The following is a 57,671-nucleotide window of genomic DNA, read 5'->3' as shown; positions in this document are numbered from 1 at the left end:
AGGTGTTTCCTTATCCTCCAGTCTGATTCAGCGAGTTGTCAAAGTTTTGAATTTGGAATTGCTGGATGCAAAGCTTGCTGATCTGCTCTCATGGTTCCCCTGATCTGCTTAGTCGTGTGCTCTTAGCGATAGACCTTAATTTCAGCATCCGTAGGCATTCCGGGTTGGGTAAATCCCCTTGAATTGCAACTTTAGATGCCATTGTCATAAGCAAGGCTTCTCTGATAAAAATTAGACTCTTTCATTAAAAAACTATGAGGCTAACGCTGCTTGATCAAGGCAACAATGTCTCTTGCCTCTTGGTGATACAAAACCTCAACATGAGAGCCTCTGGAAAGCTTCGCTTCTTCTTGACCATTGAAGGGACCCAGATGATAAGTTTACTGGGGAATAAGAAGTGTTGATTTCTACCCACCAAGATACTGTTGGTTGATAAGGTGAAAATGAGTTCATTAGAGATACCTGTAGCTTGTTAGACGTGATGCAAAGAGATCGCTTTGGAAAGGCTTCTGTTGTGCAAGGAATGTAAGAAAGACTTTTCCACTTGTCTATCTATTAATTCAAGAACTGGCATTGGTTGCCAGCAACTTCGGCAAAACCAGTAGATTGATGCACCTTGAATGTGTCGCAAGAGTATACTGGAGCAACAAGGACAATTTTTCATAGGCTTCGTTTATCTCGTAGCGTTTTTCAATCTCCAAGCGAACTTCTTGCAAAACCTCATCGACCTGTTCATCAAACACAACACGTCAATGTTTTGCTGAAAACACTAAGTGATATAGCAAAGCTGTTACGTTATGACTGTTGTGGATGTACTCGCTCATCCTTGCATTCCCGCCGCCGCACAGCGGGAGGAAATTGACCCTCAGACATTAAATGACTTTATGCCATTGCTTTAAGCACTTGACGGCAAGATTCAGCACAACGGCGACAGGCTTGCGCACACTTTTTGCAATGCTCGTGATCGTGCTTTTCACACTCAATGGCACAGCGATCACACGCCTCTTCACAAACTTTACACAGTGAAGCTTGTAGGTCAGAATTACGAGCCATAAATCGAGCGCAGATATCACAGGTATCGGCACAATCACGGCACAGCTTAATGCATTGAGCCATCATTTGTACCATGTCACTGTCTAAACAAGCGGTCGCGCAATACTCACACTCACGCAGACAGTCAAGACAGTTTTGAATGCAAGTTTCTATCAAAGACTGATGGGTTTGAGTCATTGTCATGGCTTTAAGCTCCTAAAGAATTAACACAACGAAGATCAACTTGGGATGCTCTCAAACTGGATTAGGGCACCGTAGAGTTCTTCTGTCTCTCAAGCTACGCTCAGACTATGAGGAAGTTATGAGTGATTCGAGCTTTACGTCTTTAGGAATATTTCTCGATATTTTAGGGGACTAACATTTAATTTCATCCTGATTTCATAACTGCCCATTATTGTTCTAGGTAGTGTAATTCCGACCACCTAGCACCAAGACTCGCCTGTGATGAATTTAGAGCTATGAAAATTTTGGTGGTAGAAGATGACAAAGCAAATGCCGACCTGCTGACTTGTATGCTCTCCGTTGAAAATTACACGGTTGAAGTCGCCAACGACGGAGAAGCAGCCTGGGAACTGATTGTCGTTTATGACTATGATTTACTCCTGATCGATATTACACTCCCTCACCTAGACGGAATCAGCCTTTGTCACAGACTTAGAGCGCACGGCTATCAAGTGCCGATCCTCATAGTTACTGGGCGAAGCAGTAGCCACGACCAAGCGATCGGGCTAGATGCAGGTGCCGATGCATATATGGTGAAACCGCTCGATCCTGAGGAATTGCTTGCTCGTATTCGAGCCTTGCTGCGTCGCGGAGAAACGGCTTTTCAATTTGTGCTGGAGTGGGGTAGTTTGTGGCTTGATCCGACAACTCACGAAGTCAATTATGCAGGACAGCCTTTACTCCTGAGTCCCAAGGAATTTTCGATCTTAGAGCTTTTTTTGCGGAATGGTCGTCGAGTCTTTACCTACAGCGTGATTTTGGATCAACTCTGGGCGTATGAGGAGACTCCTAGCGAAGATTCTGTGAGAACTCACATTAAGGGACTACGGCAAAAGTTTAGGAGGGTCGGCGCTCCCACAGATTTAATTGAAACGGTTTATGGATTAGGTTATCGGCTCAAACCCTTACAATCGATTGCTGATCCAACCAGCACAGGACAACTCACGTCTACTAATCGTGCATTGATCGACTTCCCTACAAAACAGAGCGAGCCGGAAGAGTCGCTGTTTGTGGACGAGCGCCCTCTGTTGTTGATCGTTGATTCTGATCGCCAACTGGCAGCACAGTTGATGAATGAAGCCAGGAACTGGGGATTTCGGAGCGCAAGTGCAACAACCCTTACCGAAGCTGAAACGAAAATTGAGCAGGATGCGCCTACCGTGGTGCTACTCGATCCCGATCTGACTCATCCCACAATAGAGAGTTTAAGACTGCTGGCAAAGCTTAGTCATCAAACGCCTGCGGTGCCAGTCCTCGTCTTCACCAATCACGACCAGTTAACAGACCGCATCGAAGTTGCCCAACTTGGTGGACATGGTTTCTTATACAAACCCTTACCCCCGGCTCAAGTGCTGAAAGCGATCGCTCAGGCAGTGCAGCGGGCCGAGGCAGCAAAGCAACGAGTGATGGTTGTTGATGTTAATCCCCAACTTCTCGCGATGCTGAAGGGGTTACTAGAACCCTGGGGATTGGGCGTGACAACGCTGAATGACCCTCAACAATTTTGGAAAACTCTGGAATCTTGTTCACCAGATCTGCTGATTCTAGAGATGAAAATGCCGAGCTTGAGCGGCGTTGAACTTTGCCAGATTGTCCGCAATAACTCACGCTGGAGTCGCTTGCCGATCATTTTTTTGACGGCGCACACCGATGCCGCGATCGTGAATCAAGTGTTTGCACTGGGTGCAGATGACTTTGTGAGCAAGCCGATTGTGGGTCCAGAGTTGGTCAGTCGCATTATCAATCGACTAGATCGGATAAAACTCCTTCAAAATGCGGCTGAGACTGATCATTTGACCAAACTCTCTAATCGCCATAAATCTACCCAAGACTTGAATAAATACCTTCGACTGGCAAAACAACAGGAGCAGTCGCTTTGTTTAGCAACGTTGGATTTAGACAAGCTCAAAGAGATCAACGGTCATCACGGGTACAATACTGGCGACATGGTGATGCGTCAGTGGGGACAGTTGCTTCGGCAAACTTTTCGGCAAAATGCAGTTGTTGCTCGCTGGGAGAGCGATGAATTTGTGATTGCCTTATTTGGCACCACCAAAGCAGAAGGCACTCAAAGGCTGACTCAATTATTAAAAACGCTCCGCCCCAGACAATTTGTTGCCCCCGATCAGACTCAATTTCAGATCACATTTAGCGCTGGAATTGCTCAATATCCAGAGGATGGAACGGATTTGCCTTCTCTCTATCAAGCCGCATCCGAAGCGTTGCATCAGTCTAAAGTTGCTGGCGGTGCCTGCATTTTTTCTACAGGAGACTCTAGAGTTATCCTCAAAATCACGAAGCCTTAGCGCATCATTACAATTCTAAAACTTAAACGTTCTGACCTCCTCATAAGTTCCTCAGATTGTTTTCTTAGAGTCAAAGTGAGTAGGCAAGGACTGTTGCAAACAGATTCGAGCTTAAGCCTTCTGCCACGGGGAAGGTTTTGGGTATCAGAGAATTTTAGTAGCGATCAAGGATTCTAAAAGCAGCGATGGAGAAAAGTCATGTTAGATATCGATGAAATGAGCACAAAAGAGATCCATGATGTCTTGCAAAAAGTAGGACATGGTCATCTTGGCTGTGTCGGCGAAGGGTATCCGTATGTTGTGCCGATGCACTATTACTTCAAAGACTCAATAATATATATTTTTACAACGGTCGGATTGAAAACTCGGTACATGGATGCAAATCCAGCTGTCTGTTTACAAGTTGAAGAAGTCCACGATCTAGAGCATTGGCGCAGCGTGACTGTGACAGGTCGAGCCGAACACATCACAGAGCAGTCAGACATCGAGCAAGCGAGGCAATTTATTCAAAAGCAGAATCCAACGCTTTCGCCTGCCATTAACCGCACCTGGATCGATGCTTGGGGACGTGCAGAAAGAGTCGTAATCTACCGCATTCATCCCAGCGAAATGAGTGGACGGACGACGGATGGGATTAGCAGTCGATGAAAATCGAAAATTTTAGACAAAACTATGTTGGAACGCTGATTTTAATTCTGCGATCGCGTGTTGCATCTTAAGTCTGCACATTAATATCAAAATGCCGGACTTACCAAGATCTTAGTAATAGAAGATTGGTAACTCTCTAGAATTTTGTCTTAGTCTCATCCTCGTATAAATCTGAATACTCAAGATATTGCAGCAAACTAGGAGGATTCATCTGTGAACCACGATCACCATAATCATCAGCAAACCCAACCCAAGCCGGGAATCAGTGGGCACGATGAACACGGAAAACAAGCTAAAAAGAATCCGCCTGACTCTGACCCAAAAGGCAAGCAGGATGGTCGAGGTAAACAGCCCAGTCGTAACGAACATGCGGGTCAGAATGAACACGCGGGACACGATAAACATGCTGGACACAGCCCAGAGATTTTCAAACGACGCTTCTTTATTTGCTTGGTGCTAACGCTGCCCATTCTCTATTTTTCGCCCATCTTTCAGACCTGGTTTAATTATCAAGCCGTTCAGTTTCCAGGTGCACAGTGGGTAATTCCCATTTTCGCAACGATTATTTATTTCTATGGTGGCTGGGTTTTTCTGAAGGGAGCCTACTACGAATTCCGCAGTAAAATTGGCATGATGACTCTGGTTGCTCTAGCCATCACTGTGGCGTTTATCTACAGTGTGGCAGTGACTCTCGGATTGGAAGGAGACTCTTTCTACTGGGAACTGGCAACCCTGGTCGATATCATGTTGCTCGGTCATTGGATGGAAATGGCTTCTGTGCAGGGAGCCAGCAATGCGCTGGGAGAACTTGCCAAGTTAGTGCCTTCTGTCGCTCACAAGCAGGTGAATGGGCGAAGCGAAGATGTTCAAGTAAGTACGTTAGTTGAGGGCGATCTCATTCTGATTCGTCCTGGCGAACAAGTCCCCATCGATGGTGAGATCGTCGAGGGTACTTCCAATGTCAATGAATCTTTTCTAACTGGGGAGTCGCGCCCAGTGGTCAAAAAAGCCCAGGACGAGGCGATCGCTGGAGCAGTCAATGGCGAAGGTGCACTGACAATCAAGGTGACTCGTACCGGAGATAACACCACCTTGAGCCAAATTATGCGGATGGTCGAGGAAGCGCAGACCTCTAAAAGTAAATTTCAATCACTCGCCGATCAACTTGCATATTGGCTCACGTTCATCGCGATCGGGATTGCTACGCTAACGTTTGTCGTTTGGCTATCGGTCAAACCCGATGATCTAACCTTTGCAGTGAGTCGTGCGGTGACTGTATTGGTGATTGCTTGTCCTCACGCGTTAGGATTGGCAGTCCCGTTAGTGCTGGTCAATGCTACGGCAATGTCTGCTAAAAACGGGATTCTGGTGCGAAACCGAGAAGCGTTTGAACGAGCCAAAAGCATCAAAACAATCGCCTTCGATAAGACGGGAACATTGACGACAGGACACTTTGGCGTGCAACGAATTTATACGAATAGTATCGATGAGTTAAAAGCTTTGGGCATTGCTGCTTCCCTCGAATCTTTATCAGAACACCCGCTTGGACAATCGATCGTGGAAGAAGCCGACCATCGAAAACTCCAGCTTTCAAAAGCCAGTGACTTCAAGGCAGTTCCCGGTCAGGGCGTTGAAGGCGTAGTAGACAGTCAACATTATCGGGTCGGCAGACCAGAATGGGTGAAGGAATTGAAATTGCAGTTTCCGCCAGCGTTGGAAAAGGGACTACAAGAACGTGAATCTCGTGGTGAAAGTGCGATCGTCCTGATGGACGACAAGCAAGTTCTTGCCCTCTTTGGTTTGGCAGACCAAGTGCGACCATCGGCACGAGAAGCGGTTGTGAAATTACAGAAAATGGACGTGCAGGTGGTCATGATTACAGGCGATGCCGAAGCGGTTGCCAAGGCGGTTGCGGGGGATTTGCAGATCGATCGCTATTATGCTCGTGTGCTTCCTAAAGACAAAGCGGCGCTGATTCATAAGCTCAAAGCTGAGAAGCCCACCGCCTTTGTAGGCGATGGCATCAATGATGCACCGGCTTTAACCGAGTCAGATTTAGGACTTGCGATCGGCGCTGGAACCAACGTGGCGATTGAGTCTGCCGATTTAATCTTAGTGAAAAGCGATCCGCTGGATGCCACCTACGCCCTTAAACTTGCGAAAGCAACCTACACCAAAATGGCTCAGAACTTGTTTTGGGCAACGGGATACAACGTCATTGCCATTCCCTTAGCGGCAGGAGTTGGCTATTCATTCGGCGTTCTATTAACACCTGCAATAGGCGCAATTTTAATGAGCGTTTCGACGGTCGTTGTTTCACTGAATGCCATGTTGTTACGTCGCATTCGCTTGAGTGATTAAACTCAACGCATTTAAAAGCAATACAACTGGCAAGTCCACACCCAACAGCTCCTGCTGCTTACGAAGATTTACAGCTTTTGAAACTACATTGATTCTGATAGCGTTGACGCGCATCGACGTTGACGACCGTCGGAGTGACACTAATCATTCCCTGGACACCCTTGCTCAGATTTCAACCGTTACCGTTGAGTTTTGTGTTGTCTGTAAGGTAGATCGTTGCAATTTACATAATGACAACAAAAATCTTCTATCAACGCTAAAGTTTTGACTTCACATAAGTAAATTAAAATGCATCATCCAGAAAGCGAAAGTCAAGCTAGTGAAGATCAAGCCAGTGAAGACATTTCAGCAAATCCTCGCGGCTTTTACAAGGTGATTAAAAATGCGATTGGAATGGTCGTCATGTTTGGCGCTTGCCTACTGGTTTGTCATGTGTTCGGATGGATGCCGTCCTGATCCTTGATGCAACCCTCACAACTTTCTCAGAATTTCTTTCTAGAGTTTAAATGGTAGCGATCGTAGCAGGATAACGATGGAGGAGTAAATGCTTGTGTCTAGGACAAGCATCCAAATTCTAGTGAGTTGAAAATGCGCTAGTTCATTCGCAGGATTGGGCGCTTCATCCACAAGCAGGGTTACTCCAAAAGCGGAGATGGAAATAACCCGTGTTGTCCATAGTCTAACTCTTGCTTTTGTCTTGTATAGGAATCTCCAGCCATGACTCAATCACCTCCTAAACCTCAAGAACAGACAGTCCCATCTCCTGAAGAACAGTCTCCCTTACAACCGCCTGTATCTGAACCGCCTGCATCTGAACCGCCCGAATCTAAAGCGCCTTCTAAACGTCGCAAGACTTATCTGTTGATTGGAGTGGGAGTCGTGATCGCCACAGCCGGACTTTTAGCTTGGTACTTTCTCTCTCGTCCTAAAACAAACGATTTACAAATTAGTGGACGCATTGAAGGATATGAAACCGATATCGGTGCGAAAGTACCGGGTCGGATTGCGGCGATCTCCGTGCGAGAAGGAGATGCAGTCAAAGCAGGTCAGTTAATTGTGCGTCTCAATGATGAAGAAATTCAGGCTCAACAGCGTGGGCTACAGGCGCGTTTGACTGCGGTTCAACAACAAGAGCGTCAGGCTCGCTTACAAATTCAGGTCGTTGACACTCAGATTCAGGAAGCTCAACTAACCCTAGAACAATCGCAAGACGATCGACAGGGGCGTACCTTCCAGGCACAATCTACTGTGGCAGTCGCAGAAGCTCAACTCAAACAAGCTCAAGCTCAGTTAAAGTTAGCGTGGGTTGATCGCGATCGCTTTGCTCAGTTAAACAAGGCTGGAGCTATACCCAGACAACGGTTTGACCAAGCACAAACCGCTTACGAGACGGCTCAATCTGTGGTAGAAGCGAATCAGAAGCAAGTTGATGCTGCTCGTGGCGGGCTTGCTTTAGCGAAGACTTCCAGCTTTAACCCAAGGATTCGCAATGCTCAACTTGCAGGGTTGCTACAACAAAGACAACAGGCAACTGCTCAACTTCAAGGAGCACAGGCAGAGGTCAAAAATGCTCAGGCAGCCATTCAGCAAATTCAGGCGCAAATTGTTTATTTGAATGTCGTTAGCCCAATCGATGGCGTAGTGACGGCGCGAAGTGTGGAACCGGGTGCTGTTGTGGTCAGTGGGAAAACCCTGCTCTCGATCGTCAATCTCAACACGGTTTATTTGCGGGGTTATGTTCCAGAAGGCAGCATTGGCAAGGTTCGAGTTGGTCAAGCTGCTAAGGTTTTTCTCGATTCTAATCCTGGTGAACCTCTAACGGCGATCGTTTCTGCGATCGATCCCCAAGCTTCTTTTACACCTGAAAATATTTACTTTAAAGACGATCGAGTCAAGCAAGTGTTTGGCATCAAGCTCAAGATTGATAACCCGGCTGGGTTTGTCAAACCAGGAATGCCTGCGGATGCAACTCTTCTCATAGAGCAACCCGCAGGGCAACAGCCATGAAACGAATTCTGGTGCAGTGTGCCAAAGAACTGGCGCAGTTTCGTCGCGATCGCTTCACGGTAGCGCTGGCGTTTCTACTGCCACTGATTTCACTGTTAATTTTGAGTTTTGCGGTTCGGCTAGAGGCGAAAAATATCCCGCTCGTCGTCCAAGATCTAAACAATACTCCCCTCAGCCGCAGCTATATTGAGCGCTTGTTCGCCACCAATCAATTTCAAGCAACGCCTTGGCCCGGTGGCGATCCAGTTATTCATGCCCTAGATCATGGGTTTGCCAAAGCGGTCGTGATTATTCCACCCAACTTCAGCAGTAAGATCAAATCAGGACAGGGCAGCGATGTGCAAGTCTTGGTGGACGGCACAGATACTAATAACGCTAGAGTCATCCAAAACAGCATTCATGTCACTACCACTGCTTTCTTAGCGGTGGCTGGCTTAGAGCCTGTACGCAATCCACTTGCGCCTCATTTGCGAATCTGGTTCAATCCAGGACGCAAAGAATCGCTCTATATTGTACCCGGCGTATTTGGCTTTCTCCTCTGGGTGTTTCCCTCATTGTTAGCGGCAATGGCGATGGTGCGCGAAAAAGAGAAAGGAAATATTATCCAGGTCTATTCCACAAGTATGACGGCTGCCGAGCTAATTTTGGGCAAAGGATTGGCGTATCTCATTGTGTCTTTGGGTGAAGCTCTTCTCCTCATTGTTGTTGGTGCTTTCATTTTCAAACTTAGCTTTGCGGGCGACCCGATTCCCTTGCTAGTTGGCACACCACTATATTTAGCAGCCAGTGTAATGTTTGGTCTGGCGATCGGCGCAAGAGCAAAAGATCTGATTTCTACTGTTCAAGCCGTCTCCTTAACAGGCTTCATGACCGCGCTGTTATTGTCTGGCTTTATTTACCCAATTAGCAATATTCCGTTTCCCTTAAACCATTTAGCTGACATTGTTCCAGCGCGGTATTTCATCCAAATTAGCCGCGATGCGTTTGTGCGTGGAACAGGCTGGCGCGGTATTTGGTTTTCGATGCTGATGATCGCTTTCTTGGGGCTGATTCTCTTTGTCGTTGCCCGTTTGGGCTTACGCAAAATGCAGCTACCTGACTAAGCAAAAGTTACTACGGGTTAAAGCTGGAATGAAATAGGACTTAACGAAAGAGGTACAGGGTATGAAAACAATTTTTCTAGACACCGCCGTGTTACTTTTACTCTTGGTCGGGGTTGGTCTCTGGTGGCGAGGGGCTGTACGTGTTCGCTTTTTACCCTGTCCTGTCTGGTTAGCCTGGTTGCTAGAAAATCCCTATATGAATGCGGTTGCCAGTAGTTCAACAATTTTAGATCGGCTCAATCTGGCTCCTGGAATGCAGATATTGGATGTAGGATGTGGCTCAGGGCGACTGACTATTCCTGCAGCTGAAAGAGTAACGCCAAACGGCGCAGTAGTAGCTCTAGACGGTCAACCAGCAATGCTGGAAGAGGTTAAAAAGCGAGTTGCTGCAAAGCACTTAACGAATGTGCAGATATTACTCAGCAGAATAGACCAGGATGAATTAGAGAAAAATGTGTTTGACCGCGCTTTACTTGTAACGGTCTTGGGTGAAATTTCAGATCGCGAGGCGGCACTGCATCAAATATTTGCTGCGCTAAAACCGGGTGGGTTACTTTCCGTCACCGAAGTGATTCCCGATCCCCACTATCAACCCTACAGCGTCGTTCGCCGTTTGACTGAGGCTGCCGGATTTCAATTTGATAGTCAATACGGAAGTTGGTTTGCTTTCACTCTTAATTTTAAGAAGACAGATGAACCCCAGGATAAAACTTTGCAACAACCTGTATAGAGTTTTTTTGCCTTCCTTGGTTTTTCTCAAATGCTTATTAAATTGCTCCATCGCATCTTTCCGAGGTCATTCTTAGCACTCATTGTTAAGGAAATTCACCAGATTATCGGCAACAAAGAAATCATCATCTTGTTGACGATCGCCCCAATCATCCAAATTTTGCTCTATGGGTTTACTCTTAACCCCGATATCACCAAAATTAATTTAGGAGTTGTAGACTACGCCAATGTCAACGAAAGCCGAGAACTGATTGCTGGACTCACTGAGAACAAAGTGTTTGTGGTGAAACAGTATCAGCCAAGCCAAGCCAAACTCGGTGAGCAAGTGCGGGAGGGCAACATCACCGTTGGCTTAGTCATTCCTCCTACCTTTAAGCGACAGTTGGATCAGAGTAAACCCGCAGATCTCCAGATTCTTGTCGATGGGGTTGATGCAAATACAGCAGGCATTGCCAGTGGCTATCTGCTGCGTATGCTTCAGCAACAAGGTCGTCAATTGGTGTCTAATCTTGCTCCACCTTTAATTCGCCCCGCCCATACATTTTTGTATAACCCCGGCTTAATCAGTGGTTGGTTTTTTGTACCGGGAGTAATTGGGATTACCCTCACGCTCGTTAGTTCTCTTGTTTCTGCGCTCACAGTCATCCGTGAGAAAGATGTAGGAACTTTGGAGCAGTTGTTGATGACACCTGCCGCCATTTGGGAAATTCTGTTAGCAAAAATTGTGCCGTTGTTTGTATTGCTAATGGGAACATTTTTGCTCGCTTTGGGGGTTGCACGGCTCGTATTCGGGGTGCCATTGCGAGGCAATTTATTCTTGCTTTTATTGCTGTCGGGTCTGTATTTATTCGTTGGCATTGGTATTGGAATCTTGTTGGCAACTGTTTCTAAAAATCAGCAACAAGTTGTTTTGACTGCATTTTTTGTCAATATTCCATTGATTCAACTTTCAGGAGCGATCGCGCCAATCGACAGTATGCCCGCCTTCTTTCGCTACCTGTCTATTCTCAATCCTTTGCGGCATTACATCCGAATTTTGCGCGGCATTTTGCTAAAGGGAATCGGCATCGATATGCTTTACCCAAACGTTTTAGCGTTATTAATTTTTGCTGCTTTTTTCTTAACTATTAGTATTCGCCAATTTCGCAAACAACTAACCTAGAAAATATCGCAAAATCAATTGTGAATCACAAAACATATTCTGACATCAATTCCACCCTTGCACCCTCAACGCAGGTAAAACCCCAGCCAGCCCTTCCCATCATTCAGGTACAAGGATTGCATAAGCGGTATGGTCAAATTTTGGCTGTGCAGGGAATCGATCTGGAGGTTTATCCAGGTGAGGTCTTTGGGCTAATTGGTCCCGATGGAGCGGGCAAAACCACGACTTTTCAAATTTTGGCAGGCGTGATGAAAACAACATTGGGAAACATTCGCGTCCTTGATCGCCGTCCCCGCGATGCTCGAATGGCAATCGGTTATCTGACACAGCAGTTCTCCCTCTACCTCGACCTTAGCATTGATGAAAATCTGCGCTATGTTGCGGGATTGCGACAGGTGCCCGAACCATTATTTATCCAGCGACGGATCGAGTATTTGCAATTGATGAATTTGGAGAAGTTTAGTAGCCGTTTAGCAGGGCAGCTTTCTGGAGGGATGAAGCAGAAGTTGGCACTGTGTTGTGCCTTAATTTCTCAACCCCAAGTATTGTTACTAGATGAACCAACCACAGGAGTCGATCCGGTTTCCCGACGGGAGTTTTGGGATGTCCTGGCGACACTTTCGAGAGCAGGTATGACGATCGTAGTTGCGACTCCCTACCTGGATGAAGCCGAACGCTGCCATCGGATTGCGTTAATGTATGCAGGGCAAATCCAGCAGACTGGAACCCTCGCTCAATTACGTGCGACTCTGGGCTTGCAGCGATTGGAGGTGCGTAATAATAATCTGGAACAGACGGAACGGGCATTATTAGAGGCAATCGCTACAGGCACAACTGGAATTCGGGATGTCCAAACTTTTGGCGATCGCCTCGATGTTTTGGTTCAAGATGCTCAAACTGATGAAGTGCAAATTCAGAAAATACTCAATCAGCAGCAGCTAAACGCCACGATTCAATCAGCAGAACCCACCTTGGAAAATGTCTTCGTTACCCGTCTGCGGCAACAGGGGGCCGATCCGCCATTTATTCCTTTTCCACGAGTGCGTCAGAAAACCGATGCCTCTCCAGACTTGAATTCGGTGGCAATCTCGGCTCGAAATCTCGGAAAAGTATTTGGCAGCTTTCAATCTGTCAAAGACGTGAACCTAGAAATCCATTACGGCGAAATCTACGGGCTATTGGGCGCAAACGGAGCCGGAAAGACCACCACAATTAAAATGCTTTGCGGTTTGTTGCCGCCTAGTTCAGGTAAGATTCTATTGGCAGGGCACACTGATAATTTGCGCGACGCCGCCGTGCGAAAGCGAATTGGCTACATGAGCCAGAAGTTTACGCTCTACGATGACCTCAGCGTGATTCAAAACCTAGCATTTTACTGCGGCGTATACGGCATACCCCAATCTATCCGTCGCCGCAAAATTGACTGGGTGCTAGAGATTTGCGGACTTACAGGTCAAGAAACCATGATTACTGGTCAGTTACCCGGCGGCTGGAAGCAACGAGTCGCTTTTGGTGCATCCGTCATGCATGAGCCAGATATTTTGTTTTTGGATGAGCCGACTTCTGGTGTCGATCCGCTTGCCCGCCGTCAGTTTTGGCGGCTGATTGAAGACTTTGCCCGTCAGGGAACAGCAGTGCTAGTAACAACGCACTATCTGGAAGAGGCAGAACACTGTCACCGCATGGGCTTCATGGTAGCAGGCGAAATGGTTGCCCAAGGTTCGCCCAGTCAGATCAAAGCTGAGCAACCCGGTCAATTAGTTGAAGTGGTAGTTGACAAGGCACAACTGGCTTATGACCTGCTGAAACAACAATTTGAACCTTGGCAGATTTCGCTGTTTGGCGATCGCCTGCATCTGGTTCTCAATAATCCAGAGCAGGAATTAACTCAGGTGCGATCACTGCTTCAGATATCTGATTTAAAACTTCGCTCGTTCGCAACCTTCCTTTCTCCTTAGAAGATGCCTTCATTAACATTGTGCAACGCGCAAGCACAAAGTCACTAAAATAACTGATTCACTCATCAGGAAAATCGATCATGATTGATACAGCATTTTCTGAATCTAACCCTCATAACTTTCTCAGAATTTAGTTTTAAAGTTCAAATGCTAGCAACCTGATCAAGGAAGCAATTCGCGTAACGGCAGGCTTATGCTAACGCGCTCGCGTTGGTGTAATGTTCGCGGAGTAAGAGTTGATATCGAAGAAAATCGTCCAAATTCTGGCGGCACCAGAAACAAGCTTGTTTCTCTTTGCCTTTTTGCTCAATTTTGTTTACGGAGTTTGGCAGGCTCACTATTACGAGTTCTACGGAAGTCCCTCTTTAGCTGACAAAATCAAAGACTTGACTCACTGCTCCTTCGGCGATGGGGTCATCATTCTATATGACTCTTCAACCGTGACTCAGTTAGACATTAAGACGACTCAAGAACGAACAGGCTAGTCTTCTGAAGAACAGTTTACCTTTACAACTACCTGAATCTAAACCGCCCTCTGCTGCCCCCTCTCATTCCCAACCTCAATGAACATTCCAACCCGTTCTCATGATTTGATTTACACAGACTGGACGCTAATCGAACCGCACTTTGATCCAGCGCAGTTACGTGCTAGAGAAACCGTCTTTAATGATCGGCAACGGTTATTTAGGCACGCGGGGCAGCTTTGAGGAGGGCTACCCACAGGCGTTACCAGCCACCTTAGTGCATTGGGTGTATGACGATGTGCCTGGAGTCTATACCGAGCTAGCCAATTGTCCTGACTGGTTGTCCTTGGTAATCATCGTCAACGGAGAGCGGTTTCGGCTCAATCGCGGCGAAATTATTCACTACGAACGGCAGCTTGACTTGCGGCACGGCATTCTCAGCCGCTCGGTGCGCTGGTGTAGTCCCGCTGGTAAAACTGTGGATTTACGGTTTGAGCGCTTTGCCAGCTTGGCGGATCACCAGGTGTTGGGATTGAGCTGCCAAATCACACCGATCGACTTTAACGGCACGATCGAGATTCAGTCCAACCTCAATGGTTATCCCGACAATCAGGGCTTTAACCACTGGGAGCAACTCGATCGAGGCAAGATGGAGCAGGGCGTTTGGCTACAGTTGTGCACACGCAGTTCCCGCATCGAACTTGGTATGGCGGCTAAAATGACTGCGATTGGCACCAATACTTCCTTGCAGATGACGGATGCTCTTGACTACCCCACCTTGACGATCACCTTTAATGCGACAGCGGGGCAAACCGTAGGTGTAGAAAAGGTTGTGACGTTGTTCACATCCCAGGATGCGGAATTACTAGGGCAGGCAGCTCAAGCTAAGTTGGTAGCACTGCCTTCCTACACAGTGCTGCGCGGCGAGCAACAGCAGGCGTGGAAGGAAGTTTGGCAGCAAAGCGATATCGAGATTGAGGGAGACAGCCACGCGCAGTTGGCAGTACGCTACAACTTGTTCCAACTCTTCATTGGTGCCTGTTCACACATCATGGGTGACTGCTCAGGCAACAGTCGGGTCAGCGTTCCTGCCAAAACATTGTCAGGCTTAGGCTACCGGGGTCACGTCTTTTGGGACACGGAAATTTTTATCCTGCCCTTTTTCACCTTGACGCAACCCGCGATCGCCCGCAGTTTGTTGACCTACCGCTATCACACTTTAGATGGAGCGCGGCGCAAAGCCGCGCATAGTGGGTATAAAGGGGCAATGTTTGCCTGGGAAAGCGCTGCCACTGGTGATGAGATGACACCCCGCTGGTCGATTCTGAGCGATCCTTATGCGGAAGCGGTGCGAATCTGGTGCCGCGATCGTGAAATTCACATTAGTGCCGACATTGCCTATGCCGTCTGGCAATATTGGCAGGCAACAGGTGACGACCGCTGGCTGCGAGACTATGGAGCCGAAATTATCCTGGATACTGCCCGTTTCTGGATGAGTCGGGTGGAGTGGAATGCAAAGCAAGAACGGTATGAACTGCGCGGGATAATCGGAGCCGATGAATACCACGAGCAAGTGAATAACAATGCGTTCACCAATCGGATGGTACAGTGGCATCTTGAAAAGGCGGTTGCCGTCTATGAATGGTTGCAGCAAACCTTTCCTGATAGTGGGGCTGCACTATCACAAGGGCTGCAACTCACCCCAGAGCAACTGCTGCGCTGGCAAACCGTCATCGCGCAGATGTACATCCCTGCCAATGCCGAAATTGGTCTGATTGAGCAGTTCGAGGGCTTTTTCCAGCTCAAGGATATCAACTTAAGCGACTACGAACCCCGTCAGCGATCGATGCAAGCGGTGCTAGGCATGGACGAAACGAACCAGCGGCAGGTACTCAAGCAGCCCGACGTGCTGATGCTCCTCTACTTGATGCGAGACACGCAAGCATTTTCGGATGAAGTACTGCAAAAGAACTGGGACTACTATGCACCCCGTACCGACATCACCTACGGCTCCTCCCTTGGTCCTGCCATTCACGCAATTCTCGCAGCCAACCTGAATCAAACAGCAGATGCCTATAAATATTTTATGCAGGCAGCTCTGGTCGATCTCGAAGATACTCGCGGTAACACAACAGATGGCATTCATGCGGCTTCAGCAGGCGGTGTCTGGCAAGCAGTGGTGTTCGGCTTTGGCGGTATTCAACTGAGGGAAAGCGGTCCCGTCGCAACTCCCCATCTGCCTCCCACTTGGACTCGTCTCAAATTTAAACTAAACTGGCGCGGCATCTGGCACAGATTTGATCTATCGCCCTCCGATGCTGACGCGCCTGACTCTCAAGCACCTGACATCCAGGGCTTCATCTTCGATCTTGATGGGGTTCTAACGAACACTGCCGAATGGCACTACCAGGCTTGGCAGCGACTGGCTGACGAAGAGGGATTACCCTTTGATCGTCAGCAAACGAAGCGTTGCGGGGCGTGTCTCGACGAGAATCTCTGCTGCACATCGTGGGCGATCAGCAGTACTCAGAAGCAGCACTCCAAGCGTTGATGGATCGCAAAAACCGCTACTATGTGGCATTGATTCAAACCATCACGTCCAGAGATGTGTTGCCAGGAGCCGTTGAGCTACTGGACGAAATCAGGCGAGTGGGCATGAAAATCGCGATTGGCTCTGCCAGCAAGAATGCACAAACCGTGATCGAGAAGTTGGGGATTGGCGATCGCATTGATGTGGTCACCGATGGCGATAGTGTCGAAAAACCCAAGCCAGCCCCTGACCTCTTTCTGTACGCCGCGACTCGCTTAGGACTTGACCCTGCCCAGTGTGTTGTGGTTGAAGATGCCCACGCTGGCATTGAGGCTGCGATCGCCGCAGGCATGTGGACTATTGGACTGGGACCTGTGGATCGCGTTGGATCTGCCAATATTGTTCTACCCAATCTGATCGGCGTTCAGTTGAGCGATCTACAAGCCAAACTAAGTGTGACGCTTAGAAAATAAGTAGCTCCAACAAAGTTGGAAGATAAGTCAGGCAGCAAAATTAACCGTAGGATGCAGGTCGTATACTTCTTTCAGTTTCAAGATTAATGGTGAAGACCTTGCTTCAGGTGTGGCAACGACCAACGGACAAAAATTATCTTCCATTACCGAAGCAGTCGCACTGATTGAGATCACGATAGGGAATGATGGCAGAAAGGAGATAAGAGATAGGCGTAACTTGTAACCTTTCTTCAACGTGAATTATGGATTCAGCAAGCATCTCATATTTCATCCTGATTTCATAACTGTGTGTAAGCCTGATGGAAGATGCTCACTGCACAAGCGGCTTCCAGTTCCGGAAGGTGTTTTTAGTCTAGTTAATCAATTTAGTTGACTCTCCATCTGACTAGAGCATTCAAAATAGCAATATCTCCTTTTTATCCTTTACTATTCGATTCGCACCAACGCTATGCCATTAAATTTCTTCACAAAAACAGGCTTCCTTGCTCTAACGTTAGGGGCGATCGCCACCAGTAGCGTCTTAAACGCTTGCTCTACTTCCGCTCAAAACAAAGTTCAAGTCCCTAGTCCCGCTGCTACTGATGCTGGAGCGATGCAGGGCATGGATCACAGCAAGATGGGCGGCATGAATCACGGCATGGATCTTGGTCCCGCTAACGCCGAGTTTGACCTGCGCTTTATCGATGGCATGACTCCCCACCATCAAGGAGCCGTCGTGATGGCAAAGGAAGCGCAGCAGAAATCCAAGCGTCCTGAAATTCAAAAGCTAGCGGCTGACATTATCAAAGCTCAGGACAAAGAAATTGCTCAACTCAAGCAGTGGCGGACTGCCTGGTATCCCAAAGCTCCCAGTACGCCTATGGCGTGGCACAAAGAGATGAATCATTCGATGGCGATGTCCGAAGAACAAATCAAGGCAATGCGCATGGATATGGATTTAGGTCCAGCCGATGCTGATTTTGACAAGCGCTTCATTGATGCCATGATTCCGCACCATGAAGGGGCTGTCGTGATGGCAAATGACGCATGGCAAAAATCAAAGCGTCCCGAAATTCAAAAGCTAGCTCAGGACATTATTGGGTCGCAGAAAGATGAGATCGAGCAGATGAAGCAGTGGAGGCAAGCCTGGTATAAGCAGTAAATTGAACACAAATTTCATCTTGATTTCATAACTGTTTGAGACACTAGTGTTTGGGATTGTAGTTAGCAACTCATAATTCCAAACATTACGCTGACGAATCGTTGGAAGGAAGAGATTGATCTGAATACATATACTCCCAGAAAAGTCGCCAGATTAAACGTGATGCATGAGCGATTTCAGAATCTCAGAATCACCGTGATCGCTTCTTAGTGTTAGTCAAAGTCATCGTCTGAGCAATAACATACAAGCTTATGAAATTGAGAGTAATTCAACCTACAGCCCTTAAGCAGGCTGCTAGAGATTCTTTAAGCCTTTCGGAACAGGGTAAGCTTTGGCTCCAACCCGGTCAGATTTTAAGCATTTATAACTGGAAACCGCTTGATAGAAACTACTTAAAAATCGTTCTTGATCTATCGACTGAAAAGCTTACTCAGGCGACATGGTTTGCTTATATTCCTCATGTGCAATTGCTAAGTGATCACGGTGAAGCAAAAGCAATTCCGCAAAGTCTACCTTTAGAAGCGCAACTATTAGACGTACCACACAACAACCAAGTTGATGATGTGCTTGCTCCCACGGGGGCTTGTCACATCACCAGTTTTGCCATAGTGATGGCTTACTTTCGAGTCAAACGAACACGAAACAATATCTGGTTGATGGAAGATGAAGTCTATCGACATCTAAGAATGAATAGATTAAATCATTGGAACCCAGAGGATCTTGTCAAAATGGCAAGTCACTATGGGCTTAAGGATAAGTTTACAATGCGAGGTCGTTTGTCAGATATTCGTCAAGCGACCGCAGAGGGCAATCCATGCATTGTTTATGGTCATTTCAACCATCCTCGTAGCACGATAGTCATTAGGGGCTATGACCAAAATGGTTTCTTCGTAAATGACCCCTATGGCAAATGGACACCATCCGGTTACCGTAGTGATCTGTCTGGACAGAACCTTTACTACTCAAATGCGTTTATTCAAAGCAGATGTTCTCCACAGGAAGAAGATCACATCTGGGTTCATTTTATCTCAAAACAAGAATATTCCTTAGTTGATCAACCATTGGCTTGAAACCTTTCTTCGTCATAATCATCATCCTGTTGTTAAGGAACTTCATAAATGCCTCGTTATCACTCAACTATCTACTCCACTGCGGCAGGTCGTCGTGTTTCTAGTACTCTCTTAATGGCTTTGCTGCTAACGACACCGCTAAAGGGACTTGCTCACGCTGGGCATGGTGATGAGTTTCAGGGAGGAGGTCAAGCTACTCAGTCTGCTGGGGCAATCCAGCTTGATGCAGAGACGGCAAAGCGTATGGGATTGAAGGTTGAGCCTGTGTCTCGTCAACGATTAGCCTTCGGTATTAGAACAACGGGTCAAATTGAAACGCTACCCAATCAGCAAGTAGAAGTGACAACCCCCGTTGGTGGCACAGTCATTCGGTTGTTAGTGAAGCCTGGAGACTCCGTTCAAGCGGGACAACCCGTGGCAATGATGACCAGTCCAGAATTGGCTGAACTCCAGACAACCGCGTTAGACCGGAGAGCAGAAGCGGTTGGCAGTGTTCAACAAGGGCAAGCCGATTTGCGATTGGCACAGCAAAACCTGACGCAACAAAAGCGGATTGTTGCCACTGACATTCAGCAAGCTCGGACCGAATTAAACTTTTCCCAGGAGCGATATGACAAGGACAAAGTGTTGCTGGAACGGGGAGCCATCCCGCGACGGCAATTTTTAGAATCTGAAAGCAAATTAGCCGAAGCAAGGGCGGCTCTTGCCAAAGCCGAAAGCGGCTTGCCTGTTTCGGAAGCGCAGGCGCAACTACAGCGTGCTCAATCGGCATTAGAAGTGGCGCGATCTCGCGTTGGGCTGAGTGGTCAAGCTTATGAAACCCGTTTGCGACAACTCGGAGCTAACCCAAATGAGGACGGTACCATAACAATTACTGCTCCCATTTCTGGTGTTGTAGCAGACCGGGAAGCGACGAAAGGCGAGTCGGGGCAGGACGCAGGCAAGCAAATTATGACCATTGTCAACGGCAGCAGCGTTCAGGCTTCCGGCAACATCTTTGAGAAAAATCTGGAACGCATTGCGGTAGGACAAAGCGTCCGGGTGAGAGCCAATGGAATGCCCGATCGCACCTTCAATGGACGAATTAATGTCGTTGGTACGGTTGTGAACGGGGAAACCCGTGTCGTTCCTGTAAAAGCGGAACTAGACAATTCGGGCGGACTTTTAAAGCCTGGGATGTTTGTGGAGTTAGAAGTGCTAACTGATCGCGCACCCGCAGCCGTACCAGCCATTCCTAAGTCTGCACTGGTGACAACCAACGACAAAAAGCAGGTTGTCTTTGTGCAAAATGGCAATGCATTTCAACCCACTGAGGTCACACTGGGTCGAGAATCCGGCAACTTTGTGGAAATTAAAACTGGTCTATTCGATGGCGATATGATTGTGACCCAACGCGCTAACCAGTTGTATGCTCAATCACTACGGGGTGACAGCAAGCCAGCCGATGGTCATGAAGAAAAAACGGCAGAATCTGCACCCGCTTCTAACCCACAGCCTGCAATTCCCTGGTGGGCAATAATCCCTGCGGGGGGAGCGATCGCGGCAGGAACCTTCGCGGCAGGAATGCTCTGGGCAAATCGTCGCAACCGCACGGCGTTTGTTCCAGTACCTAATGGTCACGCCCACCGTGAATCCTTTGATAACTTGAGCTTGACTAACGCTGATGCTCACACCTCGATAACACCGACCTCTTTAGAGTCAGCGTCTGATCGTCATCCTCATCAACCGCGCTAGGTAAATCATCATGCTGAGTTCTATTATTCAATGGGCGATCGCCCGTCGCTGGCTGGTGATTTTGGGTGCAATGATCCTGACCATCTGGATTTTTCGCACTATCATCCAAATGCCGCTAGATGTGTTTCCCACCTTTGCACCACCACAGGTTGAAATTCAAACGGAAGCACCGGGACTCGCGCCAGAAGAAGTAGAGTCACTGGTGACACTGCCGATCGAGAGTGCAATCAATGGCACACCGGGGGTCAGTGCAGTGCGGTCTTCCAGTGCAGCCAGTATTTCAGTGGTGCGCGTTGTGTTCAACTGGGGCACCGATATTTATCAAGCAAGGCAGCTTGTGACAGAGCGGTTGCAGTCGGCTCAAAGTAAACTGCCAGCAGGCGTTGAAACCCCCCAAGTTGCGCCCATTAGTTCGCCCATTGGCACGATCGTCACCTACGCTTTCACTTCTAAAACCACTGACTTGATGGATGTGCGGCGGATTGTCGATTGGCAAGTCACGAATCGTTTGCTGGCAGTGCCGGGAGTCACGCAGGTCATCGTGTTTGGTGGGGATGTGCGGCAATATCAAGTGCTGGTGGCACCTGAGAAGTTGCAGGCATTCAATGTGTCGCTGCAACAAGTGTCAGAAGCTGTGGCAGCGGCAAACGTAAATGCACCGGGAGGGTATTTAATTACGCCCGATCGCGAAAAGCTGATCCGAGGCATCGGGCGGATTGAAGACATCGAAGCCTTGAAGCAATCGGTGATTGTTGCCCGGAATGGCACCCCTGTCAGAATTACAGATGTGGCCGATGTCAAAATTGGGGCGGCAGTGAAACGGGGGGATGCCAGCGTCAACGCTCAAAAAGCGGTTGTGGCAGTCGTCAACAAACAACCCCAAGCCGATACGCCCACCGTCACTCGCGCCGTAGAAGCCGCGATGACCGAAGTGAGAGCAGGGTTGCCAGAAGGCATCCAGGTCGTGACGACGTTTCGCCAAGAAACCTACATTGATGCGTCAATCGAGAATGTGCGGGAAGCCTTAATCGAAGGCAGTATCATCGTTGCCTTGATCCTGATTCCGTTTTTGATGAATTGGCGCAACTTAGCAGTCTGTTTAGCGGCTTTGCCTCTGTCCTTATTGATCGGGGTACTGGCGCTCAACTGGATGGGACAAGGGTTGAACACGATGACTCTAGGAGGCTTGGCAGTCGCGATCGGCTCTGCGGTGGATGACGCGATCGTTGATGCCGAGAACGTGTATCGGTGTCTGCGGGAAAACAAGTATTCGCCGAACCCTAAACCTGTCCTAGACGTAGTGTTTGAGGGCTGTCAGGAAGTGCGCGATTCTGTGTTTGGAGCGACCATCATTACAGTCGTCGTCTTTGCGCCCATCTTTGCGCTGACGGGTGTCGAAGGCAGCATTTTCATTCCAATGGGGTTGGGCTACTTGGCGGCAGTATTGGCTTCTAGCGTTGTTGCACTGACGGTCACGCCTGCCTTGTGCGCGATTTTGCTGCCCTACGGTCGTCTGCCTGAACGAGAACCCTGGGTTGCTCGATTCTTCAAAGGAATTTATTTACCGCTGCTGAACTTTTCAATGCGGCGATCGACCGTTATTTTTGGCATCGCAGCAGCAAGTTTGGTAGCGGCGATGATTGTGGTGCCCTCGTTCGGACGCATTTTTCTCCCAGAGTTTCAGGAACAATCGCTGGTCAATACGCTGCTGCTCTATCCCGGCTCATCGTTGGAGGCGACCAATAGTGCCGCATCGGTACTGGAACATAAACTGAAAGACAATCCCAGCTTTGAAAGTATTCAGGTGCGATCAGGGCGGGCGGCGGGAGATGCCGATGCCGCAGGCGTGAACCTGGCTCACCTGGATGTGGAGTTGAGCGAGACAGGTATGAAAGACCGCAAAGCCAGCGTGGAATTGTTGCGGCAAGAATTTGCTAAAGTGCCGGGAGCAGCGCCGAATGTGGGCGGCTTTATCTCTCACCGGATGGATGAAGTGCTGTCGGGAGTTAGAAGCGCGATCGCCGTCAAAATCTTTGGTCCTGAACTGGAGCAACTCCGCACCTTGGGACAGCAGGTGAATGATGCCATGCAATCGGTTGAGGGCATTGTCGATCTTCAGCTTGAGCCACAAATTCCAGTGGAGCAGATTCAAATCCAGTTCGATCGCGTTGCGGCTGCCCGGTATGGGTTAACGGTCGGGCAACTCTCAGAAACGATTGAGACGGCGCTGAATGGGCGAGTGGTTTCGCAAGTGCTAGAGCAACAGCAAACTTTTGATCTAATCGTGTGGCTTCAGCCAGAAGCCCGCCAAAGTCTAGATACGATCGACAACCTATTAGTTGATACGCCCAGTGGCAATAAAATTCCGCTGGCACAAGTTGCAAAAGTGCAGGATGGCACGGGACCGAACACGATCAACCGTGAAAATGTTTCTCGCTTAATTACCGTGGCTGCCAATGCCCAAGGGCGAGATTTACGCTCGGTTGTGAATGACATTCAAGCCAATGTGAAACAACAGGTCCAGATTCCCGCTGGTTACTACATCCAATACGCGGGGCAGTTTGAAGCCGAAGAACGCGCCAGCCAGAATATTCTGATTTTTAGCGCGATCGCCTTTGTCGTCATCACGATCATTATGTATCTCTCGGTCAAGTCGATCTCGTCCACCATCATGATTATGATTAACCTGCCGTTGGCGTTGGTGGGCGGTGTGATTGCGGTGGCGTTGACGGGAGGAATTCTCTCAATCGCCTCGCTAGTGGGTTTTGTCACCCTATTTGGAGTTGCCACCCGAAATGGGTTGCTGCTGGTAGACAACTACAACACCAAGTTTGCCGCCGGAATGCCATTAAAGGATCTGCTGATTCAAGGATCGATGGAACGGCTCAACGCGATTCTGATGACGGCGTTCACCTCTGCATTAGGACTAGCACCCCTGGTGATCGCAGGCGGACCGGGAAAAGAGTTGCTGCAACCGTTATCAATCGTTGTGCTCGGTGGACTGTTTACCTCTACAGCCCTAACGCTGCTGATCTTACCTGCGCTTTATGCCAGATTCGGCAAGTACCTGTTTCCGAAGCGATCAGTTGTTGAAAATGGCAAAGTCTCTCAACCCGAAAGGGAGCGAATTCACGGAAACGTTTAACAGTTTTTGTTCACTAACTAAGGAGAAAAATCATGCAATTTCTTAAAGCCAGTTCAGTTCTTTTCAGCCTAGTAGGAACCACACTATTTATCACCCATGCCGGAAGCGGTGGAGCAAATAGCTCGATAAACAGCGTTAATGCTCAATCACCGCTGCAACGTGCGGATGAAACAGCGATCGCATCTAAGCTCAAAGGAGACGGTCGCAGTGGGAAGGGCGGTCAAGTCGTCGAATCTGGACCCTATCACCTGGAAATGGTGGCTGAGAAAGAAGCAAATGCCACTCACATTGACTTCTACCTGCAAAATGGCAGCAATCATCAAGCGATTTCCAACGCTAAAGTAACAGGTCAAGTGCAAATGCCAAATGGAACTCAAAAAGCCCTCAATTTTAAATACGATGCGTCTGGCAAGCACTACACTGCCATTCTTCCTGGTAAAGCTAGTGGAGCTTACAAAGTGACTGTCTTGTCAGACATCAAGGGCAAGAAAGTGAATGGGCGCTTCAGTTTTAGTCGATAACTCTCTAGCTAAGCGATCGCTCACTGTGCATCTCCACCTTGATATCAACTTCTGTTTTGACTCAATTAACGTACAGTAAATTTCATGAAATTCAACAAATCCAACGTAATCTTTTTGGCAAGCATCGGGCTTCTGTTCTTGGGCGCTTGCAGCAGCGGCAATCAAGCAACCAACTCCACCAGTAGCCCTGCTTCTGCACCTACTGAAACCCAGCCCTCAGCAACGACTTCTCCAGCTACAAGCGGAGACAAAATGGCATCTGAAAAGGCTGACTCTCATGGAGGACAGGGTGGACAAGTGGTTGAATCAGGACCCTATCATCTGGAACTTGTGACCGGAAAAGAATCAACTGGAACTCACATTGATTTCTCCCTACAAAAAGGCGACAACCATGAACCGATTCCCAATGCGAAGGTAACGACTCAAGTTCAGTTACCCGATGGCAGCCAGAAGATCCTGGACATGAAGTACAGCGCAGACGATAAGCATTACACTGCAATTCTGCCTAGTACAACCGCAGGAGAATACAAGCTTGCTGTCTTATCCGACATCAATGGTGAAAAAGTGAATGGACGCTTTAGCTTTTCACGTTAGTATTCTTGAATTCAATTTCATCTCAATTTCATCTCTATATTCTAATCTGAATGTAAGGCTGTCAGATGCATTACTGATAGCCTGTTAAATCACCCTATTTGAGGTCAACATGAACAAATTGAATGGAGTTAGACTTTTTACGACTGGCGCGATCGCCTTTTTATCCATTTCAGTAATGGCAATCAGCAATGCCAGCGCTCAAGAGAATCAGAAACCCACTCCTCAAACTGAACAAATGAGTGGCTGTAGTTGTTGCAAGAAAATGATGGAGAAAAAGAATGATGGCATGAACAAAATGCCTGGGATGAATCACTCAACCTCAACCCCAGCAAGTAAGTAGTCACAGCCAGTTCTTTACAGCTAACTACTTAAGAATTTCAGAGGTGTTACCTGAGTGTGGTAACACCTCTGGATCTGATTATAGTTAAATTTATTTTTCAAGTATTTCTCAAGTGTGTTGTTTCTAGTAAGTCTCATTTTTTAACGACCAAATTCGAGTTATTGATACAATTTCATTCTAGTTTCATTTTACTAACCTAATCTGGAGATAGAGCCATCCAATGAATGATGCTATGGCTCAACTTCCACGGCAACACCTTAATAGGAAAAGGATGTTTAACCGATGAAACCAAAAATGAAACTGAGCGAAAAGATAATGTTTGCAGCATTTTTTGGGCTGGTTGCAGTCGGTGTAATTTTTGCTCAATCTGTAAGAATGTCTAAAACTGTTGAATCGGGTCAGCACAGAGTCATTCTACGACCGTAATGGGCGATTCTAGGGGAGAACCAACCTTCCATCCATCAAACATCTACAACCCATAGTGAAGGCGATCGCCCGATAACCGCACAAGGCGGTAGCGCATCAGTAGAGTGGGATATTGCTATTGCACAATGTGATTGTGCAATAGCAATACTAATGTTGTTACAAACCTTATTAAATAATTTCGTCAGATTTCATCTCTGCGATCTAGCCTGAGATTAGAGCTTTCAGGTGGATGATCTACTGCATCAGTAAATTCAAGTGGACTCCTTGCAGGACGATCGCGTGAAAGAACCCTCCAAGGTTTTATACACACGATCGTTTCTTATTGCTCAACTCTCGTTCACATTTCCCGGAGACAACTGACATGGAACGCCACAACCATTCAACTCTTGGTAAGCACGAGCAGCATAACCAATAGGAGCATCCCCCTCCGCAAGCGGAAGAGGATGTCGGGCATCTTGAGGCTTGCTTCAGCACGAGACGAACATGCAGGGCATTGTTGATGAGTCTCTCGACAGTGATTGTCTCTATCAACGCTGTAACCCTGCGCCGGGTAAAGCTGGTTTAACTTTTAGATCAGTTTCCGTATTTACAGAGATAAACCGCCTCTAGATATTCAAAGCTATCCTCGCTAGCGCTAGCAGGCAGTAGGCAGTAGCCCGGAACATGCTGAGTTTTTTGCTGTTTGGTAGCTGGTTGATCTAGCGATCGCGTCGTAGGAGAAGCGTTTTGAGCCTGTGGTGTGGCATTGTCTACAGAACCAGGCTGAGTCGGAGTGGTAGACGGTTGAGTAGAGGATGGGCGCGAAGCTTGAGGATGAACTCTCGCTATAAATGACTCATTGGCAGATTGAGCAAATGCCTGTGGTGCAGAGATTCCAGCAGCTAGCACCAAAGAAAATGCTGTTGTAGAAAGTAGATGTTTCATCAGAATTACCTCTCTTAAAGAATCGAAACTGATTTAATAAATCAGTTGTCTATCACTACTATTTCAAACTGAAATGAAATCAAGATGAAAAATGGTTATAAGTTACAAAAATAAGTTTTTGAGTTTAATAAGCATTCAATAAAATTGCTGATTAACTCTGTAATAAAACTTGTTATCCATTATTGAATCAACGAGCTTGTGAGCGGTGTAGGTTGAAAGTTCGCTTTTTTATCTGTGCTAAATTCTGAAATTTCATTCTGGTTTCATATTTCTGGATTAAGTTGAAGATCTGCCTCAATTATTTCGATGCATAGTCCTAAAGATTCTTATGACACTATGAAAGTTTCACGTCGGCGATTTATTGTTCTAGGCGGTCTAGGATTGACAGGACTGTCATTGGCAGCCGCACCCAAACTCATCCAATGGGCGCAGGTACGTACCGACCAACCCTTCCCTCAGCCATCAGAGTTAAAAAGTGAAGGCAAGCAGGCAGGACTGGTAGAGTTTTCTTTGAGGGCAAGCAGCAGCCGAATCAAGCTTTTGGGTCAAGATAGTTTGGAAGCGGAACTGATGACTTACAACGGTAGTTTTCCCGGTCCGACGATGCGCGTGAAGGAGGGCGATCGCGTCCGCATTCAGTTCCGCAATGACCTGAAGGAGCCTACAAATCTGCATTTCCACGGGTTACATATTCCCTCAACAGGGCAGGGAGATAATGTTTTCCGTACCGTTAAGCCAGGAGAAACAGCACTGTACGAATTTGAGATACCAATCGGATCTGCCGGAACCTATTGGTATCACCCGCACTATCACGGCAATGCCAATACACAGTTATTTGCTGGATTGTCGGGGGCGATCGTTGTAGATGGTTCACTGAATGCAATCCCCGAATTGCAGAACGTTCCCGATCATTTGATTATCCTTAAAGATTTGGAATTGGATGCTCAAGGCACTATTCCACCGTTGAGCCAAACGGACTGGATGAATGGGCGCGAGGGTAGTCGGGTAATGGTAAATGGCACAGTCAACCCCACTTTATCCACTGCTGGTGGACTGGTGCGCCTGCGCTTACTGAACCAATCCGTTGCACGTTACTACAATCTCAAGCTGGCAGGTCATCCGATGACGGTAATTGCTACCGATGGCGGCTTTGTCGGTACTCCCTATCCGGTCGAATCCTTGCTGATGGCTCCCGGTGAGCGCTTCGAGGTGCTGGTCAATGGGCAGCAGCCAGGGGATATTGTGCTAATCAACCAGTCCTACGACCGGGGCATGATGAGTATGGGCATGACGGGTGATATGGATAATGGCAGCATGAGCGGAATGCAGGGGATGAACCACGGCAGTACCCAACGGACGGACGAAGGGGCGCTGATGACGCTGCGATTGACTGGCTCAAATTCACTGGCGAATATGCCCCGTAACATTAACTCGATTAAAGCTTTGAGTCTAAAAGATGCGGTGCAGACCCGCACTCTCAACTTTACTGAACAGATGGGAAAGATGTCTTCTGGCATGGAAAACGAGTCCTCTGAGATGGCAGGGATGATGTCCTTCTCGTTTAACGGGCAAAAGTTCGATCGCGATCGCGTCGATATGCGCGCCAAACTCGGCACTGTGGAACTGTGGGAACTGGTCAACAACACCGACATGGATCATCCCTTTCATCTTCACGTCAATGCCTTTCAGGTTTACGCCCGCAATGGCAAGCCAGAACCTCAACCCGTCTGGAAGGATGTGGTGAATGTCCGCTCTCAAGAAACGGTGCAAATCCTGGTGCCATTTGCCGACTTTACAGGCAAAACCATGTTCCACTGCCATTTACTGGAACATGAAGAACTCGGCATGATGGGCGTGGTTGAAATGGTTGCTTAGACCTAGCCCTACCTTGATGCCTTATTTATGCACTCCTATCTTCTTCAAGGTGACACCCATGTCCCTATTCTTTTTGATTGGGATATTCAAAGCATAGTAGGTGCAGTTCGTTTACTTACGGATGCGTTGAATGAGAATTATTACTTGTTGATAGCTGCTGCGATCGCCTCCACTGGCAAACAGTTGTGCCGCTCTTTCCAAGCTAGACAAGGCTCCTTGGGTGTTTCCAGTTTGTAAGAGCGCTTGTCCCCGATTGAAATAAGCGTAGGCATAATCAGGCTTGAGTTGAATGGCTTGATTCAGGTCTACCACCGCCATCTGAAGATTTCCTAGTTTGGCATACACAACCCCGCGAGTGTTGTAAGCCTCCGGATGACGAGGCTTGAGTTGAATTGCCTGATTCAGGTCTACAAGTGCATCTTGCAGATTTCCAAGTTTAGAGTAAGCTTCTCCACGATTATAAATCGCGACTGCATTCTTGGGTTCGAGACGAATGACCTGATCAAAATCGGCGATCGCTGCTGCAAAATCCTTCAACTCACGCTGTGCCAGCCCGCGATTGCTATAAGCAGCAACAGAGTTAGGATTGGATTGGAGGGCACGCGTATAAGCGGCGATCGCATCTTGATACTCACCTTGCTGAGCTTTCGCTAATCCCTGGCTCAAGTAATCCATTTCCCGCATCTGAATCGCCGAAGCCGATGAAGACTGAAGTGAAACAATGGGAACGATTCCACTCAACAAGCTGGTGAATCCCGCGATTGTAAGTGCTTGAATAAAGCGCATACCTTTGAACATCCTTTCAAATCAGGTCAAGCGAACTAGCCCTGCAAAGCCAACAATACGCTCTCCACATCTCCTAATAGGCAGCATCTCACGTCAGGATGAAATCAAGATGAAATTAGAAACCAGGCTCAATTTCATCCTGATTTCATTTCATTGGTTTAATCTAAGGCGTAGCTTGCAGAATGCGTGTGTCTTCAAACGGTCAGAAGACATTCATCAGGCTGGAAGCTTGCAATCCGGTGTGAGGAGAATATGTCGAACTTTCGTTGTTATGCAGTAGTGCTAAGTGTGGGCGTGTCAATCAGCCTGAGTTACGGGGAACTTGCAACCGCTCAAAAAGCACCCAATTCATCCTCGGTTCAACTCACTCCTGCATCCCCTCAGACTCCTGCAACGCTGACTCCTGACTCTAATCTGCTTCAACTCCCAACTCAGCCCGCTGAGGTACAACTTCAACCAACCCAGCCGATTACACTGCAACAGGCGATCGCCCTAGCAGAGCGAAACAATCGTGAACTTCAGATTGCAGAGCTAACGCTAAAGCGGAGCCAATCAGCATTACGACAAGCCAGAGCTGCACTATATCCAACGCTTAGTGGCGAAACTGAGTTGGCATATGAACGCAATGCGAAAGATCGGCTGAACGACTTAAAGTACGAGAATAGAGATGCTCAATCGACCGGGGCTTTAAGCGGAACCGTCGAACTTAGCTATGACCTAGTTACCTCTGGTAGACGACCAGCTCAAATTCGGGCGGCAGAAGAACAAGTTCGCTTTAATCAATTGGAAGTAGACCGAGTGCGATCGCAGACTCGCCTGGAGGTTTCCAATATCTACTATGACTTGCAGCAAGCGGATGAACAAGTCCGGATCGCCCAGGCAGGCGTTAAAAACGTACAGCGAATCTTGAGCGATGCCCAAGCATTAGAAGAGGGCGGAGTAGGAACAAGATTTGACATTATTAGAACCCGCGTACAGCTTGGCAATGCCGAGCAAGAGTTGATTGATGCTCAGGTACAGCAGGAGATTGCCCGACGACAATTAGTGCAATTGCTGAGTTTATCTGAAGTAGCGGATGTCAGTGCCGCAGATCCGGTGGCAGTGGCGGGAGACTGGAAACTCTCTTTAGAAGACAGCATTCTTTTGGCATACAAGAATCGGGCAGAACTTCCGCAGCAGTTAGCTCAACGAGAAATTGCCCAACAGCAAAGAAGAGCCGCGATCGCCGGAGTGTTGCCGCAGATCAGTCTGTTTGCCAACTACCAGGTTGTGAATGAGTTTAATGAGCAATTCGGAACGTTGGGCGGCTATGCCACTGGTGCCAGACTGCGCTGGAACTTTTTTGACGGGGGTGCAGCATTTGCAGCGGCGGATCAGGAAACGCAAAACCGAGCGATCGCTGAAACCCGCTTTGCCCAAAGCCGCAATCAAATTCGCCTGCAAGTTGAACAGGCATATAAAAATCTTAAGGCAAACTCCCGCAGCATACAAACAGCAACCGCTGCCTTAAAGGAAGCCCGTGAAGCACTGGACATCGCCCAGTTCCGCTTTCAGTCGGGAGTCGGCACTCAACTAGATGTGATCACCGCGCAAACTGACCTGATACGCGCTGAATCCAATCGGCTGCGGGCGGTTCTCAATTACAATCGCGCCCTAGCAGCCTTGCAACGAGCCACAAGCAATCTGTAGGATAAAGCCCATTTCTGCCTACCAAAGGACAGTAGTTTCATCCTAACCACTGCTAAAGCATTCAAGGATTGTTAAGAAATCTCTTATAAGCGGTGCATTTCATTCTGATTTCATAACTGTGTGAAACGATCGTTTTATGCAGAGTAAAAGCTTTGCTATTTTCACAATTCTTTTACGTTTTTAGTCTATCTAAACAGCAAGGCTAAATTATGTTTTTTGATTAGGCAAAGTTATATCAAAATAACATTTGTCCAAAGTCTTTTTGGGATTTTAACAACAATCTGCTCTGTTGCAAAAATATTGCTTATTGAATATAAATGCCAAATCTTATTTATAGAAAATAGTGCCTATTCTATCGCTAAATTTCATCTTGATTTCATAACAATCTGCCAATCTATTAGATAGAAGTTTACTTCAGTGCAAATTTTAAGGAGAGTTTCGAGATGAAAACGTTAAAGTATGCCGTCTTGTTTGCTGTAATGGCAACTTCAATTTCTACAATGTCCGCAAATGCAACGCCTTCCAACGATATGCTCACCAATTCGGGTGCATCTCCATCATTTCAGATCACTCAAAGCCCGCAGGAAAACCGGGAAACCTCTGCATCAAAGATCAAAGTTGATGACACGCAAGCTAAAACGAGATCTTGCCCACCTAATCTAGGACCCGCAACCACAGGAGGGGCAACTCGGCAACAACTGGAAGCCCAAATAAAATGCAATTCGAGTAGCAAATCATCTACCAGATAGACGTTGGCTTCTGAGTTTCTTTAAGTAGGGATCTCCCTTTCTTAGTTCTCTACTGAGCCATTCACCTGATTTTGCACCAAAATTCTACGATCCTTCACGAGACACGAGTCATGAAAAAGCTAATGTATGCGATCGCTCTCGGCTTGGCATTTATATCGGTTACTTCTGCCAGCCAAGCGATCGCCAGTTCCTCTACTAAACTGCTGACGGCTGAAAGTTCTACTGGCATCTGGCAAATCAGTCAGGCTTCCCAGTCTGTACAGCGAGCCAACGAGCCAGTTGTTCCATCTGCAACTCAAGCAGCTACCCCAGTTTCAACCGCAGCAAAAACAAAGTGCAAAGGAGATGCAGCCCGCGCCACACCGCCTAAACCTAATTACCCCACCTACATTCAGAATGTCGTTTGGCGTAATGTGCGAGCAATGTGCCTAGAAGAAATTGCTCACCAAAACAGCACTCAGCCTACTAACCAGCACTAGATTCCCTGCATCAATGCATTACTCTGACTAAAGAGGAACCGCAATCACGAGCCGCTCATTAATTTGGACGGCTCACTGTGTCATTTCATCCTAATTTCATCATCGGCTGTCAATCTAGAGAATAGGTGATATGCCCCTGGATGTTGCCCGAATTCAAACTTTAAAGTAGCCGCTATGCGAGTGTTGTTAGTTGAAGATGAACCAGATTTAGGCGCAGCAATTCAGCGGGTGCTGCATCGGGAAAAGCATGTTGTGGACTGGGTTCAGGACGGCACTGAAGCCTGGGAATACCTGAATAGCCAGTGGGTTCACTATACACTCGCAATCCTTGACTGGATGGTGCCCGGATTAACGGGAGTGGAACTCTGTAAGCGACTGCGGGAACAAAACAATCCCCTACCGGTGCTGATGTTAACTGCCAGAGACAGCATGGAAGACAAAGTGATTGGCTTAGATGCGGGCGCTGATGACTACCTAGTCAAGCCCTTTGGTATGGCAGAACTTTTGGCACGGATGCGGTCACTCCAGCGGCGATCGCCTCAGTTCCAATCTGCCCAACTCCAAGTTGACAATCTCATTTTGGATTATGGTAATTGCACGGTCTACATCCAAAATTCACAAGGTAGTAAACACCCAATCGCGCTGACGACAAAAGAGTTTCAGACGCTAGAGCACTTTATGAAACATCCCAGTCAGATTGTGACCAGTCAACAACTAATCAATCAACTTTGGGAAGTGGGGACAGAACCGACTAGCAATGTTGTGGCAGCACAAATTCGATTATTGCGTCGTAAACTGGCAGAGACAGGTTATGACAGCCTGATTGAAACTGTTCACGGGATGGGCTACCGTTTCAACCTACCACATGCATCAGAATAAGCTATTCAACCGAACTCGCGGACGGCTGGCAGGCTGGTACGCTGGGGTGATGGGCGTGATTTTGAGCCTGTCTGGACTCGCAACCGTTCAAACGTTGTCCTATGCCCACTGGCACGCCGTTGAACAGGAACTTGAATCTATCTCTGGTACGCTCCATGACAATCTGGAGTCCAAGCTGAAGCGCCCCGGCTATGTCGAGTCGAGTGTCGAACAAGCATTGCCAGGGCTATGTGTGGTAGATAAAAGTTGCTTCAACCAAGCCGAACTTTCGGGGCGGCATATCTTGGGCATTGTCCAGCAAGGAAATTATTACCTACGCTTCTTTGATCCATCCGGTCACAAAATCGCCTTACTGGGGATGCAACCAGAGGGGCTTCCAACTGCCCTAGATGATGCTGGCTGGCAGACGTTGAAGGACAATAGAGGAGACCGCTACCGCCAATTTTCGCTGCTGCTGAAGACCGCTGATGGTAATCCCTGGGGTTATATGCAAGTGGGGCGATCGCTTAAGGAATATGACGACCATTTATTCTCACTAAAGTTGCTCCTGGTGATTGGGCTACCCGTGGCAATGCTGTTGGTGGGGGCTGCCAGTTGGTGGTTAGCAGGGTTAGCCATACAGCCCATTTACCAGTCCTACAATCAAATGCAGCAGTTCACTGCCGATGCCGCCCACGAGTTGCGGACACCCGTCGCCACCATTCAGGCAACGATTGAATCAATCGAGGGTGCCTCTGAGCAGGAAACTCAAGAAGCTCTAGCAGTCGTGCAGCGACAAAACCAACGACTCGCCCATTTGGTGCAGGATCTCTTGCTGCTGTCTCGTATGGATCGTAAAGCTTTAGCAGAAAAGCATCACCCCTGTTGCTTAAATGATTTACTTAGTGATTTAGTTGAGAGCTTATCAATTCTGGAGATCGCTGCTCCCCTCAAGCTTGCGACCCACTTCAAGGTTCAGGAACCGCTGGTTGTTATAGGGGATGAAAACCAACTCTGCCGTTTGTTTTCCAACTTGATCACCAATGCACTGCACTATACCCCTGCTGGCGGTCAGGTGGACGTGATCCTGGAGCGAGATGATCACTCCGCCTTGGTGCATGTGCAGGACACGGGCATTGGCATTGCACCCGCAGAGCAGTCCCGAATTTTTGATCGATTCTACCGAGTCAATAGCGATCGCTCCCGACACACGGGTGGAGCCGGATTGGGGTTGGCAATTGCCAAGGCGATCGTCGAAACGCATAAAGGTAGCCTTGACGTTCAAAGTGAGTTGGGAAAGGGTAGCACGTTTATCATTCGCCTACCCTTGAAATCAAATGCCAATTCTTGAAAGTCAAACCCTCTGATTGTCAATGTTGTAAGTCAATTGGAGGCTTTGCTTTTGTAGACCTTCAGGTATACCTTGACTATTCCCAATATGCAGCAAATCCACAGTTAAAGGAGACGCGATCGCATAACGACAGCCGAATGACTTCATTACGCGATCGCTCCTCAGCAAACACTTGAGCTTCCCTATGCAGCAGATCACCCACGGAATCAACTCAATTTCCAGCATAAATCACAGAAATGAAATCAGGATGAAATTCTGGGCGACCCTTTCAAAGGGAGACTTTATAAGCATAAAAGGCTTCTGCATGGTTTAGTCTTTCACCATGCAGAAGCCTTTTATGCGATACCGGAACTCAAGTTGCAGCGAGGTCTGTGTTCATAGTCAATACTAAGCAGGGTCTGCTACTGCAAAAACAATCTCTAAATGTGAGATGAGCGCTGAGGGTACACTCACTCTTCACTATGCCAATCTCAAATCATTTGGGCAATCTACATTAAAAGTATCTTACTTAGCTGAAGCGACTTTCTCCTTAAATACCTTGCCTGCCGAAAAGGCAGGAACCATTGTAGCCGGAATTTGAATCAGTTTTCCTATACTTGGATTGAGCCCCTCTCGTGCCTGACGTTGGCGTGATTCAAAAGTGCCGAAACCAACCAACGTTACTTTATTGCCAGAAGATACTGCCTCCACAACAGTATCGACCAGGGCATTGAGAACAGAATCTGCGTCCTTCTTTGAGACAGATGCTTTGGATGCGATCGCATCCACTAATTCACTTTTATTCATAGGTGCATCCTTCAACAGGTCGTTGGGTTTGGGTCACTATAGTTCAGAAAGAAGTTGCTGCATTGACGATGGCTTGAGAAGCTGCACTTCTCAATTCACGTAGCTATTGGCTAAATCGCTTCCTTTAGCCTTACTGCTCGCGCTTCTCCTAAAGAGGTAGAAAATTCGTGGCGTTGCCCACAATGTCGGCAGGTTTCTGCATGGTTAAGATTTCTATCGCGCAGAATTTCTGTATGATATAGGTATAAACCATGCAGAATTTCTCATGCCTAGTGCCTTCCTTGAATCTGAGCGAGAACGCTTGCTCACTTTGATCCACCAGATCCGCACCTCTGGTGAGGTTGCCCCTGCTTACTGCTGGCTAACAGAAACCAGTTCAACCAAAGGAGCTAAGACATATACCTATGCCGTGTTGGTCACCCAAAAGCCCGATCGCAAGCCAAAGAGTCAATCGCTTGGCAGACCTAGCAGTCAGAAGCATCGACACTGGAAAGACGCAATTGCTCGTAGGGAAGCGATCGCTGAACTTGAGCAGCAATTATCAATGCTTCAAGCATTGATGGAACGGCAGATAAAAAACAGTAGTCTTTTCAACCACTAGTTGCTAATACAGATAGGATGGCAGATTGATCCTGGGGCTGAATGTTACGTTTTCCTGTTTCAACCATTTTGACCCAACTTAAACTGCGCCCAATTTGGTCAGCCAAGTATGCCTGACTCCATCCCTTTGTTATCCGCAACTGCTTCAGTTGTTCTCCTGATTGAATTTCTTTGGGTAGTTTCGGGGGTGTTATTGCCATACCACCCTGAGATGTTTTAGCAGTGCTTATAGTAGGCAGCCTTGTTTCTGTTCGACGCCGAGCTTCTTCAAGAGCATCCAATCTATCTGAAATTGCTTTGGGGGGTTGCACATACAAACGACCATTGAGAAATAGTGCAAAGCTACCCCTTTCTCTGCGTGTACGGTCCGTCAAACGAGTTCCGGTTGGAGCTAAGGCATCTTTTGCCCAAAACTCAAGTGCAGTATCAGGATCGTCCGGAATTTCATTAAACAAACTTGATTTTCCTGTGTCCACCCAATAAGACATGGGATAAGTTTGGGTGTCAGGAGTAATTGACCAGCCTTTCTCAATCAGAGCCTTGAGGGTTTTTATCCAGGAGTCAACCAATTTGGCACGAGGTTTTGATTTAGCGATCGCATCTTGTAAAGACTTTTCCCCAAAGGCAATTTTCAATAACAACTCAACCGTGAGGGGACTACTGCGATTAATCTTAGTTTTAAACAGCAACCAGGTCATTAATCGGGCTGCACCCTCGTAATGATGGTAGGTTGCCATAATATCGAGGATTAGTTCTTTGGAGAGCACACAATACTCGTAATACCCCTTCTTCTGCCGTCGATTTTCTTCATTTAGGAAGTATTTAGCCCACATCCCACAACGAATATTGAGCGTGAAACCGATTAACTCTCCTTGTTCATTCGTCAAGTTATTCTGAAAATGTAGAATAGGTTCTGCAATTTCCCATAAAAAAGTGCGGCTAACATTAATTGTTGGAATGCGTCCAAGTTCGGGGTAAGAAACGTAAACTAACAAATGACAAGGCTGTTTAGCTAGCTTCAGCATCAAATCTAGCTTCTGCTGTTTAGTCAACTTCTTGTTCTTGTGTAGTCCTAGATATTGCTCAAGCTGAGTATCATTGATCGTAAAAACTTCTTCCCACGGACGATCTAATTGAGTTGCGTGGGCAGCATAAATGAGATGCAGGCAGGCAGCACGGAGATCAAATTGCTCAATTAAAGCGATCGCTAGATCACGTTCCAGCACTGATGGGTCGCTGGAAAATAAGTCATCTGTCAGCCAAAACGAAATAAAGCCTTTGCCTTTTGCAACAGGGGATTTGTAATAAGCTTCGCCATCATCAGCGGTCATCCAGGGCAAATCATTTCCCTGAGTTAGAATGTTTGCCCCTTCCCAAATTACTCGACTTGAAGCAGCGTATTCCGCTTGTGTTGCAAACAAACTGGGACTCGACACAGGACGTTGTTCCAAAGAGTTATTCCCTAACTGTTCTGTTCTTACCTTACGAGAACGAACGCCTTTCTGGGAGTCGATTTCCTTATCATCAACTATTTCAACATTAACGGTGACGCTGGGAGAATTTGTAGACATATGCGAAGGCTAGTGCAGCAGGCTTGCAGTTGTTGACTGCGAAGATGCGGAGATCTTACCCTGGATAAATTATTTTGGCTTTATTTCTAAATCTAGTTATGATGACCAACTTAATTCAGATCAGGAGATGATCCCTTTGAAATAAAGGCTTCAGCAAGTTTACACCTTTTGGTCACAATCCCCACCTCTAGGGTTTGTAGTCACATTCTTAGCCTATTTTCTCTCTCTGTCCTGGGTTATTGGTCACATCATAGTCACATCTCCCCCCTTTAGAGGTAGTGGTCACAGTACAGTTGCAGTTTCTCTGTCCTGGGTTATTGGTCACATCATAGTCACATCTCCCCCCTTTAGAGGTAGTGGTCACAAAGCCGTTTATTGGCTTGTAGACAAGGCTTTGATATGTCTATGCTCATTCAAGATGGCGGTCATGTTTCCCCCCTCATGGGAAGAAGTCTCCCCTCACAAGGAACAAAGGTTCTACTCAATTGGTACAAAAGTCACTTTTTGATTGCTGAGATCCCTACAACGTATAGCTTTCAGAACTTGCTGTTTTTCTGATCAATTTGATCAGTTTGATCCTAGATAGTCACAAGTGTCCTTTGGATCAATTGATACGCTCTGATTGCAAACTATATTTGTATTGATCTTGAAATCCTCTTCTCTGGCCGCTTCTCCTCAAGCAGGTTTTCAGCACCTCCTTAACTCAGACCACTTTCTCGCTCTCTTTCCACATCGATTTGACTACATCTGGGCAGAATACTCGAATCCTGGTGAGAAGGTGGAGTGGAGAACGGAGAGTCGCCATCCTTTGAGTGATCGCTTGATTCAACAAAGCTCATACCTTTACGGCGTTCGGTTTGGGGCAGAGACAAACTACTGTCTTCTCGACATCGATATTGGTAGTCTGTATCACCCAAAGCAAGATCCTTTTGCAATCTCGCGCATTGTTGCATCATTGGAACCGCTGGGTTTAGTAAGTTATGTAGCTTGTATTTCCAGCTATAGCAATGGACTTCATTTGTATTTCCCTTTTCAGCAGGCTCAAAACTCCTGGAAGTTAGCGATCGCGGTTTCTACATTGCTCGAAAATGCTGGCTTCAAGCTCAAACCAGGTCAGCTTGAAGTTTTTCCAGATCCAAAGCCTTACAGCGTCAACGGTAAACCCAGTCTCTTCAATGCCCATCGTCTTCCCTTACAAATTGGCTCCTATTTGGTCGATAAAGAGTTTCAACCAATTTGGAGTATTGAGCAAAGTTTTGTGCAGCAATGGCGGCTTGCTCAAAGACGCAATGATATAGAAGCTTCAGATATTCGTCGAATCTGGAAACAGGCAAAACGTCATCGTTATGCTGTTTCAACTAAGTCGGAAAAGTTTATTAACGACCTCAATGCTGAAATTGAATTCGGATGGACTGGCTATGGACAAACGAATTACCTATTAGGTCGCATTACGATGCGGGAGTATATCTTTCATCATGTCTTAGCAGGTGGTAAACCCCTAGAAGGAGATACACTTGTCAATGTAATTGTGGATGTAGCTCAATCCCTCCCCGGTTACTTTGAATACTGTCGTCATCGCCATGAAATTGAACACCGAGCGCAAGAGTGGGCACACTGTATTGAAAATAGTCGTTACTTTCACTATGGAGATGCCGCTGGTAAGTTCAGCGCTAAATCAGACGATACTAAGCTGAGTAGCCCAGATCTAGATACAGCGATCGCTAAGGCTCCAACCTGGAATCAGCAGCAATCAGAATCAGCCAGAGATCGAATTAGACGAGCGATCGCCGAGTTGTTAGACCAAGACGCATTACCTGCCAATGCCACTTCCCGATTTCATGCGTTGGTGAGTTATGGCATTGGCGGTGGGACTTTATACAATCATCGCGATTTGTGGCATCCTAATCACCTGGTTATTTCTCCTGAACCTGTGGAAAACCCCCCGTACCCCCCAACTTCAAATACGAACAGAGCAGGGGATTGCTTTGAGGAAGCATCCCCTGCTCATAGTTCTGCAAGCTTATTCCCTAGTGCAGGCAGTAATCATCTTGATGACAAGGGTTTCAGCGATCTGCCACTTCAAGATAATGAATCAGGTCGTAATTCTTCCCTTGCTCAATCTCCCTCCAATGAAGCTTCAGCTTCATCTCAGGATATTAGCTATGTTCAACAAGTGCTATTTGAGATCAAAGCCGCTCAGGAGGCTCGTCAAGCCGCCGTTCAGATGGCTTATGAACAGCAACAGCAAATTAAGCGACAGGCTTCTGAATCGAGGCACGTTGCCCGAATGCAGCAATTTCTGGATTCGGGTGATCCAATTTTGATGGCAGAAGCGATCGCTTGGGCACAGGTCAATCCTGGTGTGTTGGATACGAGCCGTACCGTGCGATCGTCTCCCTCTGGAGATTCGATGTTTCCAAGCATTCACTCCACTACCACAATGAGTCTAAGTGACTCAAGTGAACGACCTGAAAGCTTTCCGCCTTACCAGATTCAAACCACTGGCTCACCCACTGATAGAGATGTGGTTGCGCCTCCTGGTTCAGGAGTTGGCTTGCTGCTGGCTAAAACGGGTGAGTCAACGTAATCACCACCCTTCCCATAACCCTGTAAGGCTGTGTTGAATTCTTCCTCCATCGGGGGTTCCTGGAAACTCCAGTCATCTTTGGATGCTGGATCACCCGTGCTGTCTTTCAACTCAAAACCAGCGGGTGATCCAGCCAATGTTTCTTTTGTATTTGTGGAAGAAGATAGTTGAACTTGTTGGCGTTTCGCCTGCCGTCGCTGAAGCACTGCCCACACGCGGCTCCAATGATCCTGGTGAAGTTGGTAGACTCTCAATTTTTCACCTTCATGTCCTTCAACAGAACGAGACCAGCAAGCCTGCTCAACCTTCACGCCTAATTGAGCCAGAAGTTGGTGAACGACTTGAGTGTCGCTCATCTTGTCAGAAATCGTCAGGTGCAGAGCGACTTTGATCTGTTCAGCTAATGCCCTAGCTTTTGCCGCATAAGGTTCTAGATCATAGTGAGTCCATGTCCACCCAGCCCGTAGCTTTGCCAGCAACTCATCCAGATCGATCTCAGATCGGATGGCACGTCGCAACTCCGCGTTGGAAATATCCCAGGGACAGTAGCTCTGGTTCCAGGTTGCCTGTTTCTCAAGGGAACGGGCAACCCGATCAATGGCAAGTTCTGGAAACAATTGGGCTTCCAGGCTAAGTAATTCTGCTCTGCGTCTACCCTCGTTGTCCCAAAGCACATCCTCAACGGTAATCAAATCCAGTGCGTAAAACTCTTTGAAGTAATATCTGGAGATTGCCAGTGACTCCTCTGGGCTGAGTCCTTCTTGCTGCTCCAAGGCTGCCACCTCTACATAGGTGATACCAAATTAAATCAAGGTAGCTACAGATCAGATAAACTAAGGGGTGTAGAGATGAGGTCTAATGATGGCTGGAGTCAGCGCGATTGCAATCAAAGAAAGCCTTGAGGAGTTAGGCAAACGGTTACGAGAAGTTGAACAACCGATCCACAAAGAACGGTTGCAAGTGTTGTACTGGCTCAAACAAGCACAAGCACCGAGTATCAGCCAGATAGCGATTGCGATTGGCAGACATCGGGGCACCGTACAAAAGTGGTTAGCGGTGTACCGAGCGCAAGGACTCGAAGCCTTGCTAGTCGTTAAACCCATTCCCGGAGGAGGCAACCGAGTGATTCCGATGTGGGCAGAAGTGGCATTAGCCAAACGATTGCAAGAACCGAGCAATGGGTTTGACAGTTATGGGGCAGTGCAGCAATGGCTGTTGGAGAGTTTAGGGGTAGAAGCCGAGTATCATGCGGTCTACCAGATGACGCGCTACCGCCTCAAAGCGAAACTTAAGGTCGCCCGTCCTCAACACATTAAGCAGAACCGAGAGCAGCGAGAAGCTTTTAAGCAAACCTCAAGGGCGACCTCGATTTGTTGAGCCAGTACTATCGGCAAGTGCGCCAAGATGAGCGACCGATTCGCTACTTTGCCCAAGATGAGAGCCGCTTTGGACTGCATACCCTCATCGGACGATTGATTACAGCGTTTGGGGTGAAACCGATTGGGGCATGGCAGTCGATATTCAAAGCATTCTGGCTGTATGGCGCGGTGGAACCTGCCACTGGAGCATCCTTTTTCTTGCAGTTCTCTCATGTTGATACCGACTGCTACCAATGGTTCTTGGATGAGTTCTCCAAAGCTTATCCTGACAGCCTCAACCTGCTGCAAGTGGATAACGGACGCTTTCACAAAGGCAAAGACCTGATTGTGCCAGAGAACATTATCTTGGTGTTTCAACCGCCCTACTGTCCTGAGCTAAATCCAATAGAGCGCTTGTGGGAACATCTCAAGGCAGATCTCAAGTGGGCTTCGTTCAAAACGCTGGAGCAACTGCAAACAAAGGTTGATCACCTCTTGTCTCAGCTAACCCCTCAAGTGGTTGCTTCTCTCACAGGTTATCCCTTTATCCTAGATGCACTATCTGTCATTAGCACCATTTAAATTGGTATGAGATCCTCGATCGCAACCAATGCTTCAGCATCGATTTCCCGAATTTCCTGTTTTGCATTTGCCAGCAAGAGTTTTACGGCGGGAGCAGAGGCTCGATCCTCAACACTGACCTGATTTCCCTCAAACTGAAGTCGAACCAGCAATGCATTTCGGAGATGGTACATAGCAAAGTTTTGGTCGGCTGAAATTCGACAGTAGAGGTTTAGATGGGGGTCGTTCTGCCAATCGTATGGCGTTAAATCTCCTGCTAAATCTTCCCGCAGACCAGAGCGAATCAGCCGAACCGTCGCCGTTGTTTTCTGCTGTAAATGGCTTTTGATTTCTGGCTGTCTGGTGGATCGACTCACCTTCGAGAAGTTTGTTCCTTTCTGAGCGCACCAAACTACTCGCTCCACGGGTTCTCGGACTCTTCCCAAGGCTTGAGTCATGTCCGCATCGGTGCTTGAGACTCCGGTAAAGATGCCGTATACGGCTGCAATCGCGTCCTTCGCTTCAATACTCACTCCGGTTGCGACCGATGGAGAGCAAAGGATGACATCGTACTCATGGCGCTCTAAAACGGTATCTGGTGTTTGAATGAACTCCCGTTCGCACTCTCCCCCACTGGTTTCTGAATTGACTAACAATACCCGCTTTTCGGGGTGATGTTGATTGAGCAGTCGAGCGATCGCCTTACTGGTTCCCTTACTATCCGTCGCAACAAACACTACCTTTCCGGGAGCAAGAGCTTTCACGGCAGCCATGATTTCACCCACGATCGTCGTGCGGTCCGAAGCCTGGAGAAAACGCACGGGATAACCTTCGGCTTGATAGGCATTCTGAAGCAAGAAAACGGAATCATCATTGCCCCGTAAGGACTTGAGATAACTCAGAGTGGCGTTATCCAGGTCCGCATCTGCGACAATGACTCGACGAGCGGCTTGAACTAATTCCCGAAATCGTGCCAATAGTGCTGGGCGTTTGCCATCTCTGGCACAAGTGCTAGATGTCAGCAGATGCCGGAGAACTTGAACCACTTCGTCCAGAATTAAATCACACCCAGCAAACTTGTTGGGATCGATTGACAGCAGTGAATCCACACATAATCCAATCCGAAGCGTATAGCCCGCTCCAGTAATGAATGCTCCATTGACCTTATCCAAATCCCCTTTGTAGTCTAGCTCTAAACGAGAACAGAGGTTTCGCATCAGGGCGATTCGATGCCCACCCGCTAGAACTTTCTCGCCTGCCTCTACTAATGAGTGGATGTATTTGGTTTTGCCAGTTCCTTTTGGACTGCTGATCGCGATGATGCCACATTCGGGAAGATTATTGAGCTGTAGAGTTGATAGGTCTGCCGTAGTGAGCCGAATCGAAGCTGGATAAGTCAGTCGGCGCTCTAATCGTTGCCAAATTTGCCAATGTTCCAGTGCGATCGCTTCTGAGTAGGCAGCATTCCACTCTGCGACTCCACAATTGGCAATCAAATCGTCCACGCCCTTCCCTTGCTGGTGATCCCATGAGGCGACTTTAACCAGACAGCCTGATTGCAGCAATAATCCACCGAATCGGTAAAGGGCTACGGCGACTCGGCGTTTAGCGGAGTCCTTTGAATCCTGGTCAAATGCAAAAATGAATTGTCTTCCGGGTGTAGCAAAACTGGCAACATCTGGAACTAATACCCTTGTGTCTCCTGGTTGTCTGGAATACCCTCCATTCACTCCATACAGCGCCAAAGGCACATATCCTGCACTCAACAGAGACAACCCCTTCTTGCCGCCTTCAGTTGGCACCATTGGAATTTCTGGATGGGCTTCAACCCAATCCCAGAATGAACCTTCCAGAGGAACTTGAATGCCATAGCGCTGGCTAATTCGTTGGCGGATTTCAGCTGGAACAGCAGGCCTGTAAACTCTTGAGCCATTGCCAACTGGTGTTTCGTATTTGCGGGGTTTCTGCTTTTTAGAGTCAATTACTGGCTGACTCAGTTTTGCCTGCCAGCAGGAGCTATCCTCGTTGAGCAGCAAGACGGCATTCATTGTCTCTCGTGCTCGATGACCAAAGCGTGTGATGTGCCAATTTAGAGCTTCATGGATTGGGAAGCAAGGTTCTCCTCCAGGCAGTATTTCGGTGTCGCTAACAATCTGGGTTGCAACTTGATAGAGCGTAGGATGGATTGTGCTACCTGCGATAAACTCCCATTCTATTTTGCGAGCGAAATCAGCTTGTGGGAATGCGGATAGTAAAGGGGCAAGAGCCATCATGCTGCACCTCCCCACAGGTCAAGCTGAGTTCGTCTCGCCTCAGCGACTTGATTGACTGGTTGCGTGGATTCTGGTGTTGAAGAAGTTTGAGTCTTTGCCTGTCCTTTTGAATGGGGTGGCTTGGTTGAAGTTGAGTTTGGTGAGTTTGAAGTGGAAGATTTCTCTTCTGGCAAAACGGATGTTTGTTTCTGTTTGCATATCTCGGCTGGTTGCTTTTGGATCTGATCGGTCACGCTAAACGCTGTAGAAATCCATCCATGTTTTGGACATTTGGAGGTTGTGAGTCCTGGAATTTCCACAGGTAATTGGCAGATCTTGCAATAGCCATACGGATGTCGAGATTCTTCCTGAGAACCTTTGATCATATCTGACATTGATGTCTCTCCTATTGAGTGAGACAGCAGTAAACACCTGTCTCAATGCGAAGAGAGCAGAATCAAGTCATGCCAAATCAAAGAGCAAAAAAGTTGCCATCTCAGACAAGTTGCTCCTAGAATATGGGCATGGCAATTTGGATGACCTAATTAGTGCCCTCGGAAAGCAATCAGATTAGAGTCTCCAATCCTGCTCGATTTTTGAATCACTCAACTGTTCTTTAACCCCCGCTGATTCTTAGTTGGGGTTATTCAGTTTTAGGGTTGGTCACATGAAGATTACCTCCTGTCTTGAAACGACAGATCTCCTGCTTAAGGAGGATTGCAAGTGAGAGTATGCTGGTCTAAAACGGCAAGTTTTAGCATCTCTAATCCTCACCGAGTAATCCTCACCGAGTAAGGTTGTCTCACTTTTATATACTTTTAACACTTTTGCGCTTTTTATGATGGGAAAGTATTGCTTTTGTCTTTTTCTGTCATTCCCGCGATCCAATGCTGAGATGTCGCTTGACTTGAGGGGTTAGAATTGGAGGAAATATAGTAGTGAAAAGAATTTATATCCTGTGAACAAAGAGGATGCCATTCGGTTGGTCGATCAACTCCTATCCCAGTCGGGCAGGAGTCTGAGCGATGTTGAGAAGGCGATTCTGGCTGGGGCGTGGGATGGAGAGAAGTACGAACAGATTGTCAAACAGACCCCCTATAGCCTCGCGCATATTCGACAAGTCGGGAAAAAGTTATGGGATGTGTTGTCCGAGACGATGGGACAATCGGTTACAAAATGGAATTTCCATCATGTTTTGGAAAAGAAATTGTCCCCGGTTCCTGTTTTCGGGGACTGCGTACCCAACGTTCCTAGATTTTATGGTCGGGGCAAGGAATTAGCCGATCTCGAAGCGGCAGTCGATCGCAACCAGTGCGTCGTGCTGGTGGGTCCTCCAGGAATTGGAAAGACGGCTTTGACGGCAAAGCTGCTCAACTCCCTGTCTGCCCATGAATGGAACTGTGTAATCTGGAAGTCTGCTTACCCTGTTCCTCCGCTTGATTCACTATTAGAAGAACTTCTGGGCTTTCTGAGTGAGTCAGCAAACCCGGATCAAGATAGCGGGAAGTCAGAAAGCAAAGAATCGAGGAGCAGTGAGCCAACGACCAACGTAGTCTCTAAAAATTCAATCACTCGGCTGATCGATCGCTTGCAAGCTCGCCGTTGTCTGGTCATCCTGGATTCTTCCGAGTCGATGCGGGGGCATCAGGAATACCAACCCTTCTTGAGACAGGTGGTTGGAGCATCCCACCGCAGTTGCTTCTTATTGACCTCAGAGGAACCGTTTGAGTCCTTGGAGCGTTGGCGATTGGGCGGACTGGCAGCTCAAACGTTGATCCTCAAGGATCTAGATCATGAATCTGCCAAACGTATTCTGCGAGACAAAGGCTTGACCGATGAGCAGAGCTGGCAGCAACTAATTGAAAAATATGGCGGCAATCCGCTGATCCTGGAGCTTGTGGCGAATGGGGTTAAAGATCTGTTTGGTGGGCATGTAAAAGAGGTGCTAGCCTACGTCACTACCTTCTATACCGATTTGATTGAGGAATTACTGAATCGACAGTTTAATAAATTCCAGGATCTAGAAAAGCAAGTGATGGCGTGTTTAGCGCAAGCCAAAAAGCCGCTCACCTTTGCAGAACTCCTGAAAGATCTGACTAAGGAGGGAATATCATCCTCGGATTTAGTGCAAACGTTGGACTACCTGGACAAACGATCGCTCATTCAAATCGTTAGAAGTGACGACCAGCTCACGGTGTACCAACTGAATTCGATCGTCAGGAAGCATACGCTGAATCGATTGGAGTCTGAGGCTGCAAATTTACCCCCCGTGGTTTGACTGTGAATAGCGGCTGGTGCATCAATCCTGACTGTGCTCATCCAAACGAACCCGGAGCGGCTGACGGTTGCCAGTGGTGCGGCACGGCTCTCCTATTGGCGGGTCGTTATCGAGCCATTCATCCCCTACAAAACGAACGCCATCCCTTAGCTTCAACGGCGCTGTTTGAGGCGATCGATCAATCGGCGGGGAACCAACCCAAAGTATTAAAAGTGTTGTGTGAACCCTCACGGGCAAAAATTGCTCGGTTGGAGCAGGAATACAATGTCTTAACACTGCTGGATGCCCCTGGCAAGATTCCCAGCGCAGACCTGGATGGTTTCTTCTCAGTGCCAACGCCTTCGCTTCCTGTCCATTGCCTGGTGATGCAAAAGATTGCCGGACAACCTCTCAATCAATGGCTAGAAGCAGGCAATCGGCTGTCCCAAGAGAACGCCCTGATCTGGCTGCGTCAACTTATTGAAATCATCGCCATTGTTCACGATCGCTTTTATTTCCATCGTGATATTAAACCAGATAACCTGATCCTCCAACCGAATGGGCAACTTGCTCTGGTTGATTTCGGAGCCTGTCGTCGGATTTCAGAAACCTATCTGGTTAAATTACGTATGGGAGAGACTCCCCACTACGTTAGCCCCAATAGTTCCTATAGCATTACCGCTGTCGGCTCTGCCGGGTACAGTCCCCCTGAACAACTGCACGGACGAGGCGTTCCCCAGTCTGATTTCTTTGCGATCGCCCGCACCCTGGTTCATTTGCTAACCGGAAGACATCCCGCCCAATTACCGCTGGACGACTCTGGATACCTCTTGTGGAGAAACTACGCACCCCAGATTACCAAACCATTTGCCGATTTTCTGGACGAGCTGCAATCCCCTTCCTGGAGGAAACGCCCCTCGGACACAGAAATAATTTTGCAACGGCTGAATCGTCTGCCTCAGCGCATCCGACGTTATCAGCGACTGAGGTCTACCCAATTTAGGGTGAGTGCGGTGGTTACTGGAATTCTGACGGCGGCTTCATTCGTTTGGGGCGTGAACAGTTGGGTAGCCTACCAACAATTGTCCCAGGCACTGCAACTGGCTGAACGCGGAGCGCAAAACCAGCTTGGGGGGAAGCTAGAGTTAGCCCGCCAGCACTATCAACGGGCCTTGGGACTTGATCCCAACCTGGCAGAGGTGCATCAGAACCTGGCACTCCTCTGCCAGGGTGAGGGGAATTTACCCTGCGCGATCGATCATTACCAACAGGCATTGAGACTTACACCCGACAATTGGCAAGTTCACTACAATCTAGGGAATTTATACGATGAGCAGGGTGACTACAGCAATGCGGAACGGCATTACACGCTAACGATGCAGGCACAAAACCGTCTTGGGGTAGATGCTGCCAATAACTTGTCTCGGATAAACAATATTAGGGGTGATCATCGTGAAGCAGCGCTGCTTGCCGCTCAAGCGCTCAAGCAGACTAATGATTCAGTTTCGCAAGCGGCGTTGTTGAAAAACTTGGGTTGGGCTACCTTAAAGCAATCTGATTATGGAGATGCTTTGAGATACCTGCAACGAGCGAAAAAACTAGATCCGCAACGGGCAGATATCTACTGTCTTCTAGCTCAAGCGCAAGAATCTCAAGGGTTTGAGGGTGAAGCAAAGCAAAGTTGGAAAAATTGCCTCCGCTATGACTCAACGGCTGGATTGCCAGAAGTGAAAGCGTGGCGCGAACGAATTCTCAATCGTGTTTTGTGAGACCAAAAAGCCTGATCAGGCGTGTGCTGTTCAAGATTTGTTCGGTTATGAGATTAAAAAGGACTACTTTATTCATTGCAATCCCCCTCTTTTTTGCAAGCATTTTAGGCGATGGGTTGCTGTCAGCCTCTAAAGCAACTTCTCCTTTCTGTCCTGCGGTTGGTCAAGTCCTATCAAAGGGTGATTCTAAATTGCCTGTGGGACGCTTGATTTGTATGGGAGAAAAAGTTCAGCTAGCCCAATTGCCTTCCGTTAGGGTTCTTTGTTTTGTGAGTGGACGAGTCAAGCAATTTGCGACCGGGCAGGTTGTTAGTCAGACTGAAGGCTGTAATGCTCCTCCCCGGCAGACACAGCCACTACGCCGCTGCGGAGCGCAAGAGATCTACCTTTGTGTTCGACCCAAAGGACCCGATGACCAAACGTTGGCTCTGCGACTCACCTATCCCTATGAGCGAGGGGTTTCCACCAGGACTCCCGCTTTAAGGTGGCACCCAGAGCCTCAAGCTCACCATTACATGGTTCAGGTTGAAGGGAAAGGGGTCAACTGGCAACAGAAAGTCACCTCTCCTTCGCTGACCTATCCCAAAAACCGTCCGCCGCTCCAGCAGGGGCAAGCTTACAAAATTACGATCGCTGCCTACAGTCAACAAAATACTCTACTTGGCGTAAAACAAAGTGTATTAAATGTGCTGTCTTAATCTACCGTTCAAATCATGAATGACAGGGTTGAGCAGGTCAGAGGGCTAAATCTGGGTGAGGATGAGACGACTGTGCTAGACCTGACCAGTATCTATTTGGCTCATGGGTTGTTACACGATGCCAATGTGGCGCTTCAAGCTCGCGCTGGTGCGGGTAGTCGCACTCCTCTTTTCTACCGAGTTTTAGCAGATTGTTATTTGACTATGGGTCGGTCAGACCTTACCAAGCCTCAGTATGAGAAGGATGAGAAGGCGATCGCGCTAGCAAAGGTGGTGTCGGATCAAGACGTGTTGGTGAGTGCTCAAGCTGGGTTAAAGCAATTGAGCAATTAATCTTTGTAGTCTCTTCAGTGCCGGAAGTCAACTGCTAGGCTGCTTCAGCTTGATGGTCATTTCGATATTGTCGGAGTAAATAAACCTGTTCCCGCTGAACACCCACCTGGCAGTCCTCAAAACTGCTGGCATCAGGGTCAAGCAGAAACGTAATCGCTAGCTCCACCACAAACTCTGGTGGAAACTCATACTCAATCGCGTACTGCTCAATTCCCTGCTGGATTGAGTGCGGCAAACGAGCGAGAATGTTTTGATTTGGAGACATATCGACCGGGTCTTTATCGTCTAGACCCACGCTAATCGATGCCGACTCCAAGAAATAGCGGATGGCTAACTTTACCACGGACTCTGGTGCGAGATTCATCTCAACTCCATAGACTTGAAGTGCCGACTGGATGCGCTCCGGTAGGTAGCCCAGAAGCGTGACCTGGTTGATTGAGTCAGTAGTCTGCATTTAATCAGTCCTCCAGTTTTAGAGATCGCTATAGGGCGGCTGAATTTGCCCAATCATAATTTGCTCTAACTAAAATTAAAGCCAGCTTCCGACTAAGATGAAGGGTGCCCAGTAGTAAGGATGGCGCGTATCTTCTCCTTTTAGAAGCATCAACTGGGCTGTTCTAAGAGCCTCTGCCTTGGGCTGCCCATCTGCCAGGTTTTTATAGAATTGGGACATGAACACAGCGGTTGATGAAGCGTCAACACGCCATAGAGAAGCCACTGTGCTCCGTGCTCCTGCCTGTGTCGCAAGTCCTGCAATTCCGAGAGCAGATTTTCGATCGCCCTTTGCGGTTTCACAAGCGCTCAATACGAGCAATTCAATGGAGGCATCCTGTTCCGTGCGCCGCTTGACCAATTGATAAATTTGTTGAACGTCAATCACTTTGTCCCAGGCGAGCAAAAAGGTATCTTCGCGTGAGGAACTGAATTGCCCGTGGGTGGTCAAATGCACTACAGGAAAATTATTCTTTGCCAACTCAGCCTGAAAATTGGCGGCAGTGAAGTCTGCATTCAGCAGAATGGTTGAATGGGTTGCTTTTTTCAGGTCTTGAATCTCTTGCTCAACCTCTGGAAGCGGCTTGAAATCTTTAGGCACTTGCGGAAGTGCAAAACTTGGAGCCTCTTCGCTCAAGCCAGCAATCAAAGTGTTGGGTGATCCGAGCGGCAGCGATCGCGGTTGCCGAAGTTGCCCTCCTAATGTTGTGGCAATACTATAGTTTTGAACCAAATAATTCTGCCCATCATGAAGCAGAGCCATTGGAATGGTTTGAAGTAGCGAGTCGGTCGCAAAAACCAATGTCCCTTCTGATGGCAAATAGCCTTGCTGCTGGGCTGGTTCAATTAGCTGCTGGTAAAGGGCTTGAGCAAAGGGGAGAAATATTGGTTCCTCTACTGCCACCAATTCATCACTCTGCAAATTGGTGATTAAATTCGTTGCATTATTCTCTACTTCGGCTGCATTTGCTGAGTAATAATGAAGCGAGTTATCTTGCGCTTGAACAATCACTCCAATCCGATCGCCTAGATTCAGGATATGAAAAACAGTCGTATTTTTGGGCAGGCTAATTTGATTGAGTCCTACCAGATCCAAGTCGCCACAGCGAAGGAAATTTTCTAATTCCACCTGCTGTAATCGCTGCGTGACCAAAACTGCCCGCTTCAGATCGGGTTCCTGGGGTGGCGTTAGCAGCAAGCGGAGGTATTCCCGATAAACAGGCTCAACTTGCTCACGGAACGAAAGTTGGACTTCAGGGTTAACCGCAAGGATATTTCCTCTCACCTGGTCAAGCGCGGCGATCGCGGTTTCATACGCTTGTTCCGCTCGTTTGAAGTCTCCCCGGCGACTATGGATTCGTCCGATCGCTCGCTGCCATTGGTAAACGGCATCCCCGGCGTGAATGGATTGTGCTAGCGTTGCTGCCTGTTGAAAGGTGCTTAACGCCGTTTCTGGTTGCCCACGATCTAGCAACAGTTTGGCTGTCTCGCCCTGAGCATAGGACAGCGATCGTGGATTCTGAAGCCCCTGAGCAAGGTCTAGCGCTGCCCTGGCGTATTTCATCGCACGCTCATATTGGGTTAACAGTCTTAAGCTTTCTGCAATCTTAATTTGAGCGTAAATGGACTGCTCCGGTGGAATTTCAGAAAAAGATGCTGATTCCAGTTGTGCGAGGCTTCGGTCAAGCTCTGCCTGCACGGTTTGCTTGAGTGGTACTTGAAGATTACGCTTCTCAAGCCATTGCTTTGAAAGCACCAGTATTCCCAGCCGATTGATTTGAGCAAACAATTGAGAACGGCTATCTCCGCCAACCACCGAGACTTCACGGTACAAATCTAATGCTTTTTGTACTCGTTGCTGCAATTGAGATTGAAGTGTCAGCCGTAATTCAGGATTATCTGTGCGATCGTAGCGATCGCGATCCTCTAAATAAAGCGATCGCTCAACATTTGCAAGACTGAGTAGAAGTTGCGGAACCGAAACCGAGTCAAATCGTTTCCCTTTATCTAAAGTTTGAGAAAGCACAACGTGTGCCTCTTTCAAGTGTCCAATAACCCGAAGCACATCCCCTAAGCTGTTGAGTCCTGCTACGGTCGCAGGCGTTAATGGAATCGCTGCAATACTATCAGTTAGGTGTTTGAGGTCTTGTGGCTCTGATCCATTACTTTGGCATAAGTTATTTTCCAGAGTAAGTGTCTGGGTAAGAGTCATACAAGCTTGCGGATACAGACCTAGAGCTTGCATTGCAAGGCTCTGATTGACTTTGCTCCCGGTAACACCTTCTGACTTCCCCAACTTGCGATAACCAGCCTCAGCGTTTTTCCAATTCTGGAGTGCTTCTTTAGGATTCCCCTTGTATAGCTGTTCAAAGCCTTGTTTGTTCAACATTGAGGGATCGGGTTCTGCTGCGATAAATGGAATCCACCAGGCAGTTAGGAGGCTAAAACAAAATCCTAGAAGACCGACCAGGATAAATCTAAAAACTGACTTCATTGCACGGGTGACTCTTTGATATTAGATAAAGACATTCCTACACAGCTTTTAATTGGCATTGGTCATAGTTCACATCTTCCCTTTGACAGAGGACGAGACAACAATGCCCTCCAATCCTGGCGATCGCCAGGATTGGAGGGTTAGAAGGAGTCTGCAAGTCGCTTTGTTGAAAGCGTGAACGCTCGGACTCAAGCAGGAACTACGCAAACTCCACTACCTTCTGGTTAAAGTTGAGTCGGTTCTCGCCCGTGGGGAAGCCTGCCTTGCCGTCACCATCCACGTCCACATTACTGTGAAGGTTGGCGTACAGGTTCCCTGCCAGTAATGCAGCCTGTTCATCCGGCTTCAACTCGAAATTGGCTGAGATGTTACCGGATTTACCATCAGCATTTACAGTGTTCTCCAAGAATCGAACCACTGTAGCATCGGCAAAATTACCGCGATCGTCTCCAGAAGGACTGAAGTGAAGATGAGTCCCGCTCAGTTTATTACCTTCCTTATCCTCCGGTACAGCTAGGAAGCCATCAACCAAGGCTTTGGGATCAGAGCCGTTGAGGATTTCAGCTTTGGGATCGATTTCCTTTTCTCCCTGGCTAAATAAAGGTGCTCCATCAAAGTCTTTGAATGAGCCTTCCACTTTGAAATTACCCTTGTCATCTAAGCTGAGGTTTGCCTCAGATGATCCTTTACTATCATTCGGAAAAGGAAATTCCTCTACCCCAGACTTCGCCTCAGCCTGGTTGAAGCTGAAACTGTCTGTGCCGGGGAAGATGAAGTCGTCGCCAGCATCGCCAACTAATTTGTCAGCCCCTTTTGTCCCATTGTGCTGCTTGAAGTCCTCAGACATTTTGGGAATGGGGCTTTCAGCCGGACCCGCGTGGTTGTGGTCAGCACTACCACCCAAATCCGCTTGATTGTTCAACGATGCTTCAAACTCAGACGTTTGAATCGATGACCCTTTCGAGGCAAGTGTCGCAGAGTCGGCTTGCTTTGAGGCATCCGCCCCGATGTCACCTCCTGCCTGTTTGGTTAGGTCATTGTGCTCCTCATTAGATCCATAAATACCAGCCATAACAAAATCCTCCTGCATTTACTTAAAATTCAATCGAGTTGGCACGATGAGTCGTGCATTTATGCCGCTGTTGCAGCTTGACCTGTTGCACCAGCCGCTAGACTGTCAAGGTCTTGAGAACTGACCTGGACAAAGTTCTGATCAGAAATGTCGCCTGCGTTCGTGAACGTCAGTGAAGCGAGAATGTGTTCTGAAGTTTTGTCAACGACAACGGTGTTGTTCTGGCTATCTAAGGGCTGATCAAGCCCTCCAGTCTGAGGGTTAGTGCCCCGTCCAAATAGAATGCTGTCCAGGGTCAAGCTGTCGGTTAGTCCAAGCTGGTCGTTCGCTGGATCAAAGTCGAATACCCGATTGGTCGCCTCTTGTCCTAGTGTGATCAGGTCTTTGCCTGTCCCAGTTGTCACCGTGTTGAAGCTGCCCTCCGTATCCCCTCTGATGATGTCAGAGCCACTAGCTCCAATGACGGTGTTACTGCCACCGCCACCATCGAGGAAATCTCCGTTAGCACCTAACCGCGCTGCCAAATTCTCCTCATTCCTAACTTGGGTGGGATCAAGAGACTTTGTATCTGCCAATGCGTCAGGCGAAACGTGCAGCCCGTCTTCTGCTGACTTGCTACCGGATGAACTGCTGCCAGATTGAGATTTCGCACTCTTGTCTAAGTCGGCAACCTTTTCACCGGATTCAGATCCTTTATTCTTGTTGTCGTTGGGATTTTCACCGTCCTTATTTTTTGCCTCATTCAGCAAAGCGCCAGCTTGACTTTTCGCCTTATCAAATGCATCAAATGCAGTGTCTTTGAATTCTCCCAAAGTGTCACCAACTTTACCCTTCAGATCCTTCGCTTTGCCCTTAGCATCGCCAAACGCATCAGCCGCCTGATCTAAGGCTGCATTAAAGTCGGACTCTTGCACTGATGACCCTATTGACTTGTTCGCAGAAGCGTCACCCGCATTAGGATCTGGGTTGATGATATTGCCGTGAGATTGGTTGTGGTCCTCTAGTTTGAGATGATTATTTGCAGATTCCATAGGTATCCTCTTCACATCTGTGATTGCTGAAAAGATTGGCAAGTTGCCCACGGGAAGCCTTGTGATCGTGATTTGAGGTTTAGTAATTCGTCTTTCTGCTCTCCGACTCACCGCTGACCTACCCGATCAACGGCTCTAGAAGCCAATTGCTGGACAAAGAAAAACTAGATTGAGTGCCTTCAAGTCTATTCAGCGAGAATTCCCCAGTTCCTACAGCCATTGTCTGAATGATCGTTGACTGCAAGCTGACTGCTACCCAATTTGTGCCGCGACTCAAAACTTACACAGCCCCCGCACCGCTCTGAAATTCTGTCTCTCAAGGATAGGAAGTTCAGAGTGGATGCTTTACATCTATTGAACGCATCCCCTATTCATATTAACTCTGTTCAAAGGTAGAGATAATACTTCTTCTACAAAAGAAAACTATAAGTATTTAAAGTTATGTTCAATGGTGGTTTTCGCCCCCGAACTATTTGTTGGGAAATCTAAGATGAGCAAGTATTATCGCCGGACTTGCCTAAATCTATGTCTTTGGAGAGTGTTTCGAGGTGCCTAACATTTAATACAAAAATGTAAAGCGGCTTAAATTTTTGTTCGATTTTGAGTCTAATAAATTTTTGGGTTAGGGGAAAATGTCTCAGGGGCTTCTACTTTTAGATGGAGGTGGTTTCGTTGACCTACTTCTGGTCGTTTATCGGATTAGCCAGGAGCAGAGTCAACGGTTTGATGGACTTGCCAATCAACTCGCCTGCATTCGCCATGATCATCCGGATCGGATTGATTGCTGGCAAGCCTGGTGGGACGAACTCATATTACGGGTTCATTCTCAACCGGGTTGGTATGCAGCGGTTGCATTGCCAGGACACGAGTACAACTGTTTTTGGGGTCCTTATGCTGATCCTCAAACGGCGGTACAAGTTGCCCAAAAACATACAGGTGCTTGTCTATCTGTCAATACTGTAGAAGTCCCTTCTGTTCGATTTCCAAATAATTTGCCCTGGGTTGCTCAAGTCGGTTGAACATTTTCCCACCTCTGTTTTGGGGTGATTGAGTTGGTTTCATGATTGGGCAACTATTGACTGGACGGTATTTAATCCTACAATCGCTAGGTAAAGGTGGCTTTAGTGAGATCTTCCTGGCACGAGATAAGTATCTCCCACATCATCCACTGTGTGTTGTTAAATGTCTCAAGGCACTTCCCTTTGAAGTGGCTCGACGGATGTTTGACACTGAGGCTCAAGCGTTGCAAGAACTTGGGCGACAATGTGAGCAGATTCCGCTGCTTCTGGCGCAGTTTGAAGTAGGCGATCGCGCTTACCTGGTGCAGGAGTATGTTGAAGGGGAAAACCTGGAACCCTGGCTCGATCAGGGGCAGCGTTTTTCTCAGAAAGATGCTGTTTGTTTGCTGCTGGACGTTCTACCCATCCTGGAGTTCATCCATTCTCAAGATCTAATTCATAGCAGGGCTAGTTCATCAGTGGTAGAAAAATGATAATGGGTGATGCTCTTTCACCCCTAGCTAGCCATGAGCCTGATTGATGCTCTCAAACAAGTACGAGACTATCGAACCCAACCCCAGTATCCATTGTGGGTGATTTTGTTGCTGGTACTGATGGCAACGATGAGCGGGTGTGTGGGGTATCGAGCGATCGCGTGCTTTGTGGAGCGCCATCAAACCCAATTGTTAGGGGTACTCGAAGTGCCCTATGAGCGGTTACCCTGCTACTCGACGATTCGCCGCGCTTTGGTGCGAGTGGACTTTGAGGCGTTAACCGAGGTTTTCAATCAATGGGCACAGGAAACGGTTGAGCTGGAAGAGCAAGCCGCTTGTGCCGTTGACGGCAAGAGCATCCGAGTCAGTCTGAGAGATTACGACCAGGCGTATCAAGATTTTGTCAGTGTGGTGTCGGTGGTCAGCACTCGACTGGGACTGGTCGTTGGGGTGCAATCCATGCACAACAAAACGAGTAGTGAAATTGTAACGGTACAAACCTTGTTGGAGCACCTTCAGTTGCAAGGGGTGTGTTTTAGTTTTGATGCCCTGCACGCCAAAAAAAAAACAGTTCAGCAAATTATAGCCAGTCAGAACCACTACTTAATTGCCATCAAAGGGAATCAACCCAAATTATTAGCCCAAATCCAGCAGCAGTTTGAACACTCGTCTCCCCTCAGTTGTCACGTGGACTCAGAGCGGACGCGCAATCGCTCAACCCAACGCCGTGTGTGTGTATTGGAGCCAAGTGCCACCATTGACCCAAGTTGGGTCGCTCTTAAACGAGTGATTCGGGTCGAACGCACCGGACTAAGAGCAGGCATACCCGTTTCACAGACGGTGTTTTATATCAGTTCGCTGGCAACCGATGCCGCCGAGTTTGCCCGTCGTATCCGGCAGCATTGGCACATTGAGAATCGCCTCCACTGGTGTAAAGATGTGGTCTTTCAAGAAGATACGACTCCACTGTGTGAGGGTCACGCTTTGATTAATATGGCAATTGTGCGAACCTTTGCCCTTAATCTCTTCCGGCAGCATGGGTTTGACTCTTTGACTCAGGCGATTCGACAGGTTGCTCATGATATCCCTCGCCTATTTTCCTTCTGCCAATGAATCAGCCCTGCTAATTCATAGGGACATCAAGCCCAGTAACTTAATTCGGCGTACAGACGGCAGGATTGTCTTGATCGACTTTGGTGCTGCCAAATGGCTGAATAATGATTCTGCGGTGATTGAGGAAAAGCAGTCGCCCTCTGACCCAACGACTGAAGCAATTGTGACGATCGGTACTCCTGGATACATGCCGGAGGAGCAACAACAGGGACAAGCTGACTTCAGCAGCGATCTCTATTCCTTGGGTGTTTCGGTTATTCAACTTTTAACCGGAATTCATCCCCGGCAGCTCAAGAAAAACCTTTCGTCTGGTGAAATTGAGTGGGAGTCTTACTTAAAAACGCCACTCGATTCGCGTCTGGTCACAATTCTAAACAAGTTGGTGTGTGTCAATCGCAAAGACCGCTATCGTCAAGCCTCGGAGGTGCTAGCTGATCTACAACAATCAACCAAAGCCCCTAAACCCAGCAGCCAATGGGCTAAAATCCGCATTCCTGCCTTGTCTGT

At 47.8% G+C, this 57,671-nt stretch carries 49 protein-coding genes and 1 pseudogene (1 of these 50 cut by a window edge); 36 read left to right on the top strand and 14 right to left on the bottom strand.

Annotated elements, in window-relative coordinates:
- Positions 1-674: 674 nt before the first annotated feature.
- A pseudogene (locus AC1S5B_RS19195) lies at positions 675-824 on the bottom strand (transposase); the annotation flags it as partial.
- A 58-nt stretch (positions 825-882) separates the two neighbouring features.
- Positions 883-1,236, bottom strand: coding sequence for a four-helix bundle copper-binding protein (locus AC1S5B_RS19190; protein ID WP_482037302.1), 354 nt, complete (start codon positions 1,234-1,236; stop codon positions 883-885).
- A gap of 275 nt (positions 1,237-1,511) precedes the next feature.
- Here AC1S5B_RS19190 and AC1S5B_RS19185 point away from each other — a divergent pair, with 275 nt between their 5' ends.
- The 19 genes from AC1S5B_RS19185 (at position 1,512) to AC1S5B_RS19095 (ending at position 25,561) form a co-directional block, all read left to right on the top strand.
- Positions 1,512-3,581, top strand: coding sequence for a response regulator (locus AC1S5B_RS19185; RefSeq protein ID WP_482037301.1), 2,070 nt, complete (start codon positions 1,512-1,514; stop codon positions 3,579-3,581).
- A gap of 198 nt (positions 3,582-3,779) precedes the next feature.
- Positions 3,780-4,229: a pyridoxamine 5'-phosphate oxidase family protein gene (locus tag AC1S5B_RS19180; protein ID WP_482037300.1), complete on the top strand. Its 450-nt coding sequence runs from the start codon at positions 3,780-3,782 to the stop codon at positions 4,227-4,229.
- 213 nt (positions 4,230-4,442) lie between these two features.
- Positions 4,443-6,590 (top strand): heavy metal translocating P-type ATPase, encoded by a 2,148-nt coding sequence (locus AC1S5B_RS19175; RefSeq protein ID WP_482037299.1) that lies wholly within the window; start codon positions 4,443-4,445, stop codon positions 6,588-6,590.
- Positions 6,591-6,878: 288 nt separating this feature from the next.
- Positions 6,879-7,046 (top strand): hypothetical protein, encoded by a 168-nt coding sequence (locus tag AC1S5B_RS19170; protein WP_482037298.1) that lies wholly within the window; start codon positions 6,879-6,881, stop codon positions 7,044-7,046.
- Between the two features lie 261 nt (positions 7,047-7,307).
- Positions 7,308-8,597, top strand: coding sequence for an HlyD family secretion protein (locus AC1S5B_RS19165; protein ID WP_482037297.1), 1,290 nt, complete (start codon positions 7,308-7,310; stop codon positions 8,595-8,597).
- On the top strand, positions 8,594-9,700 hold the full coding sequence (locus AC1S5B_RS19160; RefSeq protein ID WP_482037296.1) for an ABC transporter permease: 1,107 nt from the start codon (positions 8,594-8,596) through the stop codon (positions 9,698-9,700). The genes AC1S5B_RS19165 and AC1S5B_RS19160 overlap by 4 nt, the downstream gene beginning before the upstream one ends.
- 61 nt (positions 9,701-9,761) lie before the next feature.
- Positions 9,762-10,430, top strand: a complete 669-nt coding sequence (locus AC1S5B_RS19155) for a class I SAM-dependent methyltransferase (protein ID WP_482037295.1) — start codon at positions 9,762-9,764, stop codon at positions 10,428-10,430.
- 30 nt (positions 10,431-10,460) lie between these two features.
- The gene (locus AC1S5B_RS19150; protein ID WP_482037294.1) at positions 10,461-11,591 is read left to right on the top strand and encodes an ABC transporter permease; all 1,131 of its coding nucleotides are present in this window, start codon (positions 10,461-10,463) and stop codon (positions 11,589-11,591) included.
- Positions 11,592-11,611: 20 nt separating this feature from the next.
- Positions 11,612-13,549, top strand: coding sequence for an ATP-binding cassette domain-containing protein (locus AC1S5B_RS19145; protein WP_482037293.1), 1,938 nt, complete (start codon positions 11,612-11,614; stop codon positions 13,547-13,549).
- Positions 13,550-13,785: 236 nt separating this feature from the next.
- Complete coding sequence (locus tag AC1S5B_RS19140) at positions 13,786-14,034, top strand: hypothetical protein (RefSeq protein ID WP_482037292.1); 249 nt, start codon at positions 13,786-13,788, stop codon at positions 14,032-14,034.
- Positions 14,035-14,194: 160 nt separating this feature from the next.
- Positions 14,195-16,564 (top strand): glycoside hydrolase family 65 protein, encoded by a 2,370-nt coding sequence (locus AC1S5B_RS19135; protein ID WP_482037291.1) that lies wholly within the window; start codon positions 14,195-14,197, stop codon positions 16,562-16,564.
- A complete protein-coding gene (locus AC1S5B_RS19130; RefSeq protein WP_482037290.1) occupies positions 16,492-17,016 on the top strand; it encodes an HAD-IA family hydrolase in 525 nt (174 codons plus the stop codon). The genes AC1S5B_RS19135 and AC1S5B_RS19130 overlap by 73 nt, the downstream gene beginning before the upstream one ends.
- Before the next feature lie 448 nt (positions 17,017-17,464).
- The gene (locus tag AC1S5B_RS19125; protein ID WP_482037289.1) at positions 17,465-18,157 is read left to right on the top strand and encodes a DUF305 domain-containing protein; all 693 of its coding nucleotides are present in this window, start codon (positions 17,465-17,467) and stop codon (positions 18,155-18,157) included.
- A 251-nt stretch (positions 18,158-18,408) separates the two neighbouring features.
- Positions 18,409-19,227 (top strand): C39 family peptidase, encoded by an 819-nt coding sequence (locus tag AC1S5B_RS19120; protein ID WP_482037288.1) that lies wholly within the window; start codon positions 18,409-18,411, stop codon positions 19,225-19,227.
- A 48-nt stretch (positions 19,228-19,275) separates the two neighbouring features.
- On the top strand, positions 19,276-20,961 hold the full coding sequence (locus tag AC1S5B_RS19115; protein ID WP_482037287.1) for an efflux RND transporter periplasmic adaptor subunit: 1,686 nt from the start codon (positions 19,276-19,278) through the stop codon (positions 20,959-20,961).
- Between the two features lie 10 nt (positions 20,962-20,971).
- Positions 20,972-24,106: an efflux RND transporter permease subunit gene (locus AC1S5B_RS19110; RefSeq protein ID WP_482037286.1), complete on the top strand. Its 3,135-nt coding sequence runs from the start codon at positions 20,972-20,974 to the stop codon at positions 24,104-24,106.
- Between the two features lie 32 nt (positions 24,107-24,138).
- Positions 24,139-24,627, top strand: a complete 489-nt coding sequence (locus tag AC1S5B_RS19105) for a hypothetical protein (RefSeq protein WP_482037285.1) — start codon at positions 24,139-24,141, stop codon at positions 24,625-24,627.
- Positions 24,628-24,711: 84 nt separating this feature from the next.
- Positions 24,712-25,221: a hypothetical protein gene (locus AC1S5B_RS19100; RefSeq protein ID WP_482037284.1), complete on the top strand. Its 510-nt coding sequence runs from the start codon at positions 24,712-24,714 to the stop codon at positions 25,219-25,221.
- A gap of 109 nt (positions 25,222-25,330) precedes the next feature.
- Positions 25,331-25,561: a hypothetical protein gene (locus AC1S5B_RS19095; protein WP_482037283.1), complete on the top strand. Its 231-nt coding sequence runs from the start codon at positions 25,331-25,333 to the stop codon at positions 25,559-25,561.
- Between the two features lie 999 nt (positions 25,562-26,560).
- Here the strand turns inward: AC1S5B_RS19095 and AC1S5B_RS19090 are convergent.
- The gene (locus tag AC1S5B_RS19090) at positions 26,561-26,911 is read right to left on the bottom strand and encodes a hypothetical protein (RefSeq protein WP_482037282.1); all 351 of its coding nucleotides are present in this window, start codon (positions 26,909-26,911) and stop codon (positions 26,561-26,563) included.
- 336 nt (positions 26,912-27,247) lie between these two features.
- Here AC1S5B_RS19090 and AC1S5B_RS19085 point away from each other — a divergent pair, with 336 nt between their 5' ends.
- Positions 27,248-28,786 (top strand): multicopper oxidase family protein, encoded by a 1,539-nt coding sequence (locus tag AC1S5B_RS19085; protein ID WP_482037281.1) that lies wholly within the window; start codon positions 27,248-27,250, stop codon positions 28,784-28,786.
- 111 nt (positions 28,787-28,897) lie between these two features.
- On the opposite strand, the gene AC1S5B_RS19080 is transcribed toward AC1S5B_RS19085, so the two are convergent.
- The gene (locus AC1S5B_RS19080; RefSeq protein WP_482037280.1) at positions 28,898-29,572 is read right to left on the bottom strand and encodes a tetratricopeptide repeat protein; all 675 of its coding nucleotides are present in this window, start codon (positions 29,570-29,572) and stop codon (positions 28,898-28,900) included.
- Between the two features lie 252 nt (positions 29,573-29,824).
- Here AC1S5B_RS19080 and AC1S5B_RS19075 point away from each other — a divergent pair, with 252 nt between their 5' ends.
- The 4 genes from AC1S5B_RS19075 (at position 29,825) to rppB (ending at position 34,698) form a co-directional block, all read left to right on the top strand.
- Positions 29,825-31,261, top strand: a complete 1,437-nt coding sequence (locus AC1S5B_RS19075) for a TolC family protein (RefSeq protein WP_482037279.1) — start codon at positions 29,825-29,827, stop codon at positions 31,259-31,261.
- An 859-nt stretch (positions 31,262-32,120) separates the two neighbouring features.
- Complete coding sequence (locus tag AC1S5B_RS19070; RefSeq protein WP_482037278.1) at positions 32,121-32,489, top strand: hypothetical protein; 369 nt, start codon at positions 32,121-32,123, stop codon at positions 32,487-32,489.
- 174 nt (positions 32,490-32,663) lie between these two features.
- Positions 32,664-33,368: a two-component system response regulator RppA gene (gene rppA, locus AC1S5B_RS19065; RefSeq protein WP_482037277.1), complete on the top strand. Its 705-nt coding sequence runs from the start codon at positions 32,664-32,666 to the stop codon at positions 33,366-33,368.
- A complete protein-coding gene (rppB, locus tag AC1S5B_RS19060) occupies positions 33,355-34,698 on the top strand; it encodes a two-component system sensor histidine kinase RppB (RefSeq protein WP_482037276.1) in 1,344 nt (447 codons plus the stop codon). The genes rppA and rppB overlap by 14 nt, the downstream gene beginning before the upstream one ends.
- Before the next feature lie 76 nt (positions 34,699-34,774).
- Here the strand turns inward: rppB and AC1S5B_RS19055 are convergent, their stop codons facing one another.
- The gene (locus AC1S5B_RS19055; protein ID WP_482037275.1) at positions 34,775-34,900 is read right to left on the bottom strand and encodes a hypothetical protein; all 126 of its coding nucleotides are present in this window, start codon (positions 34,898-34,900) and stop codon (positions 34,775-34,777) included.
- Positions 34,901-35,202: 302 nt separating this feature from the next.
- Positions 35,203-35,484 carry an HU family DNA-binding protein gene (locus tag AC1S5B_RS19050; RefSeq protein WP_482037274.1) on the bottom strand — a complete coding sequence of 94 codons (282 nt, stop codon included), beginning with the start codon at positions 35,482-35,484 and terminating at the stop codon, positions 35,203-35,205.
- Positions 35,485-35,749: 265 nt separating this feature from the next.
- Here AC1S5B_RS19050 and AC1S5B_RS19045 point away from each other — a divergent pair, with 265 nt between their 5' ends.
- A complete protein-coding gene (locus tag AC1S5B_RS19045; RefSeq protein WP_482037273.1) occupies positions 35,750-36,085 on the top strand; it encodes a hypothetical protein in 336 nt (111 codons plus the stop codon).
- Here AC1S5B_RS19045 and AC1S5B_RS19040 read toward each other — a convergent pair.
- On the bottom strand, positions 36,075-37,655 hold the full coding sequence (locus AC1S5B_RS19040; protein ID WP_482037272.1) for a helix-turn-helix domain-containing protein: 1,581 nt from the start codon (positions 37,653-37,655) through the stop codon (positions 36,075-36,077). The genes AC1S5B_RS19045 and AC1S5B_RS19040 overlap by 11 nt on opposite strands.
- A 646-nt stretch (positions 37,656-38,301) precedes the next feature.
- Between AC1S5B_RS19040 and AC1S5B_RS19035 the strand changes: the two genes are divergently transcribed.
- On the top strand, positions 38,302-40,242 hold the full coding sequence (locus AC1S5B_RS19035) for a hypothetical protein (RefSeq protein WP_482037271.1): 1,941 nt from the start codon (positions 38,302-38,304) through the stop codon (positions 40,240-40,242).
- Here the strand turns inward: AC1S5B_RS19035 and AC1S5B_RS19030 are convergent.
- Complete coding sequence (locus tag AC1S5B_RS19030) at positions 40,149-41,024, bottom strand: hypothetical protein (RefSeq protein WP_482037270.1); 876 nt, start codon at positions 41,022-41,024, stop codon at positions 40,149-40,151. The genes AC1S5B_RS19035 and AC1S5B_RS19030 overlap by 94 nt on opposite strands.
- A gap of 76 nt (positions 41,025-41,100) precedes the next feature.
- Between AC1S5B_RS19030 and AC1S5B_RS19025 the strand changes: the two genes are divergently transcribed.
- A complete protein-coding gene (locus AC1S5B_RS19025; RefSeq protein ID WP_482037119.1) occupies positions 41,101-41,619 on the top strand; it encodes a helix-turn-helix domain-containing protein in 519 nt (172 codons plus the stop codon).
- A complete protein-coding gene (locus AC1S5B_RS19020; RefSeq protein ID WP_482037120.1) occupies positions 41,616-42,182 on the top strand; it encodes an IS630 family transposase in 567 nt (188 codons plus the stop codon). Before AC1S5B_RS19025 ends, AC1S5B_RS19020 begins: the two co-directional genes overlap by 4 nt.
- Here the strand turns inward: AC1S5B_RS19020 and AC1S5B_RS19015 are convergent.
- Both AC1S5B_RS19015 and AC1S5B_RS19010 read right to left on the bottom strand, forming a co-directional pair.
- On the bottom strand, positions 42,179-44,434 hold the full coding sequence (locus tag AC1S5B_RS19015) for a plasmid replication protein, CyRepA1 family (RefSeq protein WP_482037269.1): 2,256 nt from the start codon (positions 44,432-44,434) through the stop codon (positions 42,179-42,181). The two genes, AC1S5B_RS19020 and AC1S5B_RS19015, sit on opposite strands and share 4 nt — an antisense overlap.
- Positions 44,431-44,808: a hypothetical protein gene (locus AC1S5B_RS19010; RefSeq protein ID WP_482037268.1), complete on the bottom strand. Its 378-nt coding sequence runs from the start codon at positions 44,806-44,808 to the stop codon at positions 44,431-44,433. The genes AC1S5B_RS19015 and AC1S5B_RS19010 overlap by 4 nt, the downstream gene beginning before the upstream one ends.
- A 563-nt stretch (positions 44,809-45,371) precedes the next feature.
- Here AC1S5B_RS19010 and AC1S5B_RS19005 point away from each other — a divergent pair.
- The 4 genes from AC1S5B_RS19005 to AC1S5B_RS18990 all read left to right on the top strand — a co-directional run bounded on the left by AC1S5B_RS19005 (position 45,372) and on the right by AC1S5B_RS18990 (position 49,470).
- Positions 45,372-46,691, top strand: coding sequence for a helix-turn-helix domain-containing protein (locus tag AC1S5B_RS19005; protein ID WP_482037267.1), 1,320 nt, complete (start codon positions 45,372-45,374; stop codon positions 46,689-46,691).
- 2 nt (positions 46,692-46,693) lie between these two features.
- Entirely contained in the window at positions 46,694-48,439 is a 1,746-nt protein-coding gene (locus AC1S5B_RS19000; protein ID WP_482037266.1) for a tetratricopeptide repeat protein, read from the top strand.
- A gap of 197 nt (positions 48,440-48,636) precedes the next feature.
- Positions 48,637-49,137, top strand: a complete 501-nt coding sequence (locus AC1S5B_RS18995; protein WP_482037265.1) for a hypothetical protein — start codon at positions 48,637-48,639, stop codon at positions 49,135-49,137.
- Between the two features lie 15 nt (positions 49,138-49,152).
- The gene (locus AC1S5B_RS18990; RefSeq protein WP_482037264.1) at positions 49,153-49,470 is read left to right on the top strand and encodes a hypothetical protein; all 318 of its coding nucleotides are present in this window, start codon (positions 49,153-49,155) and stop codon (positions 49,468-49,470) included.
- 34 nt (positions 49,471-49,504) lie between these two features.
- On the opposite strand, the gene AC1S5B_RS18985 is transcribed toward AC1S5B_RS18990, so the two are convergent.
- From AC1S5B_RS18985 to AC1S5B_RS18970, 4 genes are all read right to left on the bottom strand, one after another.
- Positions 49,505-49,924: a hypothetical protein gene (locus AC1S5B_RS18985; protein ID WP_482037263.1), complete on the bottom strand. Its 420-nt coding sequence runs from the start codon at positions 49,922-49,924 to the stop codon at positions 49,505-49,507.
- Between the two features lie 75 nt (positions 49,925-49,999).
- Positions 50,000-52,456, bottom strand: a complete 2,457-nt coding sequence (locus AC1S5B_RS18980; RefSeq protein WP_482037262.1) for a CHAT domain-containing protein — start codon at positions 52,454-52,456, stop codon at positions 50,000-50,002.
- 199 nt (positions 52,457-52,655) lie between these two features.
- Positions 52,656-53,528, bottom strand: a complete 873-nt coding sequence (locus tag AC1S5B_RS18975) for a CHRD domain-containing protein (RefSeq protein ID WP_482037261.1) — start codon at positions 53,526-53,528, stop codon at positions 52,656-52,658.
- 59 nt (positions 53,529-53,587) lie between these two features.
- On the bottom strand, positions 53,588-54,559 hold the full coding sequence (locus AC1S5B_RS18970; protein ID WP_482037260.1) for a hypothetical protein: 972 nt from the start codon (positions 54,557-54,559) through the stop codon (positions 53,588-53,590).
- Positions 54,560-55,191: 632 nt separating this feature from the next.
- Here AC1S5B_RS18970 and AC1S5B_RS18965 point away from each other — a divergent pair.
- The 4 genes in view from AC1S5B_RS18965 to AC1S5B_RS18950 are tightly spaced (at most 41 nt apart) and all read left to right on the top strand, a layout consistent with a single transcriptional unit that may run on beyond the window.
- Positions 55,192-55,578: a hypothetical protein gene (locus AC1S5B_RS18965; protein ID WP_482037259.1), complete on the top strand. Its 387-nt coding sequence runs from the start codon at positions 55,192-55,194 to the stop codon at positions 55,576-55,578.
- A gap of 41 nt (positions 55,579-55,619) precedes the next feature.
- Positions 55,620-56,051, top strand: a complete 432-nt coding sequence (locus tag AC1S5B_RS18960) for a serine/threonine protein kinase (RefSeq protein WP_482037258.1) — start codon at positions 55,620-55,622, stop codon at positions 56,049-56,051.
- Positions 56,052-56,084: 33 nt separating this feature from the next.
- Positions 56,085-57,164: an ISAs1 family transposase gene (locus AC1S5B_RS18955; protein WP_482033858.1), complete on the top strand. Its 1,080-nt coding sequence runs from the start codon at positions 56,085-56,087 to the stop codon at positions 57,162-57,164.
- Positions 57,130-57,671 carry the beginning of a WD40 repeat domain-containing protein gene (locus AC1S5B_RS18950; protein WP_482037257.1) on the top strand. 907 nt of this gene lie beyond the right edge of the window, so the window shows 542 of its 1,449 coding nt (coding positions 1-542); it begins with the start codon at positions 57,130-57,132; the stop codon falls past the right edge of the window. Before AC1S5B_RS18955 ends, AC1S5B_RS18950 begins: the two co-directional genes overlap by 35 nt.

The organism is Leptolyngbya sp. CALU 1928, from assembly GCF_056784215.1.
This window is presented reverse-complemented; position numbering and strand designations above follow the sequence as displayed.

Coding starts and splice junctions, on each gene's coding strand:
- AC1S5B_RS19190 (WP_482037302.1), bottom strand. CDS start 1,236: ATGACAATGACTCAAACCCATCAGTCTTTGATAGAAACTTGCATTCAA.
- AC1S5B_RS19185 (WP_482037301.1), top strand. CDS start 1,512: ATGAAAATTTTGGTGGTAGAAGATGACAAAGCAAATGCCGACCTGCTG.
- AC1S5B_RS19180 (WP_482037300.1), top strand. CDS start 3,780: ATGTTAGATATCGATGAAATGAGCACAAAAGAGATCCATGATGTCTTG.
- AC1S5B_RS19170 (WP_482037298.1), top strand. CDS start 6,879: ATGCATCATCCAGAAAGCGAAAGTCAAGCTAGTGAAGATCAAGCCAGT.
- AC1S5B_RS19165 (WP_482037297.1), top strand. CDS start 7,308: ATGACTCAATCACCTCCTAAACCTCAAGAACAGACAGTCCCATCTCCT.
- AC1S5B_RS19160 (WP_482037296.1), top strand. CDS start 8,594: ATGAAACGAATTCTGGTGCAGTGTGCCAAAGAACTGGCGCAGTTTCGT.
- AC1S5B_RS19155 (WP_482037295.1), top strand. CDS start 9,762: ATGAAAACAATTTTTCTAGACACCGCCGTGTTACTTTTACTCTTGGTC.
- AC1S5B_RS19150 (WP_482037294.1), top strand. CDS start 10,461: ATGCTTATTAAATTGCTCCATCGCATCTTTCCGAGGTCATTCTTAGCA.
- AC1S5B_RS19125 (WP_482037289.1), top strand. CDS start 17,465: ATGCCATTAAATTTCTTCACAAAAACAGGCTTCCTTGCTCTAACGTTA.
- AC1S5B_RS19120 (WP_482037288.1), top strand. CDS start 18,409: ATGAAATTGAGAGTAATTCAACCTACAGCCCTTAAGCAGGCTGCTAGA.
- AC1S5B_RS19115 (WP_482037287.1), top strand. CDS start 19,276: ATGCCTCGTTATCACTCAACTATCTACTCCACTGCGGCAGGTCGTCGT.
- AC1S5B_RS19110 (WP_482037286.1), top strand. CDS start 20,972: ATGCTGAGTTCTATTATTCAATGGGCGATCGCCCGTCGCTGGCTGGTG.
- AC1S5B_RS19105 (WP_482037285.1), top strand. CDS start 24,139: ATGCAATTTCTTAAAGCCAGTTCAGTTCTTTTCAGCCTAGTAGGAACC.
- AC1S5B_RS19100 (WP_482037284.1), top strand. CDS start 24,712: ATGAAATTCAACAAATCCAACGTAATCTTTTTGGCAAGCATCGGGCTT.
- AC1S5B_RS19095 (WP_482037283.1), top strand. CDS start 25,331: ATGAACAAATTGAATGGAGTTAGACTTTTTACGACTGGCGCGATCGCC.
- AC1S5B_RS19090 (WP_482037282.1), bottom strand. CDS start 26,911: ATGAAACATCTACTTTCTACAACAGCATTTTCTTTGGTGCTAGCTGCT.
- AC1S5B_RS19085 (WP_482037281.1), top strand. CDS start 27,248: ATGAAAGTTTCACGTCGGCGATTTATTGTTCTAGGCGGTCTAGGATTG.
- AC1S5B_RS19080 (WP_482037280.1), bottom strand. CDS start 29,572: ATGCGCTTTATTCAAGCACTTACAATCGCGGGATTCACCAGCTTGTTG.
- AC1S5B_RS19075 (WP_482037279.1), top strand. CDS start 29,825: ATGTCGAACTTTCGTTGTTATGCAGTAGTGCTAAGTGTGGGCGTGTCA.
- AC1S5B_RS19070 (WP_482037278.1), top strand. CDS start 32,121: ATGAAAAAGCTAATGTATGCGATCGCTCTCGGCTTGGCATTTATATCG.
- rppA (WP_482037277.1), top strand. CDS start 32,664: ATGCGAGTGTTGTTAGTTGAAGATGAACCAGATTTAGGCGCAGCAATT.
- rppB (WP_482037276.1), top strand. CDS start 33,355: ATGCATCAGAATAAGCTATTCAACCGAACTCGCGGACGGCTGGCAGGC.
- AC1S5B_RS19050 (WP_482037274.1), bottom strand. CDS start 35,484: ATGAATAAAAGTGAATTAGTGGATGCGATCGCATCCAAAGCATCTGTC.
- AC1S5B_RS19045 (WP_482037273.1), top strand. CDS start 35,750: ATGCCTAGTGCCTTCCTTGAATCTGAGCGAGAACGCTTGCTCACTTTG.
- AC1S5B_RS19040 (WP_482037272.1), bottom strand. CDS start 37,655: ATGTCTACAAATTCTCCCAGCGTCACCGTTAATGTTGAAATAGTTGAT.
- AC1S5B_RS19025 (WP_482037119.1), top strand. CDS start 41,101: ATGATGGCTGGAGTCAGCGCGATTGCAATCAAAGAAAGCCTTGAGGAG.
- AC1S5B_RS19015 (WP_482037269.1), bottom strand. CDS start 44,434: ATGATGGCTCTTGCCCCTTTACTATCCGCATTCCCACAAGCTGATTTC.
- AC1S5B_RS19010 (WP_482037268.1), bottom strand. CDS start 44,808: ATGTCAGATATGATCAAAGGTTCTCAGGAAGAATCTCGACATCCGTAT.
- AC1S5B_RS18990 (WP_482037264.1), top strand. CDS start 49,153: ATGAATGACAGGGTTGAGCAGGTCAGAGGGCTAAATCTGGGTGAGGAT.
- AC1S5B_RS18985 (WP_482037263.1), bottom strand. CDS start 49,924: ATGCAGACTACTGACTCAATCAACCAGGTCACGCTTCTGGGCTACCTA.
- AC1S5B_RS18980 (WP_482037262.1), bottom strand. CDS start 52,456: ATGAAGTCAGTTTTTAGATTTATCCTGGTCGGTCTTCTAGGATTTTGT.
- AC1S5B_RS18975 (WP_482037261.1), bottom strand. CDS start 53,528: ATGGCTGGTATTTATGGATCTAATGAGGAGCACAATGACCTAACCAAA.
- AC1S5B_RS18970 (WP_482037260.1), bottom strand. CDS start 54,559: ATGGAATCTGCAAATAATCATCTCAAACTAGAGGACCACAACCAATCT.
- AC1S5B_RS18965 (WP_482037259.1), top strand. CDS start 55,192: ATGTCTCAGGGGCTTCTACTTTTAGATGGAGGTGGTTTCGTTGACCTA.
- AC1S5B_RS18960 (WP_482037258.1), top strand. CDS start 55,620: ATGATTGGGCAACTATTGACTGGACGGTATTTAATCCTACAATCGCTA.
- AC1S5B_RS18955 (WP_482033858.1), top strand. CDS start 56,085: ATGAGCCTGATTGATGCTCTCAAACAAGTACGAGACTATCGAACCCAA.